The organism is Streptomyces sp. 549 (genome assembly GCF_030124175.1).
Taxonomy (GTDB): Bacteria; Actinomycetota; Actinomycetes; order Streptomycetales; family Streptomycetaceae; genus Streptomyces.
Map to the genome: position 1 here is coordinate 57,455 of NZ_JASKMT010000012.1, position 55,791 is coordinate 113,245.

The 55,791-nt window shown below is 71.7% G+C and carries 52 protein-coding genes and 1 pseudogene (1 of these 53 running past the window's edge); 25 read left to right on the forward strand and 28 right to left on the reverse strand.

The annotated features are described in order from the left end of the window. The 5 genes from atpA to QNO07_RS15655 form a co-directional block, all read left to right on the forward strand. Nucleotides 1-333 carry the 3' portion of a F0F1 ATP synthase subunit alpha gene (atpA, locus tag QNO07_RS15635; protein ID WP_283992618.1) on the forward strand. It extends 1,239 nt beyond the left edge of the window, so only the last 333 of its 1,572 coding nucleotides appear in the window; the start codon falls outside the window, past its left edge; it ends in the stop codon at nucleotides 331-333. 2 nt (nucleotides 334-335) lie between these two features. Next, nucleotides 336-1,262, forward strand: coding sequence for a F0F1 ATP synthase subunit gamma (locus QNO07_RS15640; RefSeq protein ID WP_283992619.1), 927 nt, complete (start codon nucleotides 336-338; stop codon nucleotides 1,260-1,262). A 2-nt stretch (nucleotides 1,263-1,264) separates the two neighbouring features. Next, the gene (gene atpD / locus QNO07_RS15645; RefSeq protein WP_283992620.1) at nucleotides 1,265-2,719 is read left to right on the forward strand and encodes a F0F1 ATP synthase subunit beta; all 1,455 of its coding nucleotides are present in this window, start codon (nucleotides 1,265-1,267) and stop codon (nucleotides 2,717-2,719) included. A 91-nt stretch (nucleotides 2,720-2,810) separates the two neighbouring features. Continuing rightward, nucleotides 2,811-3,194: a F0F1 ATP synthase subunit epsilon gene (locus QNO07_RS15650; protein WP_283992621.1), complete on the forward strand. Its 384-nt coding sequence runs from the start codon at nucleotides 2,811-2,813 to the stop codon at nucleotides 3,192-3,194. A 136-nt stretch (nucleotides 3,195-3,330) separates the two neighbouring features. Then, nucleotides 3,331-3,783 (forward strand): DUF2550 domain-containing protein, encoded by a 453-nt coding sequence (locus QNO07_RS15655; protein ID WP_283992622.1) that lies wholly within the window; start codon nucleotides 3,331-3,333, stop codon nucleotides 3,781-3,783. 28 nt (nucleotides 3,784-3,811) lie between these two features. On the opposite strand, the gene QNO07_RS15660 is transcribed toward QNO07_RS15655, so the two are convergent. The 5 genes from QNO07_RS15660 to QNO07_RS15680 all read right to left on the reverse strand — a co-directional run bounded on the left by QNO07_RS15660 (nucleotide 3,812) and on the right by QNO07_RS15680 (nucleotide 10,348). After that, on the reverse strand, nucleotides 3,812-4,324 hold the full coding sequence (locus QNO07_RS15660; protein ID WP_283992623.1) for a GNAT family N-acetyltransferase: 513 nt from the start codon (nucleotides 4,322-4,324) through the stop codon (nucleotides 3,812-3,814). A 193-nt stretch (nucleotides 4,325-4,517) separates the two neighbouring features. Beyond that, a complete protein-coding gene (locus tag QNO07_RS15665) occupies nucleotides 4,518-6,356 on the reverse strand; it encodes a glycosyl hydrolase family 18 protein (RefSeq protein WP_283992624.1) in 1,839 nt (612 codons plus the stop codon). A gap of 328 nt (nucleotides 6,357-6,684) precedes the next feature. After that, a complete protein-coding gene (locus QNO07_RS15670; protein WP_283992711.1) occupies nucleotides 6,685-8,286 on the reverse strand; it encodes a glycosyl hydrolase family 18 protein in 1,602 nt (533 codons plus the stop codon). 190 nt (nucleotides 8,287-8,476) lie between these two features. After that, the gene (locus QNO07_RS15675; protein WP_283992625.1) at nucleotides 8,477-9,139 is read right to left on the reverse strand and encodes a response regulator; all 663 of its coding nucleotides are present in this window, start codon (nucleotides 9,137-9,139) and stop codon (nucleotides 8,477-8,479) included. A 6-nt stretch (nucleotides 9,140-9,145) separates the two neighbouring features. Then, nucleotides 9,146-10,348: a sensor histidine kinase gene (locus QNO07_RS15680; protein ID WP_283992626.1), complete on the reverse strand. Its 1,203-nt coding sequence runs from the start codon at nucleotides 10,346-10,348 to the stop codon at nucleotides 9,146-9,148. 161 nt (nucleotides 10,349-10,509) lie between these two features. On the opposite strand from QNO07_RS15680, the gene QNO07_RS15685 reads away from it, so the two are divergent. Then, nucleotides 10,510-11,118 (forward strand): hypothetical protein, encoded by a 609-nt coding sequence (locus QNO07_RS15685; protein WP_283992627.1) that lies wholly within the window; start codon nucleotides 10,510-10,512, stop codon nucleotides 11,116-11,118. 323 nt (nucleotides 11,119-11,441) lie between these two features. On the opposite strand, the gene QNO07_RS15690 is transcribed toward QNO07_RS15685, so the two are convergent. Next, nucleotides 11,442-11,921: an ATP-binding protein gene (locus tag QNO07_RS15690; RefSeq protein ID WP_283992628.1), complete on the reverse strand. Its 480-nt coding sequence runs from the start codon at nucleotides 11,919-11,921 to the stop codon at nucleotides 11,442-11,444. Nucleotides 11,922-12,229: 308 nt separating this feature from the next. On the opposite strand from QNO07_RS15690, the gene QNO07_RS15695 reads away from it, so the two are divergent. Together QNO07_RS15695 and QNO07_RS15700 are read left to right on the forward strand one after the other, a co-directional pair. Continuing rightward, on the forward strand, nucleotides 12,230-13,036 hold the full coding sequence (locus QNO07_RS15695) for a helix-turn-helix domain-containing protein (RefSeq protein WP_283992629.1): 807 nt from the start codon (nucleotides 12,230-12,232) through the stop codon (nucleotides 13,034-13,036). Nucleotide 13,037: 1 nt separating this feature from the next. After that, complete coding sequence (locus tag QNO07_RS15700) at nucleotides 13,038-13,250, forward strand: DUF397 domain-containing protein (protein ID WP_283992630.1); 213 nt, start codon at nucleotides 13,038-13,040, stop codon at nucleotides 13,248-13,250. 42 nt (nucleotides 13,251-13,292) lie between these two features. On the opposite strand, the gene QNO07_RS15705 is transcribed toward QNO07_RS15700, so the two are convergent. The 3 genes from QNO07_RS15705 to QNO07_RS15715 all read right to left on the reverse strand — a co-directional run bounded on the left by QNO07_RS15705 (nucleotide 13,293) and on the right by QNO07_RS15715 (nucleotide 16,103). Then, nucleotides 13,293-13,910, reverse strand: coding sequence for a DUF4276 family protein (locus tag QNO07_RS15705; protein WP_283992631.1), 618 nt, complete (start codon nucleotides 13,908-13,910; stop codon nucleotides 13,293-13,295). Beyond that, complete coding sequence (locus tag QNO07_RS15710) at nucleotides 13,907-15,118, reverse strand: AAA family ATPase (RefSeq protein ID WP_283992632.1); 1,212 nt, start codon at nucleotides 15,116-15,118, stop codon at nucleotides 13,907-13,909. Before QNO07_RS15710 ends, QNO07_RS15705 begins: the two co-directional genes overlap by 4 nt. 310 nt (nucleotides 15,119-15,428) lie before the next feature. Continuing rightward, nucleotides 15,429-16,103, reverse strand: a complete 675-nt coding sequence (locus QNO07_RS15715) for a TetR/AcrR family transcriptional regulator (protein ID WP_283992633.1) — start codon at nucleotides 16,101-16,103, stop codon at nucleotides 15,429-15,431. Nucleotides 16,104-16,199: 96 nt separating this feature from the next. Here QNO07_RS15715 and QNO07_RS15720 point away from each other — a divergent pair, with 96 nt between their 5' ends. Continuing rightward, a complete protein-coding gene (locus QNO07_RS15720) occupies nucleotides 16,200-17,132 on the forward strand; it encodes an NAD-dependent epimerase/dehydratase family protein (protein ID WP_283992634.1) in 933 nt (310 codons plus the stop codon). 102 nt (nucleotides 17,133-17,234) lie between these two features. Here QNO07_RS15720 and QNO07_RS15725 read toward each other — a convergent pair whose 3' ends face one another. From QNO07_RS15725 to QNO07_RS15735, 3 genes are all read right to left on the reverse strand, one after another. Further along, entirely contained in the window at nucleotides 17,235-17,462 is a 228-nt protein-coding gene (locus QNO07_RS15725; RefSeq protein WP_283992635.1) for a hypothetical protein, read from the reverse strand. 198 nt (nucleotides 17,463-17,660) lie between these two features. Continuing rightward, nucleotides 17,661-18,287, reverse strand: a complete 627-nt coding sequence (locus QNO07_RS15730) for a DM13 domain-containing protein (RefSeq protein ID WP_283992636.1) — start codon at nucleotides 18,285-18,287, stop codon at nucleotides 17,661-17,663. Nucleotides 18,288-18,475: 188 nt separating this feature from the next. Beyond that, nucleotides 18,476-19,048 (reverse strand): cob(I)yrinic acid a,c-diamide adenosyltransferase, encoded by a 573-nt coding sequence (locus QNO07_RS15735; RefSeq protein ID WP_283992637.1) that lies wholly within the window; start codon nucleotides 19,046-19,048, stop codon nucleotides 18,476-18,478. 110 nt (nucleotides 19,049-19,158) lie between these two features. Here QNO07_RS15735 and hemC point away from each other — a divergent pair. Continuing rightward, a pseudogene (gene hemC / locus QNO07_RS15740) lies at nucleotides 19,159-19,719 on the forward strand (hydroxymethylbilane synthase); the annotation flags it as partial. A 402-nt stretch (nucleotides 19,720-20,121) separates the two neighbouring features. Continuing rightward, nucleotides 20,122-20,472, forward strand: coding sequence for a PepSY domain-containing protein (locus QNO07_RS15745; RefSeq protein WP_283992638.1), 351 nt, complete (start codon nucleotides 20,122-20,124; stop codon nucleotides 20,470-20,472). Between the two features lie 84 nt (nucleotides 20,473-20,556). Here the strand turns inward: QNO07_RS15745 and QNO07_RS15750 are convergent, their stop codons facing one another. Together QNO07_RS15750 and QNO07_RS15755 are read right to left on the reverse strand one after the other, a co-directional pair. Further along, nucleotides 20,557-21,417 (reverse strand): hypothetical protein, encoded by an 861-nt coding sequence (locus QNO07_RS15750; protein ID WP_283992639.1) that lies wholly within the window; start codon nucleotides 21,415-21,417, stop codon nucleotides 20,557-20,559. Beyond that, complete coding sequence (locus QNO07_RS15755; protein WP_283992640.1) at nucleotides 21,414-22,004, reverse strand: RNA polymerase sigma factor; 591 nt, start codon at nucleotides 22,002-22,004, stop codon at nucleotides 21,414-21,416. Before QNO07_RS15755 ends, QNO07_RS15750 begins: the two co-directional genes overlap by 4 nt. Nucleotides 22,005-22,499: 495 nt before the next feature. Here QNO07_RS15755 and QNO07_RS15760 point away from each other — a divergent pair, with 495 nt between their 5' ends. The 3 genes from QNO07_RS15760 (at nucleotide 22,500) to QNO07_RS15770 (ending at nucleotide 26,783) form a co-directional block, all read left to right on the forward strand. Then, nucleotides 22,500-23,348 (forward strand): 3-hydroxyacyl-CoA dehydrogenase family protein, encoded by an 849-nt coding sequence (locus tag QNO07_RS15760; RefSeq protein WP_283992641.1) that lies wholly within the window; start codon nucleotides 22,500-22,502, stop codon nucleotides 23,346-23,348. 578 nt (nucleotides 23,349-23,926) lie between these two features. After that, entirely contained in the window at nucleotides 23,927-24,238 is a 312-nt protein-coding gene (locus QNO07_RS15765; RefSeq protein WP_283992642.1) for an STAS domain-containing protein, read from the forward strand. A gap of 121 nt (nucleotides 24,239-24,359) precedes the next feature. After that, nucleotides 24,360-26,783, forward strand: coding sequence for an ATP-binding protein (locus QNO07_RS15770; protein WP_283992643.1), 2,424 nt, complete (start codon nucleotides 24,360-24,362; stop codon nucleotides 26,781-26,783). Between the two features lie 118 nt (nucleotides 26,784-26,901). On the opposite strand, the gene nucS is transcribed toward QNO07_RS15770, so the two are convergent. Continuing rightward, a complete protein-coding gene (nucS, locus tag QNO07_RS15775; protein ID WP_283992644.1) occupies nucleotides 26,902-27,561 on the reverse strand; it encodes an endonuclease NucS in 660 nt (219 codons plus the stop codon). A 221-nt stretch (nucleotides 27,562-27,782) separates the two neighbouring features. On the opposite strand from nucS, the gene QNO07_RS15780 reads away from it, so the two are divergent. Then, nucleotides 27,783-28,175, forward strand: a complete 393-nt coding sequence (locus QNO07_RS15780) for an SCO5389 family protein (protein ID WP_283992645.1) — start codon at nucleotides 27,783-27,785, stop codon at nucleotides 28,173-28,175. A gap of 7 nt (nucleotides 28,176-28,182) precedes the next feature. Here the strand turns inward: QNO07_RS15780 and QNO07_RS15785 are convergent, their stop codons facing one another. Next, complete coding sequence (locus tag QNO07_RS15785) at nucleotides 28,183-29,235, reverse strand: LLM class flavin-dependent oxidoreductase (RefSeq protein WP_283992646.1); 1,053 nt, start codon at nucleotides 29,233-29,235, stop codon at nucleotides 28,183-28,185. Nucleotides 29,236-29,442: 207 nt separating this feature from the next. On the opposite strand from QNO07_RS15785, the gene QNO07_RS15790 reads away from it, so the two are divergent. Continuing rightward, on the forward strand, nucleotides 29,443-29,769 hold the full coding sequence (locus QNO07_RS15790) for an Rv1322 family protein (protein WP_283992647.1): 327 nt from the start codon (nucleotides 29,443-29,445) through the stop codon (nucleotides 29,767-29,769). A 137-nt stretch (nucleotides 29,770-29,906) separates the two neighbouring features. Here the strand turns inward: QNO07_RS15790 and QNO07_RS15795 are convergent, their stop codons facing one another. The 5 genes from QNO07_RS15795 to mce form a co-directional block, all read right to left on the reverse strand. Then, the gene (locus QNO07_RS15795) at nucleotides 29,907-30,677 is read right to left on the reverse strand and encodes an ABC-2 transporter permease family protein (RefSeq protein ID WP_283992648.1); all 771 of its coding nucleotides are present in this window, start codon (nucleotides 30,675-30,677) and stop codon (nucleotides 29,907-29,909) included. A 5-nt stretch (nucleotides 30,678-30,682) separates the two neighbouring features. Further along, nucleotides 30,683-31,696 (reverse strand): ABC transporter ATP-binding protein, encoded by a 1,014-nt coding sequence (locus QNO07_RS15800; protein WP_283992649.1) that lies wholly within the window; start codon nucleotides 31,694-31,696, stop codon nucleotides 30,683-30,685. A gap of 217 nt (nucleotides 31,697-31,913) precedes the next feature. After that, entirely contained in the window at nucleotides 31,914-32,855 is a 942-nt protein-coding gene (locus tag QNO07_RS15805; RefSeq protein ID WP_283992650.1) for a coiled-coil domain-containing protein, read from the reverse strand. A gap of 124 nt (nucleotides 32,856-32,979) precedes the next feature. Continuing rightward, on the reverse strand, nucleotides 32,980-36,360 hold the full coding sequence (gene scy / locus QNO07_RS15810) for a polarized growth protein Scy (RefSeq protein ID WP_283992651.1): 3,381 nt from the start codon (nucleotides 36,358-36,360) through the stop codon (nucleotides 32,980-32,982). A gap of 272 nt (nucleotides 36,361-36,632) precedes the next feature. Beyond that, nucleotides 36,633-37,109 carry a methylmalonyl-CoA epimerase gene (mce, locus tag QNO07_RS15815; protein ID WP_283992652.1) on the reverse strand — a complete coding sequence of 159 codons (477 nt, stop codon included), beginning with the start codon at nucleotides 37,107-37,109 and terminating at the stop codon, nucleotides 36,633-36,635. A 134-nt stretch (nucleotides 37,110-37,243) separates the two neighbouring features. On the opposite strand from mce, the gene QNO07_RS15820 reads away from it, so the two are divergent. Further along, nucleotides 37,244-38,446 (forward strand): acetyl-CoA C-acetyltransferase, encoded by a 1,203-nt coding sequence (locus QNO07_RS15820; protein WP_283992653.1) that lies wholly within the window; start codon nucleotides 37,244-37,246, stop codon nucleotides 38,444-38,446. 67 nt (nucleotides 38,447-38,513) lie between these two features. Continuing rightward, complete coding sequence (gene meaB / locus QNO07_RS15825) at nucleotides 38,514-39,473, forward strand: methylmalonyl Co-A mutase-associated GTPase MeaB (RefSeq protein ID WP_283992654.1); 960 nt, start codon at nucleotides 38,514-38,516, stop codon at nucleotides 39,471-39,473. A gap of 48 nt (nucleotides 39,474-39,521) precedes the next feature. Here the strand turns inward: meaB and QNO07_RS15830 are convergent, their stop codons facing one another. After that, entirely contained in the window at nucleotides 39,522-40,256 is a 735-nt protein-coding gene (locus QNO07_RS15830) for a PepSY domain-containing protein (protein ID WP_283992655.1), read from the reverse strand. Nucleotides 40,257-40,383: 127 nt separating this feature from the next. On the opposite strand from QNO07_RS15830, the gene QNO07_RS15835 reads away from it, so the two are divergent. After that, nucleotides 40,384-41,046 carry a response regulator transcription factor gene (locus QNO07_RS15835; RefSeq protein ID WP_283992656.1) on the forward strand — a complete coding sequence of 221 codons (663 nt, stop codon included), beginning with the start codon at nucleotides 40,384-40,386 and terminating at the stop codon, nucleotides 41,044-41,046. Next, nucleotides 41,039-42,568: a sensor histidine kinase gene (locus QNO07_RS15840; RefSeq protein ID WP_283992657.1), complete on the forward strand. Its 1,530-nt coding sequence runs from the start codon at nucleotides 41,039-41,041 to the stop codon at nucleotides 42,566-42,568. The genes QNO07_RS15835 and QNO07_RS15840 overlap by 8 nt, the downstream gene beginning before the upstream one ends. A 176-nt stretch (nucleotides 42,569-42,744) precedes the next feature. Here the strand turns inward: QNO07_RS15840 and QNO07_RS15845 are convergent, their stop codons facing one another. Next, nucleotides 42,745-45,399 carry a glycoside hydrolase family 9 protein gene (locus QNO07_RS15845; RefSeq protein WP_502961860.1) on the reverse strand — a complete coding sequence of 885 codons (2,655 nt, stop codon included), beginning with the start codon at nucleotides 45,397-45,399 and terminating at the stop codon, nucleotides 42,745-42,747. Nucleotides 45,400-45,759: 360 nt separating this feature from the next. On the opposite strand from QNO07_RS15845, the gene QNO07_RS15850 reads away from it, so the two are divergent. Further along, nucleotides 45,760-47,424 (forward strand): glycosyltransferase family 39 protein, encoded by a 1,665-nt coding sequence (locus tag QNO07_RS15850; RefSeq protein ID WP_283992658.1) that lies wholly within the window; start codon nucleotides 45,760-45,762, stop codon nucleotides 47,422-47,424. A 59-nt stretch (nucleotides 47,425-47,483) separates the two neighbouring features. Here the strand turns inward: QNO07_RS15850 and QNO07_RS15855 are convergent, their stop codons facing one another. The 4 genes from QNO07_RS15855 to QNO07_RS15870 are packed head-to-tail and all read right to left on the reverse strand — an operon-like array spanning nucleotide 47,484 to nucleotide 50,007. Beyond that, nucleotides 47,484-47,960, reverse strand: coding sequence for a MarR family winged helix-turn-helix transcriptional regulator (locus QNO07_RS15855; RefSeq protein WP_283992659.1), 477 nt, complete (start codon nucleotides 47,958-47,960; stop codon nucleotides 47,484-47,486). A gap of 10 nt (nucleotides 47,961-47,970) precedes the next feature. Then, the gene (locus tag QNO07_RS15860) at nucleotides 47,971-48,678 is read right to left on the reverse strand and encodes an AIM24 family protein (RefSeq protein ID WP_283992660.1); all 708 of its coding nucleotides are present in this window, start codon (nucleotides 48,676-48,678) and stop codon (nucleotides 47,971-47,973) included. 40 nt (nucleotides 48,679-48,718) lie between these two features. Then, nucleotides 48,719-49,369, reverse strand: coding sequence for an AIM24 family protein (locus tag QNO07_RS15865; RefSeq protein WP_283992661.1), 651 nt, complete (start codon nucleotides 49,367-49,369; stop codon nucleotides 48,719-48,721). Then, nucleotides 49,369-50,007: an AIM24 family protein gene (locus tag QNO07_RS15870; protein ID WP_283992662.1), complete on the reverse strand. Its 639-nt coding sequence runs from the start codon at nucleotides 50,005-50,007 to the stop codon at nucleotides 49,369-49,371. The genes QNO07_RS15865 and QNO07_RS15870 overlap by 1 nt, the downstream gene beginning before the upstream one ends. Before the next feature lie 100 nt (nucleotides 50,008-50,107). Between QNO07_RS15870 and QNO07_RS15875 the strand changes: the two genes are divergently transcribed. The 4 genes from QNO07_RS15875 to glxA all read left to right on the forward strand — a co-directional run bounded on the left by QNO07_RS15875 (nucleotide 50,108) and on the right by glxA (nucleotide 54,547). After that, nucleotides 50,108-50,452 (forward strand): DUF3817 domain-containing protein, encoded by a 345-nt coding sequence (locus QNO07_RS15875; protein WP_283992663.1) that lies wholly within the window; start codon nucleotides 50,108-50,110, stop codon nucleotides 50,450-50,452. Continuing rightward, nucleotides 50,449-50,739, forward strand: coding sequence for an MTH1187 family thiamine-binding protein (locus QNO07_RS15880; RefSeq protein ID WP_283992664.1), 291 nt, complete (start codon nucleotides 50,449-50,451; stop codon nucleotides 50,737-50,739). The genes QNO07_RS15875 and QNO07_RS15880 overlap by 4 nt, the downstream gene beginning before the upstream one ends. Nucleotides 50,740-50,875: 136 nt before the next feature. After that, a complete protein-coding gene (locus QNO07_RS15885; protein ID WP_283992665.1) occupies nucleotides 50,876-52,609 on the forward strand; it encodes a glycosyltransferase family 2 protein in 1,734 nt (577 codons plus the stop codon). 3 nt (nucleotides 52,610-52,612) lie between these two features. Further along, the gene (glxA, locus tag QNO07_RS15890) at nucleotides 52,613-54,547 is read left to right on the forward strand and encodes a radical copper oxidase GlxA (RefSeq protein ID WP_283992666.1); all 1,935 of its coding nucleotides are present in this window, start codon (nucleotides 52,613-52,615) and stop codon (nucleotides 54,545-54,547) included. Between the two features lie 132 nt (nucleotides 54,548-54,679). Here glxA and QNO07_RS15895 read toward each other — a convergent pair whose 3' ends face one another. Continuing rightward, nucleotides 54,680-55,714, reverse strand: a complete 1,035-nt coding sequence (locus QNO07_RS15895) for a glycoside hydrolase family 6 protein (protein ID WP_283992667.1) — start codon at nucleotides 55,712-55,714, stop codon at nucleotides 54,680-54,682. Nucleotides 55,715-55,791 lie beyond the last annotated feature (77 nt).

The following is a 55,791-nucleotide window of genomic DNA, read 5'->3' on the forward strand; positions in this document are numbered from 1 at the left end:
CTGGACGCCGCGTCGAAGGCGTCGCTGGAGCGCGGCCAGCGCATGGTCGAGCTGCTCAAGCAGGATCAGTACGCGCCGTACTCCACCGAGGACCAGGTCGTCTCCATCTGGACCGGCAGCACCGGCCTCATGGACGACGTGCCGGTGGCGGACATCCGCCGGTTCGAGCGCGAGCTGCTGGACTTCCTGCACCGCGAGCACAAGGACCTGATGACCTCGATCCGCGACGGCGGCAAGCTGTCCGACGACACGCTGCAGAAGCTGGGCGGTCTGGTCAACAGCTTCAAGCAGCAGTTCGAGACCGCGGACGGCAAGCTCCTGGGCGAGGGCTGAGCATGGGTGCCCAGCTCCGGGTCTACAAGCGGCGGATCAAGTCCGTCACTGCGACCAAGAAGATCACCAAGGCGATGGAGATGATCGCCGCCTCGCGCATCATCAAGGCGCAGCGCAAGGTGGCGGCCTCCAGCCCGTACGCCGAGGAGCTCACCGCCGCGGTCACCGCGGTGGCCTACGGGGCGGACGTCAAGCACCCGCTGACCACCGAGGTGGAGACGCCGATCCGGGCCGCGGTCCTGCTCGTCACGAGCGACCGCGGACTGGCCGGCGGCTACTCCAGCAACGCGATCAAGGCTGCTGAGCACCTCACGACGCGGCTGCGGAACGAGCGCAAGGACGTCTCGACGTTCATCGTCGGCCGCAAGGGCGTGGCGTACTACAACTTCCGCGAGCGCAAGGTCGAGGAGTCGTGGGCCGGGTTCACCGACAGCCCGACCTACGCCGACGCGAAGGCCGTGTCCGCCCCGCTCATCGAGGCCCTTCAGCGGGACACCGCTGAGGGCGGCGTCGACGAGCTGCACATCGTCTTCACCGAGTTCGTCTCGATGATGACGCAGACCCCGGTCGAGCGCCGGATGCTGCCGCTGACGTTCGAGCACACGGCGGAGGAGTCGGCGAAGGTCTTCCTCGGCGACCGCATCCGTCCGCTGTACGACTTCGAGCCGTCGGCCGAGGAGGTGCTCGACGCACTGCTGCCGCGGTACGTCGAGAGCCGGGTGTACAACGCGCTGCTGCAGGCCGCCGCCTCCGAGCACGCCGCCCGTCGGCGTGCGATGAAGTCGGCGACCGACAACGCCCAGGACCTCATCAAGTCGCTCACGCGGCTTGCCAACGCGGCCCGTCAGGCCGACATCACCCAGGAAATCAGCGAGATCGTCGGTGGTGCCAGCGCGCTGGCCGACGCCTCTGCGGGGAGTGACCGATAACTATGACCACCACTGTTGAGACGGCCCCCGCGTCCGGCGCGGCAACCGGCCGCGTCGCGCGGGTCATCGGCCCGGTCGTCGACGTGGAGTTCCCCGTCGACGCGATGCCCGAGATCTACAACGCCCTGACCGTCGAGGTCGCCGACTTCGCCAAGGGCAGCGGCACCAAGACGCTGACCATGGAGGTCGCGCAGCACCTCGGAGAAGGCGTGGTGCGCGCCATCTCCATGGAGCCCACCGACGGCCTGGTCCGCCAGGCCCCGGTGACGAACACCGGCGAGGGCATCACCGTGCCCGTCGGCGACGTCACCAAGGGCCGGGTGTTCAACACCCTCGGCAAGATCCTGAACGAGCCGGAGGCCGAGTCCGAGGTCACCGAGCGCTGGCCGATCCACCGCAAGGCCCCGGCCTTCGACCAGCTCGAGTCCAAGACCGAGATGTTCGAGACCGGCCTGAAGGTCGTCGACCTGCTGACCCCGTACGTCAAGGGCGGCAAGATCGGCCTCTTCGGCGGCGCGGGCGTCGGCAAGACCGTGCTCATCCAGGAAATGATCATGCGTGTGGCGAAGCTGCACGAGGGCGTTTCCGTGTTCGCCGGTGTCGGTGAGCGCACCCGTGAGGGCAACGACCTCATCGAGGAGATGGCCGAGTCCGGCGTGCTCCCGCAGACCGCCCTCGTCTTCGGCCAGATGGACGAGCCCCCGGGCACCCGCCTGCGGGTCGCGCTGGCGGGTCTGACCATGGCGGAGTACTTCCGCGATGTGCAGAAGCAGGACGTGCTGTTCTTCATCGACAACATCTTCCGCTTCACCCAGGCCGGCTCCGAGGTCTCCACGCTGCTCGGCCGGATGCCCTCCGCGGTGGGTTACCAGCCGAACCTGGCGGACGAGATGGGTGTGCTCCAGGAGCGCATCACCTCGACGCGCGGTCACTCGATCACCTCGATGCAGGCGATCTACGTCCCCGCGGACGACCTGACCGACCCGGCCCCGGCGACCACCTTCGCCCACCTGGACGCCACCACGGTGCTGTCCCGTCCGATCTCCGAGAAGGGCATCTACCCGGCGGTCGACCCGCTGGACTCGACGTCCCGGATTCTGGACCCGCGCTACATCTCGCAGGACCACTACGACTGCGCCTCGCGTGTCAAGGGAATCCTGCAGAAGTACAAGGACCTCCAGGACATCATCGCCATTCTCGGTATCGACGAGCTGGGCGAGGAGGACAAGCTCACCGTCCACCGCGCCCGCCGCATCGAGCGCTTCCTGTCGCAGAACACCCACGCGGCGAAGCAGTTCACCGGTCTCGACGGATCGGACGTGCCGCTGGACGAGTCGATCGCCGCGTTCAACGCGATCGCCAACGGCGACTACGACCACTTCCCCGAGCAGGCGTTCTTCATGTGCGGTGGCCTGGACGACCTCAAGGCCAAGGCCAAGGAGCTGGGCGTCTCCTGACACCCGCGCTTCGGTGGTGAGGGGCGGGTTGCCCCGCCCCTCACCCCACGCACCCACTATCCTGTGACAACCCCAGTTCCAAGGAGCCACTGTGGCTGAGCTGCACGTCGAGTTGGTTGCCGCCGACCGCAAGGTCTGGTCCGGCAAGGCCAGCCTGGTCGTCGCGCGCACCTCCACGGGTGAGATCGGTGTCATGCCCGGCCACCAGCCGCTGCTGGGTGTGCTGAAGTCGGGACCGGTCACCATCCGCACCACGGGGGAGAGCGGCGACGGTACCGTCATCGCCGCGGCGCACGGCGGTTTCATCTCGTTCGCCGACAACAAGCTTTCGCTCCTGACCGAGATCGCGGAGCTCAGCTACGAGATCGACGTCGAGCGGGCCGAGCGGGCGCTGGACCAGGCCAAGGCGGACCAGGACGCGGCGGCGGAACGCCGTGCCGAGATCCGCCTGCGGGCTGTGGCGGCTGCACGCTGAGCCCGTACGGACACAAGAATCAGCCGCGGACGGCTCCGGAGTACACGCTCCGGACGGTCCGCGGCTGAAGCCATCATTGGTGCGGTCCGCGCCGGGGGCGCGGTACGCAGGAGTCATGCGAGGAGGTCGGTGAGTGATGGTCCTCGCTCTGCTGCTGTGCGGACTGTTCCTGGTGCTGCTGCTGGTGGCGCTTTTTGTCTTCGGTCTGCGCCGGAGGCTCATCCAGCGCTCCGGCGGCACGTTCGACTGCAGCCTGCGCTGGGACGTGGCGGACGACGAGTCGGCCGACCCCAAGGGCAAGGGCTGGAGCTACGGCGTGGCCCGCTACAGCGGCGACCGCATCGAGTGGTTCCGGGTCTTCTCCTACGCGCCGCGCCCGCGGCGCTCCCTGCAACGCGACGCCATCGAGGTCCTCCAGCGGCGCACGCCGCACGGCGAGGAGGAGTTGGCGCTGCTCTCGGACGCGCTGGTGCTCGCCTGCCGCCACAAGGGCGTGCGGGTGGAGCTGGCGATGAGCGAGGACGCGCTGACCGGCTTCCTCGCCTGGCTGGAGGCCGCCCCGCCCGGGCAGCGGGTCAACGTCGCCTGATCCCCGTTCCGGGGACGGACCGCCGCGTTCAGCCCAGATCCTTGACCATGGTGTCGGAGACCGGCCCTGAGGCCACGGTGGTGTAGCCCTCGGCGGCGTAGAGCTTGGCGGCCCGGTTGGCGCGCTCCACGCTGAGGGAGAGCTGGGAGTGCCCGGCCGCGGCGGCCTGTGCGCCCAGAGCGCGCAGCAGCGCCCGGCCCAGGCCCCGTCCCCGCTGCCCCGGTGCGACGGCGAGTGTCAGTTCCGGTATGTCCTCGGCGACGAAGCCGTATCCCGCGTCCGCCGCGGGGAACAACCGCATCCAGGCGGCCCCGGCGGGCCGAGGCGTGCCGTCGGGTCCTGGCGTCTCGGCGACGAGCCCGAGGTCGCCGGGGAGCGGCCAGCCGCTGATGTAGTGGGCGATGAGTGGTTCGTCCAGCGCCTGCTCGCGGGTCATGGGAGTGCGGCCCGGCTGCCAGTTCACCGCCTCCAGGAGCATGTCGGTGAGGAAGCCGGCGTCCTCCGGGGCGGCCGGGCGCAGGGCGTACCGGGTCTGGTCCATGGAGACGATCTTGGTGGGTCCTCCGGGAGCCCGCAAGGGCCCTGGGACACCTGTCCGGAAGGCGCCCCACCCGCCCGGACCGAGGTCGGGGTGGGTGGGGCGTGACCGGACCGGGGGACGGCGGGCGGGCCGTCCCCCGGTCGGTTGGGGGGTGGCGTCCGTGCGGGCCGCTGTACGGCCCGTGGGTGGGGGGCTAGCTCCTCAGCCCGTTGTGGATGGCGGTGATCAGCTCGCCGTTGGCGGTGTCCCCGGTGGTCTCCCAGAAGAAGGCGCCGCCGAGGCCCTGCTGCTTGGCGTAGGCCATCTTCCCGGCGATCGTCTGGGGGGTGTCGTAGCTCCACCACTCGTTGCCGCAGTGCGCGTAGGCGGTGCCGGCGATGGTGCCGGTGACGGGGCACTTGTTCTTGAGGACCTTGTAGTCCTCGATGCCCGCCTCGTACGTGCCGGGCGCGGCTCCGGTGGCGGTGCCACCGGGTGCGGACTGGGTGACGCCGGTCCAGCCGCGGCCGTAGAACCCGATGCCCAGCAGCAGCTTCTTGGCCGGGATGCCCTTGGCCTTGAGCTTCTGGATGGCGGCGTCGGAGTTGAAGCCCTGCTGCGGGATGCCGTCGTACGCCCGCAGCGGCGAGTGCGGAGCGGTGGGACCGGTCCGCGCCCAGGCGCCGAAGAAGTCGTACGTCATCACGTTGTACCAGTCGGTGTACTGGGCGGCGCCGCCGTAGTCGGCCGCGTCGATCTTGCCGCCGTCGGAGGCGTCGGCGGTGATGGCGGCGGTGACCAGCTTGTTGCCGAACTGCTGGCGGAAGGCCTGCATCATGGTGCGCATCACGGACGGGCCGCTGGTGTCGCACTTGTCGCCGCAGGCGTTGGGGTACTCCCAGTCCAGGTCGATGCCGTCGAAGACACCCTTCCAGCGGGGGTCGTAGACCAGGTCGTGGCAGGACTTGGCGAACGCCTGCGGGTTCTTCATGGCGTCGCCGAAGCCGCCGGACCAGGTCCAGCCGCCGAAGGACCACAGCACCTTGATGTGCGGGTACTGCTGCTTGAGCTTCAGCAGCTGGTTGAAGTTGCCGCGCAGCGGCTGGTCCCAGGTGTCGGCCTTGCCGTCGACGCTCTCCGCGGCGGAGTACGCCTTGTCGGTGGCGGCGTAGGCGTCGCCCATCGTGCACTTGCCGCCCTGGACGTTGCCGAAGCTGTAGTTGATGTGGGTCAGCTTCTGGGCGGAGCCGCTGGTGACGAGGTTCTTCACGTGGTAGTTGCGGCCGTAGACGCCCCACTCGATGAAGTAGCCGAGGTTGATGTGGTCACCGGGCGGCGGCTCCTCGCCGCCTCCTCCGGTGGTCCTCGCCGTCACCGGGGCACTGGCGGGGCCGACCTGGTCGGCGGTGTCCCGGGCGCGAACGGTGTAGGTGTAGCTGGTGCCGGCGGTGAGCCCGGTGTCGGTGTACGTGCGGCCCGTGACGGTGCCGACCCGCGTGGAACCGCGGTACACGTCGTAGTTCTTGATGCCCCTGTCGTCGGTGGCCGCCGCCCAGCCGAGCGTGATCGAGGTGTTGGTGATGTTGCTCGCCGTGGGCGTGCCGGGCGCGGACGGCGGGTTGTCACCGGGAGTGCCTCCGCCGTCGCAGGAGGCGCCGTTGAGGGTGCAGGCGGTGGCCGAGCCGCCGCCGCTACCGGTGCCGTTGAAGCCGAAGCTGGCGGTGGCGCCGGGGGCGAGGGTGCCGTTCCAGCCGCGGTCGGTGGCCTTCCAGCGGCCGCCCGAGCCGGTGATGTTGGCGTCCCAGAACGAGCCGACGGTGGTGCCCGAGGGGAAGTTCCACTCCAGCGTCCAGCCGTTGATGGCCGTGGTGCCGGTGTTCTTGATGGTCCACTTGCCCTCGAAGCCGGTGCCCCAGTCCGAGGTCTTGGTGTAGGTGGCGGTGGCAGACGCGGCATGCGCCGGGGCCGCCAGCACCGTCAGGCCCGCAAGGGGGAGGAGCAGCACGGTGATCACCGCGGCCACTCTGCGTCTTATGGTTCCTCTGCTGCTCAAGGATGGCTCCTCGGTAGGGATCCGATGGAACGATGGAGCCTGCGCCGCCCGATGAGTGCGCCGTCGCCTGATGGACCTGACGTGCTCACCGCAGTTGTGCTGGAGCGTAAAGTGGTCTGGACCAACGGTCAATAGGTCTGGACCAAAACGCTTCTTAGAGGAAACGGCACCGGCCGCGGTGGCGTCGAAGGCCGCGACTCCCGCTCGGCGGTGCCGGACACGGCGGAGCCGGGGGGACGGCGGGCGGGCCGTCCCCCCGGCGGTCGCTGCCTCCGGAGGCGGAGACACCACCGCCCCGGGCGGGGAGGTGATGCCTCCGGAGAGGGTGCTACGAGGCGTTCAGCCCGTTGTGGATGGCGGTGATCAGCTCGCCGTTGGACGTGTCCCCGCTGGTCTCCCAGAAGAAGGCGCCGCCGAGGCCCTGCTGCTTGGCGTAGCTCATCTTGCCGAGAATGGTCTGCGGGGTGTCGTAGCTCCACCACTCGTTGCCGCAGTGCGCGTACGCGGTGCCGGCGATGGTGCCGGTGGCCGGGCACTTGCCCTTGAGGACTTTGTAGTCCTCGATGCCCGCCTCGTACGTGCCGGGCGCGGCTCCGGTTGCGGTGCCGCCGGGTGCTGACTGGGTGACGCCGGTCCAGCCGCGGCCGTAGAACCCGATGCCCAGCAGCAGCTTGTGCGCGGGCACGCCCTGCGTCTTCAGCTTCTGGATGGCCGCGTCGGAGTGGAAGCCCTGCTGCGGGATGCCGTCGTAACCCCGCAGCGCCGAGTGCGGTGCGGTCGGGCCGGTCTTGGCCCAGGCGCCGAAGAAGTCGTACGTCATCACGTTGTACCAGTCCGAGTACCGGGCGGCGCCCGCGTAGTCGGTGGCGTCGATCTTGCCGCCGGTCGAGCCGTCAGCGGTGATGGCGGCGGTGACCAGCTTGTTGCCGAACTTGGCGCGCATCGCCCGCATCATGGTCTCGAACGCCTTGGGACCGCTGGTGTCGCACGTCTCGCCGCAGGCGTTGGGGTACTCCCAGTCCAGGTCGATGCCGTCGAAGACGCCGGCCCAGCGCGGGTCGTTGACCAGGTCGTGGCAGGACTTGGCGAACGCGTCCGCGTTCTTCACCGCGTCCCCGAAGCCGCCGGAGTACGTCCAGCCGCCGAACGACCACAGCACCTTGATGTGCGGGTACATCTTCTTCAGCTTCAGCAGCTGGTTGAAGTTGCCGCGCAGCGGCTGGTCCCAGGTGTCGGCCTTGCCGTCGACGCTCTCCGCGGCGGAGTACGCCTTGTCGGTCGCGGCGTAGGCGTCGTCCAGCAGGCACTTGCCGTTCTGGACGTTGCCGAAGGAGTAGTTGATGTGGGTCAGCTTCTCCGCGGAGCCGTTGCTCACCAGGTTCTTCACGTGGAAGTTGCGGCCGTAGACGCCCCACTCGGTGAAGTAGCCCAGGTTGATGTGGTCACCGGGCGGGTTGGGGTTCGGCCCCGGATCCGGGTCGGGATCGGGATCGGGGTCCGGGTCGGGGTCCGGTCCCGGGCCGGGGCCGCCGCCGGAGCCGTCGCAGGCGGCGCCGTTGATGAGGCAGCCGCTGGGTGAGCCCGGACCGGTGCCGTTGAAGCCGAAGCTGACGCTGGCGCCCGGGGTCAGGGTCCCGTTCCAGGCCAGGTTGACGGCGGTGTAGCTGTTGCCGTCCTTGGTGACCTTCGCGTCCCAGTGGGAACCGACGCCGGTACCGGACGGGAAGTCCCACTCCAGCTTCCACGAAGTGAGCGTGGTGTCACCGGTGTTCTTGATCGTCCACTGGCCGCCGAAACCGCTGCCCCAGTCGGACGTCTTCTGGAACGTCGCCGTCGCCTTCTCGGCTGCCTGGGCCGGGGAGGCGAGGGCGACCATGCCGCCGATGGGGATCAGCAGCGCCGCAGAGGCCGCGAGGACCTTGCGCGTCATGCGTAGTGCGGTGGTGCGTGTCGTTCTCAAGGGCGCTCCTCGAGCTGTGGCCGGCCTGTGCCGCCGGACCGTCGGGGGGTACCTGCGCCGCCCGGACCGTGCCCGCCTGTACATGACACGATCGCCGCAGTTGAAAAGCGACAGTAGGGAGGTCTGGACCAATAATCAATAGGTCTGGACCACTTGACGGTTACGTTCCGGTGACCCCCAGCTCCTTCGCGAGCACCGCGGCCTGCGTCCGGCTGCGCAGCCCGAGCTTCCCCAGGAGCCGGCTCACGTGGGTCTTCACCGTCGCCTCCGCCATCCGCAACCGCGCCGCGATCTCGGCGTTGGCCAGCCCCTCGCCCAGGCAGGCCAGCACCTCGTACTCCCGATCGGTGAGCGCCGCCAGCTCCGGCGCACGCCCCGCGCCGCCACCGCCCGCGCGCGGGGCGCCGCCGGCGAACTCCTCGATCAGCCGCCGGGTCACCGCGGGCGCGATCATGCCCTCGCCACGCGCCACCGTACGCACCGCCTCGACCAGGGACGCCGCATCGGTGTCCTTCAACAGGAAGCCGGCCGCCCCGGCGCGCAGCGCACCGAAGACGTACTCGTCCAGGTCGAACGTGGTCAGCACCAGAACGTCCGCCAAGCCCTCCGCCACCACCTGCCGGGTCGCGGACACCCCGTCGAGCCGGGGCATCTGCACGTCCATCAGTACCAGGTCGGGGCGCAGTTCCCGTGCCAGCCGAACTGCCTGCTCGCCGTCGGCGGCCTCACCCACCACGTCGATTCCGTGCGCACCGCCCAGGATCAGCACCAGCCCGGACCGCACCGACGCCTGGTCCTCGGCCACCAGCACCCGGATCGCCACCGCCGCTCACTCTCCCTCGTCCAGCGGGAACACCGCCCGCACCATCCAGCGGCCGTCCTGCGGCCCCGCCTCGAACGCGCCGCCCAGCAGCGCCAACCGCTCGCGCATGCCGACCAGCCCGGCGCCCGACCCGGGCACGCCGGGCGCCGCACGCTCGCCCAGCGCGCTGGCCACCTCGACCAGCAGCACGCCGTCCTGGCGGGCGACCCGCACCGCGACCTCGCCGGGCGCCGCGTGCTTCACCGCGTTGGTCAGCGACTCCTGCACCGTCCGGTAGGCGGCCAGATCCACCGGCGACGGCAGCGCGGCGCCGCCGGCGTGGGTGTCCTCCAGCGTGAACCGCAGCCCGCCCGGCGAACCGTTGACGCGGGCCTGCTTGACCAGTGACGCCAAGCCGTCCAGCGTCGCCACCGCCGCGGGTGCGCCGTCCGCGCCCGCCTCCCGCAGGATGCCGATCAGCCGGCGCATCTCCGTCAGGCCCTGCACGCTGTTCTCGCGGATGACGACGAGTGCCTGGCCGGTGGCTTCGGCGTCCTCCAGCGACTGCGCCGCGGTGGCGTGCAGGGCGATCGCCGACAGGTGGTTGGCGACCACGTCGTGCAACTCCCGTGCCATGCGCGCCCGTTCCGCGGTGACGGCCTGCGCCCGGTCCATCTCGGCGAGCAGCGCGGTCTGCTCGGCGCGCAGCGCCGTCCGCTCGGCCCTCAGCCGTTCGGCGGCGGCGGTGTCCCGGTGGCCGCGGACGAGGAGCCCGGTGGTCGCCGGTGCGACCGTCAGGAACCCGAAGACCGCTCCCAGCAGCACGGCGGAGGGCTGCTGGAGCAGGGCGAAGGCCAGGGCCGTCACCCCGGCCGTCGCGAAGACGCTCACCCGGACGACCGTCCGGGACAGGCGGACGCTGCCGTACAGCACCGCCGCGTAGACCACGTCGGTGTACAGAAGCAGCGTGGCCAGCAGCGAACCGGCCCACAGGTCCAGCACCAGCGCCGCCGTCGCGACCAGCACCACCCAGACGTTCGCCGACCGCCGCAGCGCGACGGCGACGCACATCACGGCCAGCGCCAGCAGCACCAGCGGCTCGCTCTCGGCGACGTCGTGACCCTGGCCCTTGGTGTAGAGGTCCATGCTCCACAGCGCCAGGCCGAAGACCAGACCGGCGGCGGCGATCAGCAGGTCGTCGCGGTGCGGACGGGTCAGGCGCTGCGGCATGAGCCCATCTCAGCACGCCACGGCCGGCACGGCTCCGGACGCGCGGCGGAGATCACCGCGCGCCGACTACATCGAACGATGCAGTGCCCGCTCCTCACCGGCGACGATGTGCGCGGACCCCTCCTCGACGGAAGCTGAAGCCCACAAGGAGAGGAGTCCCCGTGATCGTCGCTCTGATCATCGCCTGCGAGATCGGCTTCTGGGTGATCCTGGCCGGCGGTCTCGCGCTGCGCTACCTGGCGCGCATGCCCCGGGCGGGGGTCGCGGTGCTGCTGTGCGAACCCCTGCTCGAAGTGGTGCTGCTGGTCGCCACCGCGATCGACCTGCGCAACGGCGCCGAGCCGGACTGGATGCACGGCCTGGCCGCCGTCTACATAGGCTTCACCGCCGCCTACGGGCACTACCTGATCCGCTGGGCGGACGGTCACTTCGCGCACCGCTTCGCCGGCGGCCCGCCGCCGGTGAAACCGCCGCGCTACGGCATGGCCCGCGCGGTGCACGAGTGGAAGATGTCCGCCCGCGCGATAGGTGCTGCGGCGATAGCCGCCGGCCTGCTCCAAGCCGCCATCTGGTACGTAGGCGCGGACGGCAGCACCACTTCGCTGGTGGCGTGGCAACAGCGCATGGGGTTCGTCGTGGTGATCGCCCTGATCATCGCCGCGAGTTATACGATCTGGCCCAAGCAGGCCCCGGCAGAGGTCGTATCCACCCCCGGCCGGGAAGAGGCGCGAGGCGTCGCGGGCAACGACCGCGAACGCCTCGGTCGCTGACATCTGCTACCCGCTGCTGACCTCTGCTGCCCGCTGGTACCGGCGGGCGTCGGCCCTGTGAAGGCCCCGCACGGGGGTCGGGATCCTTCACGCCGGACCCCATGCCTGCCCGATGCCCATGCCTGCCCGACCGGCAGGGCAGGCATGGGCATCGGGCAACCTACGGGCTTCGACGCGCCGCCCGTCGCGTGTTGCTTACTCCGGCGGCTGAGGGTCGTCCAGTGGCCGAGGGGCCGGGTTCCGAGACAGCGCGCTGCTCATGGCCATGGCCACCATCGAGGCGCCCACCGTAAAACCGACAACGCCGTAGAGCAGGGAGGTGATCACAGCGCCTGGTCCGTCTCGGGCTTGTCCCGCAGCTCGAACCAGACGCTCTTGCCGGTGGCTCGCGAGGCCCCGCCAAGCCAGGTGGTGCCCCAGGCGCTGGCCAGGTGGTCGACGAGGGCGAGCCCGCGCCCGCGCTCCTCGTCCGGACGGGCGTACTGGACCAGCGGAAGCCGACCGGGGTCGTCGTCGGCGACGGCGACCAGCAGACCCGACGTGCCGACGGTCGCGTCCAGCGTCAACCGGGGAGCGATGGTGTGCCGGTAGGCGTTGGTGACCACCTCCGACACCAGCAGCCGCGCCACGTCGGCCAGTTCGGGGCGATCGGAGCTGTGCAGCAGCGCGGCAACCATGTCGCGTGCGGCACGGGCAGCGACGGGGACGTTGGGTGCGATGAGCCGGAACGTCTGGTCCCGGAGGGGGAGCGGGGGAGTGCGGTGCGGAGGGCGGTGGGGAGGTACGGCGGAGAACGTGGTCACGGTTCGTCCTTCGTTGTCGTCTGATGGGTTCGCCGTTCGCCCGTCACCGTGGCTCGGCCGCTCACCGCACCGGGCATGAGGGCACACCCCGGCACGAGAACGACTGCACTGCGGCTTCACCGACCTGCGTAGCGGCTCGTGCACCGACAGTAGGGTGCAAGGTTATGCCGTGGCAAGGTTACTCCCGAACTTCAATCAGGATGGGTGGCGTGTGGTAGACGTACGCAGGTGATGCCGGGCAATAGGAGAGTCAGAGAGAGCGAGGTGCCGTGCCCCCAAGGGCAAATCCCACAGAGCGTCAGGTTCGCTTGGGAGTCGAACTGCGCAACATGCGTCTCCGAGCTGGCATGGCGGCGCGTCAGGCCGCCGTACTGCTGGGTACTGACCAGGGAAAGATCAGCAACATTGAGTCCGGTCGCATCGGCATCAGCGCGTCGAGGATCCGCAGACTGGCCGGCTTCTACGACTGCGAGGACGAGCGCCTGATCGAGGCGCTGTGCGGCATCGCAGGGGAGCATCGAGGTCAGTACTGGTGGGATGAGTATCGCGGGCGGTTGCCGTCGCGTTTCCTGGATCTGGCGGAACTGGAGTACCACGCCGCCTACTTGCGGTCGGCCCATACCGTTGTGGTGCCAGGACTGTTGCAGACGCGCGAGTACGCCCGTGCCCTCTTCGCCTCCAACCTGGACGAAGCGCTCGTCGAGGCCAAGATCGAGCATCGTGTGCGGCGCCGCGAGATCTTCGAGCGGGCGAACCCGACTCCGTTCGACGTCGTGGTTCATGAGGCCGCGCTACATATGCGGTTTGGTGGGAGAGCCGTCGTGCAACGTCAGCTGGAGTTCCTGCTTGACGCATCGGCATGGCCAAGCGTCGCGCTTCGAGTGCTGCCCTTCAGCAACGAGCGCTTCATCGAGGCCACCCACTCCACCCTGTACGCGGGCGGTGTTGTGCCTCAGCTGGACACCGTGCAGATCGACACACCCCTCGGTGGCGTCTATGTAGACGAAGAAGCGCAGTTGAGCGAGTTCGCCACGGTGTTGGCCGATGCCTCTGCGGCATCTTTGTCCGAAGACGCCTCACGTCGACTCGTGCACCAACGGCTCAAGGAGATCTGAGATGACGCAACATGCAAGCCCCGAAGTGGTATGGCAGAAGTCTTCGTTCTCCGGTAACCAGGGGCCTGAGTGTGTGGAAGTCGCCGCAGTGCCCGGCCACATATGGGTGCGCGAAAGCGAGTCACCGGACGTAATACTGCGCGCGTCCCGCGACCGGTTGGGGAAGCTGCTGGTCGCGGTCAAACGTGGGGACTGCGACGGCGTCGGTTCTTGACCTGTGTAGGGGCTGCCCTGTCCGCCAGTCCAGGGCGACCGCTCAACGCTGGGCTTCCCTCTTCCCGGTGAGCAGGAAGGTGACGTCGCGGCAGAACTTGTCGAAGGAGGGCGCCCCTTGGCGGGCCGCTGCCAGGTCGAAGGACTGGGCGAAGGACGGTTGGTGCGCGGTTTCCTGGTAGGTCGCTCCGCGAGGCATCCGGCGCGACAGCCATTCCTTCGCGCCGCGGATTGCCTCGGCGTCGGGTGGAGCGGATAGATCCTGGGGTAGGCCTGCCCGCCCGGCGAGGCCCGCAGCACCGGCCAGGAACCAGGCTTCGAACTCGCAGACCGCCGCGACCACCATGATCGGTACGTGGGGGTGGGTGGCGTGTGCGTGCTCGCGCACTCGCGCGGCCAGGTCAACGGCGCAGTCGTCGTCGGCGTCCAGGAGTACGAGGACACCGGTCGGTCGAGGCGTGCGCGCCATCACCACCGTGAGGGCCTGCGCCAGCGCATCGCGCTTCACCATGCGGTCTCTGGGAAGCCGGTGTGGGCGCTGGATCTCCGCGTACGCCTCAGGGACGAGGTGGGGGACAAGACGTTGCAGGAGCCCCAACAGTGTCTTCTGCTCGCCGTGCCCCTCGACGATGGACGCCAGCACGGGGTAACCACAGGTCACTCCGGAGCCTCCTCCTGCTCTGTCGTGACGGGTGTCGGCGCCGGGCGTAGCTCACCACTTCGCAGGAGTTCGGGCAGAGTCAGCACGCCCTCATCAAGCAGATGCCGTCCGGCTGCGTCGATCGGCCCGATCGAGGTGCCTGACCCTTCGTTGTGCACCACCACCACGTGTCCCGGGTCGGCGGACGCGTTGTCCAGCAGGTCGGCGCTCTGGGTGGTCACCATCACCTGAGTATTGCGAGAGGCTGCCAGGAGGGCGTCGTACAGGGCGCCGAGCATCGGCGGGTGCAGGGACACCTCCGGTTCTTCGATCGCCACGAGCGGGATTTCGCCGGTGAGCGCCTTCGGCTGAAAGAGGGCCGCAAGGACCCCGGCCAGGCGCAGCGTGCCCTCCGAGAGTGACCGGCGGTCCACTCTGGACGTGAGCCCGTCTCCTCCGACGAAGCGGCCGACGACGAAGGCCAGGTCGCCCTCGGGGACCTCCACTCCGTCCAGGCCGGCGGCGTTGTCCACCATGGTGGAGACGTAGCCGTCGATGGTCTCCTTCGCCCAAGGCCACTCGCGGGCCAGCGCGGAGAGCACACGGGGCAGATGCTCTCCGCGTTCTCCCAGGGTGTTTCCGGCACTGCTCGCGGGAGTGTCATCGACCACTCGCAGCGCCGGGGTGAGCAGTTCGTGGAAGCGCATCTCGCGCAGTCGCACGTACAGCGCATTCACGTCTGCGTCGGTCGGGGCGGAGCGGGGGAGGAGGATGTGATCCCGCCACGCCACTCCTGCCTCTCCGGCCCGAGCGGGGAGGAACTGGTCTCCTCGCCATCCGCCAGAGACGCGAACCTCCTCACCTCGAAGAACGGGGAGGCCCCCGCCGCGAGGATCGAAGCCCACCTCCAGGTGATACGAGGTGTGAAGCGCCGTCCCCGCCACCCGATCGGGAACCTGCGCGTCCAGACGGATGGTGAAGCTGTCGGCCTGTGCGCTGCCCTCTGTCGACCTGTGCAGCACCTCGGCAAGTCCACCCCGGGATTCCAGCACCTGGCCAGGTGAAGAGCGCAATGCGTCCCTGACGAAGCGGATCGCGTCGATGAAGTTCGACTTGCCGGCCGCGTTCGGGCCTGCGAGAACGGTCAGCGGCCCCAGTCGCACGTCACATTCGGAGAGCGAACGGAAATTCTTCACGCGGACGCGGGTGAGGAACGGCGTCAGGGTCACAGGAGCCGGGGTCACGAGACGACACCTTCCCGGTCGAAGGCGGTGGGCGCATCAGGGCGGAGCGAGGACACCCAGAAGTGGGAAGTGGCTGGGCTGAGCGGGGCGGCCGGAGCCCCACGCCTGGCGGCGGACTCGCACTGGTTGTGCTCCCACACGGGCGGCCCCTTCTGTCCCGACCGGCCCACGGTAATGCGCGGCCGACCTCTCCTTGATCGTATCCCTGTGCTGCTGTGCTGCCAGGAGGCAAGGCGGTCACCCACCGGCGGGCGCGCCTGCGCTTCTGCCCCGAGTTGCACGCCGCCGCGTGCCGTCATGCGGTGCTGGCAGGCGGCTGCGGGGCCGACGGGTCGTCCGTGGTCGCCGCGCAGAGTTGGGGGCGCAGGGTGTCGAAGGCCCACTGCTCCCACTGCTCCGGGGACCAGCCGCGCCGACGTACGAACAGCAGGTAGAGGTCGGTGCTGAGGATCCCGTAGAGCACGTCGGCGGCGTGCCCTTCCGGCACGTCCGGCCGGGCGCCCGGCTTGGAGAGCAGGCTGCGGGCCGCCGCCGTCTGCACCACGTGACGGGGGTCCTCGTGCGGCCACATCGAGGCGACGGCCGGATCGGTGGTCATGGCGGCGTGCACCATGCTCGTCAGCGGGGCCACGCGAGCAAGGATCAGGCGGGTGCCGTGCACGTGGGCCCGCAGGTGCTCCTCGGCGCTGGGCGTTGCCAGCGCCTCCCGGAACCACGGGCGGTCCATCGTCGCCACCGGCTCGTGGTCGCCCGCGACGGTGATGTCCACCAGTTCCTTGAGCAGTGAGCGCTTGTTGGTGAACGTGAAGTAGATGGTCTGCACCGCCACGCCGGCCCGGTTGGCGATGTCCTGGAGCGTGGTGACGCCGTAGCCCTGCTCGACGAACAGTTCGCGTGCCGCTTCCAGCATGCGCTCCCGCGTCTGCCGCGCCTTCGCGGCCCGCTTGCCCTCCACCTTCTCGGCTGCCATGGCTGGAGTCTAACTCCAGGGAAGTTGCTAGAGTCCTTCACTAGTGATGGACTCTAGTGAAAGTTCGCACGGGTTGCGGCACGGGAGGTGCGGGAAATGCGGGTTCTGGTCCTGGGCGGGTACGGGGCGGTCGGCAGCCGGGTGGTGACGCTGTTGCGGGAGCAGGGGCACAAGGCGCTCGCGGCAGGGCGGGACGCCGCCAAGGCCGACCGGGTGGTGGACCTGCGCGCGCCCGACACGGCCGCCACCTCGCTGCGCGGCGCGCTCGCCGACGTGGACGTGGTCGTCAACGCGTCCGGCGTCGAGGATCCGGGCCTGGTGGCCACGGCCAGCCGGGAGGGTGTCGCGTTCGTCGACATCACTGCGGGAAGTGCGTACGTGGCTGCGGTGGAACGGCTCGACCCGGCGGCGCCCGTCGTGCTGAGCGTGGGCCTCGCGCCCGGCCTCACCGGTCTGCTCGCCACCGAGGTGCACCGCATCTCGCCCGGCCCGATTGACCTGGCGCTTGTGCTCGGCGCGGGGGAGCGGCACGGCCCGGCCGCCACCGACTGGAGCTACGACCTGCTCGGCCGACGCTTCCCCGACACCCACGGCGGGCCGCCGGTACGGAACTTCACCCGTCCCCAGACCTTCGACCTGCCCGATCTGGGCCGCCGACGGCTCTACCGGGCCGACTTCTCCGACCAGCACACACTGACGCGGGAACTGGGCGTGCCCGTCCGTACCTTCTTCGCCCTGGACTCGACGCCGGCCACCGCCGTACTGCCCCTGCTGACCCGCCTGCCCGGCGGTCGCCGCGCTCCGCGCGGCCTGCACCTGCCCGGCACCGACCGCTGGTGGGCCCTGGCTCGGGCGGCGGACGGCTCGGTGCGCTGGGCCCGGGGCCGTCTCCAGTCCCAGGCGACGGCAGTGCTGACGGTTCTCGCTGTCCGCAACGCCGTCGGCCTGCCGCCGGGCGTGCACCACTCACCCGCGTTCCTCACCCTCGCCGACCTGCCCGAGGACAGTGGCATCACATGCGGCCCGTGAGCGTTCGGGTCACCTCTGCGCCGCCCGGTCGGCGGGCGCAGTGCGTGAACACAACGGCAGGCGTCCGGCGGACAGTCGGTGAGCGCAGCCGCGAGGCAGCACTCAGATGACCAGTCTCGCCAGCCGGGTCTCCTCCGGGGCATCGGACTCGAAGTGCTCGGCCAGACGGCCGATCCGCTCGAACTGCTCCTCGGTCAGCGTGATGGCGAAGCAGTCGATGACGAGGCACAGCTCGTCCAGAGCCGTGTCTGCCTCCCCGTTCCTCGCGAGGTTCACAACCGAGCGCAGCGCGCTGCGAGGGGCGGTGTTGTCGCCCAGGGACTGCCGCAAGTGAGCAACCAGGGCACCGATCTCCGCAACGCTCGGACACGTTGGCATAGACCCTCCGGTCGTTCGTCCGTACACGGGCGGGCGGCGGGCGGCGGGCTGCGGCCCGCGGGCGAGAGGCACGCGGCTGACCGCCGGAGTACTCTCGCTCGGCCGCCCGCTTCGACCGTCCGCTTCGGCCGCCGTTCCCGGTGGGGCCCGTCAGGCGCGGGCCAGTTCGGCTGCGCCGAAGGAGACGCTGAAGCGGGCGCACCAGATGCTCACGCTGGTGTAGACGTCGAGGTCGGCGTCGGCGGGCAGCGCGTAGTTCTGACTGCCCTTGTTGCCCTTGAGCTTGCCGAGGTCCAGGTAGGCGCCGTCGTCGAAGACGCCCCAGCCGGCACGTCCCGGCTTCACCTCGGCGTCGGTGATCCACACCTTGAGGTCGGGACCGTTGCTGGTGTCCAGATCCTCGATGCGCAGCACCCGCGAGCCGTCGGGCAGCTCGATGATCTTCGCCGTGCCGCTGGTGGCGTGCTCGTGGGTGATGAACGTACCGGTAGCCAGGGTGGTCGGCCCGGAGGGCGGAGCCGGCTCGGTGGTCTCGGGCGGGTCGGCCTGCGCGGGGTCGGTGCCGGAGGCGCCCGGCGACTCAGGGGAGTCGGGGGGCTGGGGAGATTCGGCCGGTTCCTGGACGGCCACGGTGTCCGGCAGCGCCTCGTCCACCGTCTCGTCGGTCCACAGCTTCCACGGCTGGAACAGGTAGAGCCCCACCGCCACCGCCGCCAAACCGACCACCAGCACTCCGAGCACCAGCGGCTTGCGCCGCCCGCCCTTCGATCGGCTCATGTCCGTCTCCATCCGTCGCCCGTCAGGTCACCCGCATTACATCGGGGCCGGACAGCCGCTGTCGCGCGCAAACAGCCCCGAAGTCCTTACGGTTCGCTGACGTGCCCACTTGCGGGACCTTGGCGGATGCCCAGCGACGGACGCCCTGCGACCGCGCGCCACCGGGCCGTAAGCCGCCCGTCCTCCTCCTACCGCTCGCCGCCCGGAACCCACAGCACGTCGCCGACCTCGCGGTTCGCGGAGCGCGCGAGGATGAACAGCAGGTCGGACAGGCGGTTGAGGTAGGTGGCGGTCAGCGCGTTCATGGTGTCGCCGTGCTCCTCCAGCGCACGCCACGTCGAGCGCTCCGCGCGGCGGACGACGGTGCACGCCTGGTGCAGCAGTGCGGCGCCCGGTGTGCCGCCGGGCAGGATGAAGCTGCGGAGTTTCTCCAGCTCGGCGTTGAACCGGTCGCAGTCGGCCTCCAGCTTGTCGATGTAGGCCTGCTCCACGCGCAGCGGCGGGAACTCGGGGTTCGCCACCACCGGCGTGCACAGGTCGGCGCCCACGTCGAAGAGGTCGTTCTGGACCCGGGTGAGCACCTTGGCGATCTCCTCCGGCAGCGCGCCCAGCGACAGGGCCACCCCGATCGCCGCGTTCGCCTCGTTGGCGTCGGCGTAGGCGGAGATCCGCACATCCGTCTTCGCCGTGCGGCTCATGTCGCCGAGCGCGGTGGTGCCCTTGTCGCCGGTTCGTGTGTAGATGCGCGTCAGATTGACCATGAGACGAGCCTAGCCGGGTCCCTCCCGCAGCGGGTGGGCCGTTCTGCGCCCCGTTGCGGCCTGCACGTGGAAACGATCGGGCTGCGAGGTGGGCGGCCCAGGGTGGAGAGATGTCCGCCGCCGAGCGCATCGTCTCCCGCGACGCGCCCATGGCCCTGGCGCAGGTCGCGCGGGTCCGTGCCGAACTGGTTGCGCTGCACCTCGGCGTCGCCACCGAGGTGGTCCCCGTGCGCACCACCGGCGACCGGTGGATGGGCGACCTGGCCGAGGTGGACGGCAAGGGCGCCTTCACCAAGGAGGTCGACGCCGCGCTGCTGGCCGGCGAGGCGGACCTCGCGGTGCACTGCGTCAAGGACATCCCCGCTGATCGTCCGCTGCCGGAGGGGACCGTCTTCGCCGCGTTCCTGGCGCGGGACGACATCCGCTACGCGCTGATCCACCCCGGCGGACTGCCCCTCGACCGGCTGCCCGCCGGAACCCGCGTCGGCACGTCCTCGGTCCGCCGTTGCGCTCAGCTGGCCGCCTAGCATCCGCACCTGACGTGCGTGCCGTTCCGGGGCAACGCCAACCGGCGGCTGGCGAAGCTCGCCGCCGGGGAGGCCGACGCCCTGCTGCTGGCCGTGTCCGGCCTGGAACGCATCGGCCGCAGTGACGTGATCACCGAGATCCTGGGGCGTGTCGGTGGCCCTCGCACTGCTGCGCCAGGGCGCGCGCGAACTGATCGACGGCATCGGCCGCTGAGCCCGGCTCGCGCCACCGGACGCCCGCCCCCACGAGGCCGGGCCCGCGGGGACGGGCTTGCGCGGACGGGTTCCCGGGCGTCGCCCGGCAGCAGCAGGCCCGGAGAAGTACGTAAGGCCGCCCGCCGGGACTCAGCGGGCGCCAAATCTTGTCGCACCTCGTGAGGCACCGGGCGACGGCACCGCTCGGCGCCCTACGGTTCAGGTCCGGTTGGAACGGACTGCTGCGGCAGGAACCGGAGCTGCCGCGGCCGGGACGAAATCGGTCTGCGCGCGGCGGCGCACCGGTGGTCCCGGCTGCGGCCACCCGCCACGCCCACCCTGGAGGTACGGATGCGCACACCCGTGGTCATCACGCTCGCCGCTGTCGGCATGGCGATCTCTCTGACGGCGGGCGGCGCTCTGGCGTCCGCAGGCCAGACGGACGCAGGAGCCACCGCCCAACCGCGTGCGGGCGGCTTCGAGGTCGAGATCGACCCCGAGCTCGACGCCCGCTTCGGTCCCAGGGTGCTCAACGCCGCCGAGGCGGCCGACATCGTCACCGCCCGCTTCCCCGGCGCCCGCGTCCTCAAGGTCGAACTCGACAAGGACGACAAGCGCCCTGTCTGGGAGGTCGAGGCCGACCGGGCCGGCGACGGCTTCAAGGTCGACGTCGACGCCACCGACGGCACCATCCTGCGCTGACGGACCTCCACAGCGACCCCTCCTTGGCTCCGGGCCTGCTGCTGGGGGCAGTACGGCCGGGCTGCGGCACTGCCCGGTGTTCTCTCACCCGTCGATTGCGCCGACCGCCTTCTCCCAGCGCTCATCGGCCGGCAGGTCCTCGAACCCCTCGGCCCTCGGATCGGGCGCCGCCGCCCGCAGGTGTGCGACAAGATCCTCGGCGGTCCCGCCGATGACCTTCTCCCCCAGGGTTGCCTGGGCGCCGGGCTCGCCGGAGGTGTCCGGAGTGACGGCGCGTCCTTCGGATTCGCCTTCGCCGATGACGCGGCTGTCGTAGGGCAGAGTGCTGCCGGAGCCGGTGGGGGCCCATCCGTCGCTGTAGCGGGACAGTGCCAGGATGTAGGTGTGCCCCTTCTCCAGCCGGGGTGTGTCGTGGAGGGCAACGGGTGTCATTCTCCCGTCCTTCATCACCCAGCCGGAGGCGTTGAAGGACACGCTCGCAGGCAGTGCGGGAGCCGCGTCCCGGGTCCACAGCACCTTCCGGACGGTCATGGTGACGGATCGGCCGACGTAGCCCTCGCCGTTGACCTGGTCCTCCTCCGAGACCGGGAGCTTCTTCTCCAGGGACAGCCGGACCACCGCCACGTGATCGCCGTAGGTGACCCAGTCCGCGGCCGACTCGGACGGCAACCGCGCATCACCGGCGTCCGCGCGGACGACCACCCCAGGCGGGGCGTCTTCGGCCATGGTGACGAGCGCGGCCACCGTCGCCAGCGCCAGTGCGGCGGTGGCCGCCACCGCCACCAGCGTCCACCTGCGCCGAGGGCTGCGGGCCGTTCCGGTCGCGAGGGACGGCCGCAGCTCGTCGATCCGGCGGTCCACCTGCTCCGGGACCGACGCCACCCCGGCAGCCGGGTCACCGGAGCTCAGCAGGGTTCGCACCCTGTCCACGTCGTCGCCGGTCATGACCGCTCCTCCTCTGTTGCCGTCACCGCTGTCGCCGCTCTTCCCGTCGGCGGGTCCGCGCTGCCGTCCTCGTTCTGCCCGCCCGCCATGGCCCGTTCGAGACGTCTGCGGGCCCGATGCAGCCGGACGGTGAACGTCGGCACCGAGCAGCCCAGGACCTGCGCGGCCTCCGGCGGCTCCAGACCCTCCCAGGCCACCAGCATCAGCACTTCCCGGTCGGCCTCCCGCAGCGTCAGCAGTGCCTGACAGGCATTCAGTCGAGCCAGTGCGTGTGCCTCCGCCGCCTGTCCCGGTGCGACCGGGACGCGCTGGTGGGCCGCCTCGCTCAGCCGCCGCCATCGCTCGTCGGCCCGGAGGGCGTTGGCCGCGGTCAGCCGGGCGATGCCGTACAGCCAGGGCAGCGGTTCGCCGCGCAGTTCCGCCCAGCGGCGCCAGGCGGTGGCGTACACCTCCGCGCAGGCGTCCTCCACATAGGTGACGGGCAGCCTGCGGTGCAGGAACCGCAGAACCGGTAGTGAAGTCTCCCGGTAGACCCGCTCGAATTCCTGCCAGTTGCTTCCCCGCCTGTCGTTCAGGGGACTGCTCACCCGCGCTCTCCTGTCGCCGGACCGGGGGAACCTCCCCCGGCACCCTGTTCTTGTCCGGCGGGCGCCGCGTCTTACCGCCGGCACGGCACGATCGGCCGCGACGCAGCACCGGGCAGGGAGACGGTGGAAGGCCGGAGCGCCGAGGGCGAGACCCACCGGCGAGGCGTTGCGATCCCCGGCCGCCCCTGAGGGCCTGGCGCTCGCGCTCCGGGGTGACCGAGGATCGCAGCGACCACGGCCAGCTCCACGCGATCGCCCGGCAGCACGCTGGCGGGCCATCTCCGGGGGTGGCGTCCTGCACCGGCCGGATGTGTACGAGGAGCTGCTGAGCGAAAAGGTGCTCAACTACGCAAGGCGGAACGCCCGGTAGGACCGTCGGATGTGATGTCCATCAGGTGAGACGTGACGCGCATCTCTTCGCCGCCCAAGGGGCGCTCACGGACGCTATGGTCCGGCTGAGAGCACTGCCGTAGGGACCGCTAGAGGGGATCGCACGTGGCCAAGAAGCTTGCCGTCATCGGGGCCGGACTGATGGGGTCCGGTATCGCGCAGGTCTCCGCCCAGGCCGGGTGGGACGTGGTGATCCGCGATGTCACCGACGAGGCCCTGGCCAGGGGTCGGGGCGGCATCGAGGCTTCGTACGCCAAGTTCGTCAGCAAGGGCAAGCTGGCCGCTGAGGACGCCGAGGCGGCTCTCGGCCGCATCACCACCACCACCGACCTGGACGCCGTCGCGGACGCCGACATCGTCGTCGAGGCGGTGTTCGAGAAGATCGACGTCAAGCAGGAGATCTTCCGCACGCTCGACAAGGTGGTGGGGGAGCAGGCGGTGCTCGCCTCCAACACCTCCGCGATCCCGATCACCAAGATCGCCGCGGCCACCGGCCGGCCCGACCGGGTCGTCGGTACGCACTTCTTCTCGCCGGTGCCGATGATGCAGCTCTGCGAGCTGGTCCGCGGACTGAAGACGAGCGACGAGACGCTGGCCGCCGCCCGTGACTTCGCGGAGGGCGTCGGCAAGACCTGCATCGTCGTCAACCGCGACGTCGCCGGGTTCGTCACCACCCGCCTGATCACCGCGCTCGTGGTCGAGGCGGCGAAGCTGCACGAGTCCGGCGTGGCCACCGCCGAGGACATCGACACCGCCTGCCGGTTGGGCTTCGGGCACGCCATGGGCCCGCTCGCCACCGCCGACCTGACCGGCGTCGACATCCTCACGCACGCCGCGGACAACATCTACACCGAGTCCAAGGACGAGAAGTTCGCCGCCCCCGAGCGCATGCGCCGCATGGTCGACGCCGGCAGCATCGGCCGCAAGAGCGGCGAGGGCTTCTACACCTACTGAGCCACGCCCCTGCACGACCACCGCACCACCCGCATCACCCGCACACCCAACGCACCACCCGCACAACCACCCACCGCGCCACCGCACCACCGCCGGAACCACCCGCAGGACCAGCTGCTCGGCGACCTGCCGAGCAGCGGGCAGCGCCCTTCGGAGGCCGCGGGGCCGCGGCCGTCGACCGCCGAGCCGGTCGCGGCCCCGGCCACCGGCGCGGAGAGCGCTCCCGGGGCAGGGCGGTCCGCGGCACGCCACTGACGGACCGTCGAACGCCGCACACCGTCGGTCAGCGTACTGTCGGACCTGACGTACCGTCGGATCGGCGGTTCGGCACCGCGCCGCACGGCGCGGCCGCCACCGACGGGCCCGGCGCCCGCCGCCCCGCGCGGTGGAGCACGCGACACCGGCACCACCGGACCACTGACCGGTTCACTGGCTCAGAAGGTCCAAGGAATCACCCGCGAGGGTGAATTCCGTATCGGTTCGAGCACGGACGGCAACTTCGCTGCCCGAGGGGCAGTCAGTTGTGGTGACGCAACAGACCTGAAGGTTCACACGAGGCCACCCCCGGGGAGCGCGATATGCACATCAAGGGCGACCACGCCGAGATGGTCGTCGGGGGGCGCCTCGACGTCCGCAGTGCTGCGGACGCCCGCACGGTCCTGCATCACGCCCTCGACGCGGGCAAGGGCGACCTCGTCCTCGACCTCGCCCAGCTGGACTCCTGGGACGCCACCGGTCTCGGAGTGATCATGGGTGCGCACCGCCGCGCGGGACGCTGCGGAAGACGCCTCGTGCTGCGCGACGTGCCGCCGCAGATGCAGCGTCTGCTGGTAGCCACCCGACTGCACCGCATCCTGGCCATCGAAGGGGAGACCCTCACAAAGCCGTGACGATTCCGTCCGCCCCCCGGACCCGACCTGTGTCCGAGGCCGTGGAACGTCTAGGGTTCTTCTCACTGCCAGGAGGGGCGGACTTCACGCACAGCACGCACCGCATCTGGGGGCATCGACGATGGATCCGATCAACCGCGGACCGCAGGACGGCACAGGCCCCGGCGGCGCCGCACCGGCCCGCATGGTCCAGCTCGTCGCCGGCGAGTACGTCGTCACCGTCAACCCGGTCGACGGCAGCGAGATCGAACCCTGCCCGCCCGGACGCGCCCCCGGCCCGCCGCGTCGCCACTCGCCCGAGGAGCGCAGTGCGCGCTGGCGCCCGCCCGTCCGCCTCGGCGCGGGCCTGCCCCTGCTGGAGCGCGAGGAGGAACGCGAGCGCCTGGTACGGCTGCTCGCCCGCGGACGCTCGGTCCGCCTGACCGGTCCCGCCGGCTCCGGCCGCACCGCCCTGCTCGACGCCGTCGTCGACGACTGCGCCGAGCTGGCGCCCGACGGCGTCGTCCGCCTCAACGGCTACCACCGCACCCCCACCGACCTGCTCCACGACCTGCACGCCACCGTCTACCGCGCCGAGCTGCACCGGCCGGACCGCGAGGAGTTGCTGACCGCCCTGGCCGGGGTCGGAGCGGTGGTCGTGGTCGACGACATAGAGTTCGGCGGCGCCGCCCTCGACGAGCTGCTGCGCGCCACACCCGAGTGCGCCTTCCTCATCGCCGCCACCCCGCACGTCGCCGCGCCCTCACCCGGGTCCTTCCTCGAGGAGGTCTTCCTCGGCGGCATCAGCCGCACCGCCTGCCTGGAACTGCTGGAACACGCGGTGGGCCGCCCGCTGACCGACGCCGAGGCCGACTGGTCCGCCGACCTGTGGTTCGAGTCCGAGGGACTGCCGCTGCGCTTCGTGCAGGCCGGCGCGGTGCTGCGGCAGCGCGACGCACGGCTCGAAGCCGACCCGGACACCGAACTGGCCGAGCTGACCGTCGCCACCATCACCGCCGGGTCGCTCGCCGCGGAACTGTCCGAGTACGCCCGCGACACGCTGCGGCTCGCCGTCGCGCTCGACGGGGAACTGCCCGCCGCGGCGCACCTGCCCGCCCTGCTGGACGACCCGCACGCCGACGCGGCTCTGGCCGAGCTGGTCTCCGCCGGGCTCGCCACCGGCACCGGCACCCACCACCGGCTCGCGGCCGGAGTGGCCGTGCAGCTCGCCGCCGAGGGCTACGGCGAGGACGCCGCCCAGCGCGCCCGCACCGCCGCCCAGCACTACGCCTGGTGGACCGGCCACCCCTCCGTCACCGCTCCCCAGGTCTCGGCCGAGGCCGACACCGTGCTCGCCGCCGCCCAGAGCGCGCAGCGCGGCGGCCACGCCAGCACCGCCGTCCTGCTGGCCCACACCGTCGCCCCGGTCTTCGCCGCCGGCCTGCACTGGTCGGCCTGGGAGCGGGCGCTGCGCTGCGGGCAGGAAGCCGCCCGGGTCGCCGGGGAGGTCGCCGAGGAGGCGTACTTCCACCACGAACTGGGCGTGCTCGCGCTCTGCGCCGGCAACCTGGAACGGGCGCGCGCCGAACTGGAGGCGGCCATCGGCCTGCGCGGCGCGCTCGCCGACCGCGGTGGCACCGTCGTCGGCCGCCGGGCGCTCGCCCTCGTCGACGACCGCAGCGGCGCAACGCCCGGCGCGGGCTCCACCGCGGTCGCCCCGCCGACGGCATTCGACACCGGCGGCCCGGCGCTCGGCTTCGCCTCCGAGCTGCCCAACTCGCAGAGCGAGGAGGAGGCGTCCCCGCCCGGCGCGCCGGTACCCGCCGCGGCCGGCCACGACACCTCCGCCCTGCCAGGCGGTGGCCCGCAGCCCTCGACCGGCAGCACCAAGGCGCTGGGCGCCCGCTCGGTGCTGCACGGTGCCCGCCGCAACGTGGTCGCCGCCGCCGCGGGCGCGCTGCTCGCCGCCGTGCTGGGCACTGTCGTCACGCTCGGCAACACCTCGGGCGGCGGGGACGACCCCTCGGACGTCGTCAAGCCCGACCGTTCGGCCACCCAGGAGGGTGGCGACGGCGACCTGCCGGCGGACCAGCCCGTCAAGTCCGGCAACCGCAACCAGTCGCCCGGCCCGAGCGGCCTGCCCGGCTCACCCGGCGGCCCTTCGGGCAGCGCCTCGGCGAGCGAGTCACCCGACGGCGACAGCACCGCCGAGGAGACGCCGGACGAGGACGCCACCGGCACCGGCAGCGCCTCCGGCAAGCCGAGCACCGCGCCGGGCAAGCCCAGCAGCGGCACCAGCACCACTCCCGGCCGCCCCAGCAGCCCCGGCACCCCGACCGGCGGGTCCGGCGGCCCAGGGGGAGGGGGCCCCAGCACCGACCCCGGCGACCCCGACCCGTCCGGCGACCCCGGCGACCCGGACCCGTCGGGCGACCCGGGCGGCGGCCCGACGGACGGCACCACCGACTCCGCGAGCGGCCCGCCGCCCAGCGCGTCGGCCTCCGCGGAGGGGCCCACGAGCCGTGGCCCCGAGCCGGACGGCTCCACGACGGCGACGCTGGCCTGAGCGCCGCCGCGCGGACCGCGCGGGACGTCCCACCGGCACGGACGCGTACGGGCCCGCGACGGCCCCGCGGTACGCGGAGGCCGTCGCGGGCCCGGGGCAGCCGCGGCGGGGGAGAAGGTCAGAACAGCCGCAGCTTGTCGTCCTCGATGCCGCGCAGCGCGTTGTAGTCCAAGGTCACGCAGTGGATGCCGCGGTCGGTGGCCAGCACCCGCGCCTGCGGCTTGATCTCCTGAGCGGCGAACACGCCCTGCACGGGAGCCAGATGGGGATCGCGGTTGAGGAGTTCCAGATAGCGGGTCAGCTGCTCGACACCGTCGATCTCGCCGCGCCGCTTGATCTCGATCGCGACCGTGGCACCGCCGGAGTCGCGGCCCAGGATGTCGACCGGGCCGATCGCGGTGGGGTATTCACGCCGAATCAGGGACCAGCCCTCGCCCAGTGTCTCCATGCGGTCGGCGAGCAGTTCCTGGAGGTGCGCCTCCACGCCGTCCTTGATCAGTCCCGGGTCGACACCCAGCTCGTGGGAGGAGTCGTGCAGCACCTCCTCCATGGTGATGATCAGTTTCTCGCCCCCCTTGTTGACCACCGTCCACACGTCGGCCTCCTCCTTGAGGGTGCACGGCGGGGACATCCAGTTGAGGGGTTTGTAGGCCCGGTCGTCGGCGTGGATGGAGACCGATCCGTCGGCCTTCACCAGGATCAGCCGGGGGGCCGAGGGGAGATGGGCGGTGAGCCTGCCGGCGTAGTCCACAGAGCACCGGGCGATGACAAGACGCATGGTCGGTGAGGCTACTCGACCCGGTGCCCGGGACGCGATTCGCCCCTGCTTCTCCCCGTTCATGCATGGCCTGTTGTGTGCGCAACCGTATGGTCGGTGGCTCGTTCGGGCCTTACCGTTGGTAGTGGAGGGGTCGCCGACCGAGATCGTCCGTCAATCGGTGATCCCTCTTGTCCCGTCCGTAAGACCCCGGGTCGTCGGGGTCGCGAGAGGAGAACCCCATGTCGCTCGACGTCTCACCGGCCCTGTTGGAACAGGCCGAGCGAGGCGAGGTCGACGAAGCGGAATTCGTTGACTGCGTCAAGAACTCCCTCCCCTACGCATGGGAGATGATCAGCTCTCTGGTGGCGCGGCTGCAGGTGGACGGCGGAGAGTTCGCCGACAACCAGACGCCGCCCGCCACCGAGCAGCAGCGGGGCCAGCTCCTGCGGGCGCTGGCCAGTGACGCGATACGGGGGTCGCTGGAACGTCACTTCGGTGTGCGTCTGGCCTTCCAGAACTGCCACCGGGTCGCCGTCTTCCCCATGGACGCCTCAGCCGACGACCGGTTGCAGCGTTTCACTTCCATCCGTGGACAGCTGCTGAACCAGTCGCCGCTGCTGCGGGACTGCTGACGTACCGTCAGGAGGAAGGCTGCCGCCCCTCGACGTCGAGGAGCGGCAGCACCTCGGAACCCAGGCGGCCGACGTTGCGCTCGGTCGCCGCGAGGTCGCCCGAACCCTCCACCAGCAGGGCGAACCGGCTGACACCGGTGCGCTCGGCCGTCGCTGCCAACCGGTCGGCGCACCACGCGGGCGGCCCCACCGGGTGCAGTTCGGTGAGCAGTTCGGTGTAGGCCAGCGGATCGCGCATGGCGCGCTCCCTGCCGTCCACCGTCACATGTGCCCCGAGCCCCAGGCGCAGCCACCCGGGCATGGCCTTGGTCAGCGTCTCCACGGCCTCCTCGCGGGTGTCGGCGACCTGCACGACACCCGCCGACACGTGGCCGGCCTCCGCGGACGGGTCCGGGTCGTGGCCCGCCGCCCGTGCCTCACGCCGCCACAGGGCGATCATGTCCGCCTTCTCCTCGTCGCCGCAGTGCATGCCCAGCAGCATCGGCAGCCCCTGCCGGGCCGCCAGCCGGACCGTTCCGGGGGAGGTGCAGGCGACCACCACCGGGGGCGAGTCCGCCGCGTCCAGCGCCTCGCCGGGCCGCGGCACCACGTCCACCTCGCGGAAGCGGAACCGTTCGCCGTCCGCGCCGACCCTCGGCTCCCGCAGCCAGCGCAGCAGCAGGTCCAGCGACTCCGGGAAGCCCGTCTCGTAGGCGGCCAGGCCACTGCCGAAGACCTCCAGGTCCACCCACGGCCCGCCGCGCCCCACGCCCAGCGTGAACCGGCCACCGGAGGCGACGTGCAGCAGCGCCGCCTGCTCGCCCAGCGCCACCGGGTGGACCGTCGGCAGCACGCTCACCGCTGTGCCGACGCCGATCCGCCGCGTCCTGCCCAGCAGCAGCGCCGCCAGCGTCACCGCCGACGGGCAGGTGCCGTACGGCACGAAGTGGTGTTCCGCCAGCCAGACCGCGTCCAGACCGGCCGCCTCCGCCGCCTCGGCGGCCCGCACCGCCCGGTGCAGCGCCTCCGCCTGCCCCTGGCCCGGAAACTGTGCGGCCAGCACAAAAGCCCCTACTCGCATCGCCATTCCTCTCGCCGGCGGACGCGGCATCCCCACTGGCACTAACGGCTGACACGTGCCAAGGGCACGGCTTGGCGGGAAGTTCTTCGGATCATCAGCGGAACGCGTGAGCGGATCCGCCACTGCCGGAAGCCGCGTGTGGTGATGCGTACGCTTGAGGCATCACGCATGTGAGGGCCTCACGCCCCCGACACCCCGAGGTGACCTGTGTCCCCGCGACGAAACCGCCCGCGCGGTGCCCCACCGGAACGCCGCCGCGCGGACGACGACGCGGGGGAGCGCTACGGGCTGGAGCGCACCGACAGCTGGCAGGGCGAGGACTGGGCGGTACGGCAGATCACCGGCGGCGCGGCGTCCAAGCACTACCGCTGCCCGGGATGCGACCAGGAGATCCCCCCGGGCGTCCCACACCTGGTCGCCTGGCAGCGCGACGGCGGCGTGGAGGACCGCAGGCACTGGCACCGGGCCTGCTGGAACGCCCGCGAGCGCCGCGGCGCCCGCCTCCAGCGCTCCCGCAACGCCCCGCGGTACTGAGGGCCGGGCGAAGCGTTTCGCCGTGGTCCGCACGCGCGAAGCGGGCGGCACGCGCCGGGAACGGCGACGTGCCGCCCGCTTCGGCGGCGAACTGCCAGCGGAGGGACAGCGAGAGGCTGCGAGGGGCGGCAGCCGGGTCAGGCGTCCCGGCGCTTGAGGACGACGTAGCCGCCGATCAGCGCGGCAGCCGTCCAGGCCACCATGATCAGCAGTCCGCCCACCGTCCCGTAGGGCCGGTCGACGTTGTCGTCCACCACCATCATCATCAGGTAACCCGCCTGGTCCGGCAGGAACTGGGCGACCTTCCGCGTGGTCTCGATCGATCCGAGGATGGTCGAGATGAGGAAGAAGAACGGCATCAGGATGCCCAGCGACAGCAGCGGGCTGCGCAGCATCCAGGCGACGCCCATGGAGAACAGCGCCATCAGTGTCATGAAGAGAGCGGCGCCGAACACCGCGCGCAGTACGTTCGGCTCCCCCAGCGAGGTTCCGCGATCACCCAGGATCGGCTGGCTGACCAGGAACGAGGTGAAGGCGGTGATCACTCCGACCACGAACACCAGCGCGGTGGCGACGACCGTCTTGGTGGCCATCAGGGTGCCGCGCTGCGGAACCGCTCCCAGCGACGCCCGGATCATGCCGGTGCTGTACTCGCTGGACACCACCAGCACACCGAACGCGATCACAGCGAGCTGGCCGAGGATCATGCCGGAGAAACTGGTCGCGGTGGCGTCGAAGGTCACCTGCTGCTCACGCGGCAGCTCGTCGAAGCTGACGCTGATCAGCAGACTGAGCAGCATGCCCAGGCCCACCGTCACGCCGAAGGCGGCGACGAGTGTCCAGATCGTCGACTGGATCGTGCGGACCTTGGTCCACTCCGACTGGAGAACCCGTGTCGTGTGGGCCATGTCCTCTACGATCCCTTCTTCTGCTGGTCCGCACCCGCGTCGGGTACGGCGTCACCCATGACGGGCGCGGCGGGCGCCGGTGCCACCCCGGCGGCCTGCGGTACGACGGGGGCCCCGGCGTGGGCCTGGTACTGCACCGAACCGGCGGTGAGCTGCATGAAGGCCTCCTCCAGCGAAGCCTTCTGGGGGCTCAGCTCGTGCAGCACCAGCCGGTGCTCGGCCGCCAGTTCGCCGATCCGCGCGGCCTCGGCACCGTCGATCTCCATCGTGCCGTCGGCCCCGGGAGCCGGGGTCAGCCCGTCGGCGCTCAGCACGTCCCGGAACCGCTCCGGTTCGGGCGTGCGCACCCGCACGTAACTGCGGGAGTTCTCCCGGATGAACTCGCTCATCGAGGTGTCCGCCAGCAGCTTGCCCTGCCCGATGACCACCAGGTGTTCGGCGGTCAGCGCCATCTCGCTCATCAGGTGGCTGGAGACGAAGACCGTGCGGCCCTCCGAGGCCAGCTGCTTCATGAGGTTGCGCACCCACTGGATGCCCTCGGGGTCCAGCCCGTTGACGGGTTCGTCGAACATCAGGATGCGCGGCTCGCCCAGCAGCGCCGCGGCGATGCCCAGCCGCTGGCCCATGCCCAGGGAGAAGCCCTTGGGCCGCTTGCGCGCGACCTGGGTCAGCCCGACCATCTCCAGCACCGCGTCCACCCGGGACAGCGGGATGCCGTTGGACTGGGCCATCCACAGCAGGTGGTTGCGGGCGGTGCGGCCCCCGTGGATGGCCTTGGCCTCCAGCAGAGCGCCGATGGCGTTCAGCGGGTCCTGCAGGTCCTTGTAGTGCTTGCCTTCGATGCGCACGTCACCCGAGGTCGGCCGGTCCAGGCCGAGCATCATGCGCATGGTGGTGGATTTTCCGGCCCCGTTGGGACCGAGGAAACCGGTGACGATGCCCGGCTTGACGGTGAAGCTCAGACCGTCCACCGCGGTCGTGTCACCGTACCGTTTCGTCAGTTCCGTTAGCTCGATCATGGGATGACGCTAGTGGCCGGGCGTCCGGCACGCCAGCCCGTTCCCCGCACGGCCACCGGGCGTTCCCGCCGCGTTCCTGCCGGGCCGCGCCCCACACCGTCGGACCCCCTCCGGCAGCGCCTGCACGGCCGCCGGACGCGCCGCTGCCCGGCACCGCGCGGGGCGGTGCCGGGCAGCGGACGCGGGACGGCCGGCTGCTGTGGCCGTGCTCGGGTGACTAGCGGGACTGCTGGGCCGGAACGCCCTTGGACAGGCCCTCGTCGGAGTCGGCCGGCTGGCCGGCGGCGGCGACGGCGGCACCGGTGAGCGTGGCCAGCATCTCGCGCACGTTGGTGAGCTGGGCGTTGATGCTGTCGCGGCGGTTGGTGAGCGCCGCCAGCTCCCGCTCGGACTCGCTGCGCACGCGGTCCGCCTTGGCGTTGGCGTCGGCGACGATGTCCTCGGCCTGGCGCTGCGCGGTCTCCACCGTCTGGCGGGCGCGGCGTTCGGCGTCGGTGCGGAGCTTCTCGGCCTCCAGGCGCAGCTGCTCCGCCCGGTGCTCGATCTCGGCGAGACGCTTCTCCGCCTTGGCCTGACGGGAGGCCAGGTCGCGCTCGGACTGGTCCCGGCGCTTGGCCAGGTTGGTCTCGAAGTCGGCGGCGGCCTGGGCGGCCTTGGCGCGGGTGTCCTCGAAGAGGGCGTCGGCCTCCTCGCGCTTGGACTGCGCGTCCTTGTCGGCCTCGGAGCGCAGCTGGGCCGCCTCGCTCTTGGCCTTCTCGACGATCCGGACGCCCTCGTCATCGGCCTTCGCCCTGCGGTCGGTGGCGAACGCCTCGGCGTCGTCCCGGACCTGCTGGGCGGCGCCCTCGGCGAGCTCGCGGTGCTGCTCGGCGGCGTGGCGGGCCTCTTCCCGCAGGTCCTTGGCCTCCTCCTCGGCGAGGCGGAGGATCTTCTCGACCCGCGCGCCGAGACCGGCGTAGGAGGGCTCGGAGTCGCTGACCTGAGCCTGCGCGTTCTGCGTCTCGAGGTGCAGCTCCTCGATCCGCTTTTCCAGAGAGGTGATGCGGGCCAGTGCACTGTCACGGTCGGCGACGAGCTTCGTGATGCGGTCGTCCACCTGTCCGCGGTCGTAACCACGGCGCACGAGCTCGAAGCCGAATGGAGAGGAAGTGTCGCTCATGGGGTTCCTGTCGAATGAGACCGGTGAGGTGATAGAGGGAATCCTAGGGGCCCAAGCGGCGTGTCGACGAAGGGATGCCGGTTTGATATGGAGAATGTCCGGTGCGATGCGCTCGTTCGAGTGACTAACTGTCCCCGGACTTGCTACCCGAGCGAGTGGTACCCGCCCCGGCTCCCGCCTTGACCCCGTGGTTGGCGCTGTTGGCGCTGTGCGCGTTGTTCGACCCGCTCTTGCCGCCGCCGGCCCCCGGCGCCTCGAATGACTCCAACGCCTCAAGCACGTCCTGGACACGGGAGATCTCCGTGTTGATGTCCGCACGGCGGCGCACCAGCACGTCGAGCTCGCGCCTGCCCTCGTCCACCATCTCCTTGGCCTCACGCTCAGCCTCGGTACGCAGCTCGGTGGCTTCCTTGATAATGGCGGCCTTCTTCTGCTCGGCCTCCTTCAGCAGGTTCTCCGCCTTGCGCACCGCGGCGATCCGCACCTTGCTGGCCTCCGCACTCGCCTCGGAGACCATGTCTGCGGCCTTCTCCTGCGCGGCCGTCAACTGCTCCTCCGCGGCGACCACCAGCTTGTCGCAGCGCTCGCCGGCGGACTTCATCGCCTCGGCCGACTCCCGGCGGGCCCGGTCGTGCAGCTCCTCGACCTCACTCTCCACCCGGGTGCGCAGCTCCTCGGTGCGCTCGCGTATCGCGGCGGCGTCCCGACGGGCCTCCTCCAGCATGGTGTTGGAGTCCTTGCGGGCCTTCTCGACCAGGTTGCTGCTCTCGCCGCGTGCCTCCGCCAGCAGCCGCTCCGACTCGCGCCGGGCGGCACCGACCATGGTGTCGGCCTGCTCCTCGGCCGCCGCTCCCGCGCGCAGCGCCTCCTCCTGCGCCTTCGCCACGAGTTGGTCGGCCTGCTCGGCGGCCTCGGTCAGCTTGCGGGAGGAGTCCCGGCGGGCCTCGTCCCGCACCCGGTCGGCCTCCGCCCGCGCCTGCTCCCCGGCGTCCTCGGCGGAGGTGCGCAGCCGGTCCGCCTCCGCGATCGCCTCCGAGACGGTGCGCTCGGCAAGCGACTTGGCGGCGTCGGTCTCCTCCTCGGCGTCCCGGCGCAGCGTCGCCACGGCGTGCTCGGCGGCCCGCCGCAGCCCGGCGATCTCCTCGTCGGCCTGCTCGCGCAGCCCGGCCACGGAGTCCCGGACCTGTTTGGCGTGCTCGTCGGCGGCGGCCACCAACTCCGTGGCGCGGCGCTCGGCCTCCTCCACCAGCCGCGCGGCCTCGGACTGCGCCTCCTCGACCCGGACACGGGCCGAGGCCAGCAGCTCCTCGCTCTGCTCGCGGGCCTGGGTGCGCTCGCGGTGCGCCTCCTCGCGGGCGTCCGCCAGCAGGTCGTCGGCCTCCCGGCGTCGGCGTGCGGCCTCCTCCTGCGCCGCTGCCAGCGTCTCGGCCGCCTCCGCGCCGGCCCGCTCCGCGGCGGCGTTCGCCTCCGCGCGCACCCGGTCGGCCGTCTCCTGCGCCTCGGCCCGCAGCCGTTCGGCCTCCGCGGCGGCGTCGCTGCGCAGCCGCACCGCGACGGCCTCACCCTCGGCGCGCGCCTGCGAGGAGTCGGCGGCGGCGTCGTCGCGCAGCCGCTGCGCCTCCTCCTCCGCCTGCTGCTGGAGGGTGCGGATGCGCTCGGCGGACTCGGCACGCAGCCGCTCCGTCTCCGTGCGCGCCTCCTCGCGGAGGCGTTCGGCCTCGGTCCGCGCCTCCGCGAGCTGCTCCTCGGCGGCGGTGACCCGGGACGCGGCCTCCTCGCGGAGGCGGGTCAGCTCGTCGGCGGCGTCGGCGCGGGCCTGCTCGGCCTGCTGCTCGGCCTCCTCGCGGGTGCGGCGGGCCGCCTCCTCGGCGTCGGCGCGGGCCTGCTCGGCCTGCTGCTCGGCGCCGCTGCGCAGCTCCTCCGCCTCGGCGCGGGCCCGCTCCAGCACCTCGTCGGCCTGGCGGCGCAGACTGGTGGCCCGCTCGATCGCGTCGGTGCGGACCCGCTCACCCTCGGAGACCGCCGACTCGCGGGTCTCCTCGGCGTCGGCCTTGGCCTGGCTCAGCAGCTCCTCGGCCCGGCCGGCCGCCTCCTCGATCTGCTGGACGGCGTCCTTGCGGGCCTCGCCGCGGAGGCGCTCGCCCTCCTCGACGGCCTCGGCCCGCAACTGCTCGGCCTCGCCGCGCAGCCGGCGCGCCTCCTCCTGGAGCTCGACCGTCTTGGCGCGGTACTCCTCGGTGTCGTCCTGCGCGGCGCCCTTCAGCTGCTCGGCGGTGTCATGCGCCTGCGCCCGCAGGCGGTCGGCCTCCTGCTCGGCCTCCCGGCGCAGCCGCTCGGCCTCCTCGGCCGCCGCGCGGGTGGTGGAGCGGGCCTCCTCGGCGGCCTTGCTGACCAGCTCCTCGGCCTTGCGGGCGGCTTCGGCGAGCTGCGCGGCGGACTCCTCCGCCGAGATCGCCCTGGCCTTCTCCTTGGCCTCGGCGACCAGCCGCTCGGCGTCGGCGCGGGCGTCGGCGAGCGCCTGCTCGGCCTCCGCCTTGGACGTCTCGGCCTCCTTGGTGGCCTCCCCGACCATGCGCGCGATCTCAGCCCTGGCGGTCCGCACCCGCTGCTCGTTCGCCGACTCGGCGTCCGCGAGCCGCTTCGAGGCCGTCTCCCGCGCCTCCTCGACCAGCTTCTCCGCGCGGGCCCGCGCCTCCCGCAGGGACGTCTCCGCCTCCTGCATGCGCTCCCCGGCGCGACGGACCAGCCCGGCCGCCTCCCGGCGGGACGTCTCCGACTCCGACGCGGTGCTGGTGCGAAGCTGCTCGGCGTGGTCGGTGGCCTCCTGCGCCTGGCTGGACGCGGCGCTCAGCAGGCGCTCGGCGTCCGCCCTGGCGCGGCGCAGCAGCGACTCGGCCTCGTTGCGGGCCGTCTCGGCCTCGGTGGTGAGCCGCTCCCTGGACTGCTCGGTGATGCGCTGCGCCTCGGCGCGGGCCGCGGCGAGCGCCTGCTCGGCCTCCGCCCGGGACTCGTCCATGAGGCGGCGCGACTGGGCCTCGGCACGGGCCCGCAGCTGCTCGGCCCAGGCGACGTTCTCGTTGACGTGGGACTCGACGGTCGCGCGACGCTCGGAGAGCTCCTGATCGAGCTGCTGCCGGCGGCGGACCGCCTCGGCGTGCAGCTCCGCCTCCAGGCGGGAGTGCGCCTCGGCCTGCTCCTGGTGGAGGCGCTGGGCCTGCGCCCTGACGTCGCGCAGCTCCCGGTCGGCGTCCGCGCGGAGCTGGTCGGCCTGCATCTGCGCGTTGCGCAGCAGCTGCTCGGCCTGGCCGTTGAGGTTGTCGAAGCCGGCCGGGCGCGCGGCAAGGCCGCGGCGCGCCTCGTGCAGCTTGGCGCGCAGCACCTCAACCTGGTAGCCGAGGTCGTCGGCATGGCTGACGGCCTTGTCCCGCTCCTTCTTCAGCCGATCCATCTCGGCCTCGAAGCGCGACAGGTGATCGTCAGCCTCGTAGCGGTCGTAGCCCCGCACTGCGCGGTCCCATCCGTCCCCTGGTAGACAAGGTGAACTGCGTATTCCGACGAGCGCCCCGAAGAACGCTCTGACGAAATGGTGTCAGATCATCGGCGGGACGCGGAACGGGCCCTGTCCGGCCCGCGGCTGGTCGCCGCCCGGCCACTCTACCGATGTTCTGGACGGGCGGCTTCGCCGTTGTGGAGGATGGACAGATTCCGTTTAGCTGCGGGGGCTTGCGTCGGGCGCGGCCGGAACCAGGCCGGGGCGGGTGCGCGGTCCGGTCCGCCTCAGTGCCCGGAGCCGGCCGGGGCATCGGCCGCGGTATCGGCCTGAGCATCTGCCGAGGAAGCGGACGTCACCAGCTCGGTCAGTACGCCGTGGCAGTCCTTGGGGTGCAGGAAGGTGATGCGCGAGCCCATGGACCCGGTGCGCGGCTCGTCGTAGAGCACCCGCACGCCCTTGCCGCGCACGGCTTCCGCTTCGCCGTCCACGTCCGCCGTGCCGAAGGCGATGTGGTGCACACCCTCGCCGTTCTTCGCCAGCCACTTCGCGACGGTGGACTCGTCGCTGGTCGGCTCCAGGAGCTGGAGGTAGGAGGCGCCGCCGTCGTCGGCGCCGTTGATCCTGATCATGGCCTCCCGGACGCCCTGCTCCTCGTTGACCTCGGTGTGGAACACCTCGAAGCCGTAGGTGTCCCGGTAGAAGGCCACGGTGCGGTCCAGGTCGAAACAGGCGATCCCGATGTGGTCGATACGCGTCAGCATGGAACCAGGACACCGCTCCGGGACCGGTTACGCAACGTGCGCACGGTCACACGTGCCGACCGGTGACCTTGGCCTGTACTGCTCAGTACATTGGATTAACCCTCGTTCACTTCCTTCTCCGAAGGGGTCGCAGCATGACTGGCACCACCGGCACCACCTCAGTGATCGTCGCGGGCGCCCGGACGCCCATGGGGCGCCTCCTCGGCTCGCTCGCCTCCTTCTCCGGCGCGGACCTCGGCGGGTTCGCCATCAAGGCCGCGCTCGACCGGGCCGGCATCGGCGGTGACCAGGTCCAGTACGTGATCATGGGCCAGGTGCTGCAGGCCGGCGCGGGACAGATCCCGGCCCGCCAGGCCGCCGTCAAGGCCGGCATCCCGATGAACGTGCCCGCGCTGACCGTCAACAAGGTCTGCCTCTCCGGCCTGGACGCCATCGCGCTGGCCGACCAGCTGATCCGGGCCGGCGAGTTCGACGTGGTGGTGGCCGGCGGCCAGGAGTCCATGACCAACGCGCCCCACCTGCTGCCCAAGTCCCGCGCCGGATACAAGTACGGCGCGGTGGAGATGCTGGACGCGATGGCCCATGACGGCCTCACCGACGCCTTCGAGAACGTGGCCATGGGGGAGTCCACCGAGAAGCACAACACCCGCCTGGGCATCGGCCGCGCCGAGCAGGACCGCATCGCCGCCGCATCGCACCAGCGGGCCGCCGCCGCGCAGAAGAACGGCCTCTTCGAAGCCGAGATCACCCCCGTGGAGATCCCGCAGCGCAAGGGCGAGCCGGTCGTCTTCAGCCAGGACGAGGGCATCCGCGGAGCGACCACCGAGGAGTCCCTCGGCAAGCTGCGCCCCGCCTTCGCCAAGGACGGCACCATCACCGCCGGCACCGCCTCGCAGATCTCCGACGGTGCCGCTGCCGTGGTCGTGATGAGCCGCGCCAAGGCCGAGGAGCTGGGCCTGGAGTGGATCGCCGAGATCGGCGCGCACGGCAACGTGGCCGGCCCGGACAACTCGCTCCAGTCGCAGCCGTCGAACGCCATCCGGCACGCGCTGAAGAAGGAGGGGCTCGGCGTCGAGGACCTGGACCTCATCGAGATCAACGAGGCGTTCGCGGCCGTCTCGCACCAGTCAATGAAGGACCTCGGGGTGCTCCCCGAAAAGGTGAACGTCAACGGCGGTGCGATCGCGCTCGGCCACCCCATCGGCATGTCCGGCGCACGTATCGTGCTGCACCTGGCGCTGGAGCTGCGGCGGCGCGGCGGCGGCACCGGCGCGGCGGCGCTCTGCGGCGGCGGCGGCCAGGGCGACGCCCTGATCGTCAAGGTCCCGGGTCGGTAACCACCGGGCAGGTACCGCCGCCCCACCGGGGCGGCGGCAGCGGACACGAGCGAGGAGCGCAGCACGCATGGCGGTGGACGTCCCCCAACTGGTCGACCAGGCACGGCAGGGCAAGCCCCGGGCCGTGGCCCGGTTGATCTCCCTGGTGGAGGGGGCGTCCCCGCAGCTGCGCGAGGTGATGGCGGCACTGGCGCCCTTCACGGGCAACGCCTACGTGGTGGGCCTGACCGGCTCACCCGGCGTGGGCAAGTCGACCACCACCTCGGCGCTGGTGACCGCCTACCGCAGGGCGGGCCGCCGGGTGGGCGTGCTCGCGGTCGACCCCTCGTCGCCGTTCTCCGGCGGCGCACTGCTGGGCGACCGCATCCGCATGTCCGACCACGCCTCCGACCCCGGTGTCTACATCCGCTCGATGGCGACCCGCGGCCACCTCGGCGGGCTCGCCTGGTCCGCGCCGCAGGCGATCCGGGTACTCGACGCGGCCGGCTGCGACGTGGTCCTCGTCGAGACGGTCGGCGTCGGGCAGTCGGAGGTGGAGATCGCCGCCCAGGCCGACACCTCCGTGGTGCTGCTGGCGCCCGGCATGGGCGACGGTGTCCAGGCCGCCAAGGCCGGGATCCTGGAGATCGGCGACGTCTACGTCGTCAACAAGGCCGACCGGGACGGGGCCGACGCGACCACCCGGGAGCTGAACCACATGCTGGGACTCGGTGAGTCCCGCGGCCCGGGCGACTGGCGCCCGCCCATCGTCAAGACGGTGGCCAGCCGGTCGGAGGGCGTGGACGAGGTGGTGGAGGCGCTGGAGAAGCACCGCGCCTGGATGGAGGAGCGCGGAGTGCTCGCCGAGCGCCGTACCCGCCGGGCGGCCCGCGAGGTGGAGACCATCGCGGTGACCGCCCTGCGGGAGCGCATCGCGGACCTGCACGGCGACCGCCGGCTGAGCGCGCTCGCCGAGCGCATCGTCGCCGGCACCACCGACCCCTACGCCGCCGCGGACGAACTGATCGCGTCGGTCACGGAGGGCTGAGCCGGCGGCGGTCACCGGGGCCCAGGCGGTTCAGGCGGCCCAGCCGGTTCAGCCGTCGCGGCGGTCGTCGTCGCGGTCGTCGTCTGAGTCGTCGTCCTTGCTGTCCCGGTCGTCGTCGCGGTCGTCGTCCCGGCGGTCGTCGTCGGCATCGTCGTCCAGCACGGTGACCTTGCCGGAGGCGGCGTCGACGCGCAGCTCCCGGTCGTCGTCCTTGCCACCCAGCTCGACCTTCCAGGCCGTGCCGCGGTCGTTCAGCTCCAGCTCCTCGATCGGGCCCGCCTTCTCGCCCGCCGCGATGCGGGCCGCGTCCGCCGCGCTCACCTCGGCCTTCGCGAGGAAGCCGCGCAACGCCCCGGCGTCCCGGCGGTCGTCGTCACCGTCGTCGTCACCGAAGTCGTCACTGTCGCGCTCGGCGCGGTTGGCGACCACGTCCCCGGTCGAGCGGTCCACCTCGACCAGGCGCCAGGAGCCGTCCTCGGCCACGACGTCGACCTCCCAGACCCGGTCGTCGTCCTCCCGCTCCAGGCCCGCGGCCGTACCCGGCACCTCCTTCAGCGCCCGCTCCACGGCCTCGGCCGCGCTCACCGACGCCGAGCGGCGCTCGTTGCCGTCGCGCCCCTCGCGAGTGCCGTCGCCGGCCTGCCGGTCGGCGGCGTCGGCCGTGCGCAGGCTGCGCGGCGTGCTGTCGCGGCTGTCGTCGTCCGCCAGAGCGGTGCCGGCGACCACGCCGCCCGCGATGACGCCGGAGGCGGCGAGGGTCGCGATGATCACGTTGCGCTTCATGAGGTCCTCCCCAGTGGTGGCAGCGACCGGTGTTCCGGCCGAGTGGTTCCACCATGGCCGGGCGAACCTGAAGCCCCGCTGAAGCAACCTGAAGATCGCTTCAGGTTGCTTCTGACAGGCTGGGCGCATGCGCGTGCTGATCGTGGAGGACGAGCGAAGACTCGCCGTGTCCCTCGCCCGGGGCCTCACCGCCGAGGGTTTCGCCGTCGACGTCGCCCACGACGGCCGCGAGGGCCTGCACCTGGCCACCGAAGGCGGCCACGACCTGGTGATCCTCGACATCATGCTGCCCGGGATGAACGGCTACCGGATCTGCGCCGCGCTGCGCGCCGCCGGGTTCGAGACGCCCATCCTGATGCTCACCGCCAAGGACGGCGAGTACGACGAGGCGGAAGGGCTCGACACCGGCGCGGACGACTACCTCACCAAGCCGTTCTCCTACGTCGTGCTGCTCGCCCGGGTCAGGGCGCTGCTGCGGCGGCGCGGCAACGGATCCTCGCCGGTGCTGCGGCTCGGTGACCTGACGGTGGACCGGGCCGCCCACCGGGTCGAACGGGACGGGCAGCCGGTCACGCTCACCGCCAAGGAGTTCGCCGTGCTGGAACACCTCGCGGTCCGGCCCGGCGAGGTGGTGTCGAAGGCCGACATCCTGGAGCACGTGTGGGACTTCGCCTACGACGGCGACCCCAACATCGTCGAGGTCTACGTGAGCGCGCTGCGCCGCAAGCTCGGCGCGGACCTCATCGTGACGGTGCGCGGCGCCGGGTACCGGCTGGTGTCCGGTGGCTAGCCGGCTGTTCCGCTCGGTCCGTGCCCAGGCGACGCTGGGCGCCACCGTCGTGGTCGCGCTGGCGCTGGCCGCCGCGGGGGCGGCGGTGCTGTGGCTGCTCCAGGCCAACCTGCTGCGCGAGGTGGAACTGCGCGCGGAGGTGCGGGCCCGGGACGCGGCCGGACAGATCGCCACCGGCACCGACCTGGGTGACCTGTCGCTGGACGGGCCGGTGCAGATCCTCGACGAGCGGGGGCGGGTGCGGGCCGTCAGCGAGGGGCTGGAGGGCATCACCGGCACGGCCGACGGCAGCGTCACCCCGGTGCCGGCCGCCCTGCGGTCGACCGCCTCACCGTCCCCCACCGGCCGAGACGACGACGGGGACGACGACGGGGACGACGACGATGACGACGATGACGACGACGCCCGCGACCAGGGCGCGGACGGAACGGAGGTGATCGGACCCGGCGAGGTGGGTGACGACATCGACTTCGCCGACGGCACCGCGACCGAGGACGGCGAACGCCGGGACTACCGCTTCGCCGTCGCGGAGGCGCGCACACCGCAGGGCGAGGCGCTCACCGTGTACGCCGGGGCCGAACTCGCCGTCGAGCAGGCGGCGCTGGGCACCGTACGCACCGCTTTGCTGGTCGGCTCCCCGCTGCTGCTGGCCGTGGTGGCCGTCACCACCTGGCGGGTGACGCGGCGCGCGCTGCGCCCGGTGGAGGGCATCCGACGGGAGATGGCCGAGATCACCCGGTCCACCGACCTGTCCCGGCGGGTGCCGGAGCCGCCGGTCGCCGACGAGGTCGGCCGGCTGGCCCGGACGACCAACGAGACGCTCGCCGCCCTGGAGGGTTCCGTGGAGCGCCAGCGGCGGTTCGTCGCTGACGCCTCGCACGAGCTGCGCAGCCCGATCGCCTCCCTGCGTACCCAGCTCGAAGTAGGGGAGGCCCACCCGGAGTTGCTGGACGTCGCGGGTGCCGTGCAGGACACCGTCCGGCTCCAGGACCTCGCCGCCGACCTGCTGCTGCTGGCCCGGCTCGACGCCGGGGAGCGGCACACCCGCCGGCACGTCGCGCTGGCCGCGCTGGTCGGCGAGGAGGTCGCGCGGCGACCCGCAGACCGGTTCGCGGTGCGGGCCGAGCCGCTGGCGGACGTGGAGGTGGTGGGGTCGGCCGGGCAGCTCGCCCGGGTGCTGCGCAACCTGCTGGACAACGCCCAGCGCCACGCGGCGGCGTCGGTGCGGGTGTCGGTCCGCAGGGTGCCGGGCGGCGAGTGGGCCGTGCTGGAGGTGGCCGACGACGGGCAGGGTGTGCCGGACGACGAGCGTGAGCGCGTCTTCGAGCGCTTCGTCCGGCTCGACGACGCCCGCAGCCGGGACGACGGCGGCGCGGGACTCGGCCTGGCCATCGCCCGCGAGGTCGCCCACCGGCACGGCGGCACCCTGCACGCCGACCGGGCGCCGGAGGGCGGCGCGCTGTTCGTGCTGCGCCTGCCAGCCGCCGACCCGGCGCCCGCGGACCCGCCGGGTGACGGCTAGCGACGCCCGGAACCGGTGCTGCAACGGGCCGAAGCCGCCGGTCAGGGGGCCGGTGACGCCGCTGGGAGCGCAGAGGCCCCGGCCGGTGGGCCGGGGCCTCTCACTCGGGAGGCGCGCGCCGTGTTCGCCACAGCGGTCACCGGTGACGGATCACCGGTTCGGTGCGTGCTCCCGGCTCACCGGCCGGGCGCCGCCTCGCACTTCCGGCCGCCGAGGGTGAAGGCGCCCGGGTCGGCGGCCCCGCTTCCGGCTGTGCCGTTGAAGCCGAAGTTCACCGTGCCGCCGGGCGGAACGGCCGTGTTCCAGCTCACCGGCCTCGCGGTGACCTCACGGCCGTCCTGCGTGATCCTGGCGTTCCAGGTGTGCGTGACGCGCTGGTCGTCGGAGAAGGCCCACTTCAGCTCCCAGGGGCTGACCTCGGCCGACCCGGTGTTGGTGAGGACGACCTGGGTGGTGAAGCCGCCGTCCCAGCGGTGCGAGGTGTACGACACCCGGCACTCGGCGCCGCCCGGTCCGCCGTCCTCGCCGCCCGTCCCGTCACCGAGGTCGTCCAGGTACGACGCCACCCACGCCAGCGGCGCGTTCCAGTTGATGGTGATCTCGTTGGTCGCCCACGACCCGATGTCGTCGATGTAGCACATCGCCGGAGCACACCCCTGGAGGTGCTTCTGCGCCACCGGGTCCTCGATGCCGACGTTGGGCCCGCCCGCCACCGAGCCGGGGGGCGGGTTCGGCAGCGAGGCGTCGAGCTGGTTGGCCCAGAACCTGTGGTGCTGGTTCTTGGAGTCCCGCTCGCCGTAACCGGTGACGTAGGACTGGTTGAGCGGATTGCGGCCCAGCAGGTACTCCATGCCGCTGAGCACCGCGTCGCGGTAGCGGGCCTCGCCCGTCAGGTCGTGGGCGGTGGCCAGTACGACCATGTTGTTGAGGACCTGGCTGTTGGAGCCCCAGACGTACTCGTTGCCCTCCGGGGCGTACGGCACGCCGTACGCGGAGTTCGCGGCGTCCTCGGCGAAACCGTCGGCCGCCTTGACCAGCATGGCGCGGATCGACCGGAGTTGGCCGTCCGTCAGCTTGCTGGGCACGGTCGCCAGGCTCAGCCCGCCGAGCCCGGCGGTCGACTGCCAGGAGATTCCGGCGCGCGGGAAGACCGCCTCGGTGTCGCCGTGCAGCTCGGAGTCGAGGAGCGCCTGCCGGTAGGTGTCCTCGCCGGTGGTGACGAACAGCTCCGCCGCCGCCCAGTAGAACTCGTCCGCCACCTCGTCGTCGCTGTACGCGCCGCCGCCGGTGCCGTCGAGCGGATCGGCGAGCACGTCCGGGTTGGCCTCGGCCGCCGTCCAGGCGGTCTTGGCCGCCTTCAGGCACCGTGCGGCGAAGTCGGCGTCGTACGGCTTGAACAGGCGGGCGCACTGGGCGGCGCTCGCGGCGAGGTTGAGCGTGGCCGCGGTGGTCGGCGGGTGCAGCTCGCGTGGTTGCGGGTCCTCGCTCGGCAGCAGCGGCAGACCGGTCCACGCCCGGTCGTGGATCTTGTGGTGCGCCATGCCGGCCAGTTCCTCGCCCTCGGGCACCTGCATCTTCATCAGGAAGTCCAGCTGCCAGCGGGCCTCGTCCAGGATGTCCGGGACGTCGTTGCCGCGCTCGGGAACCCGGAGCCTGCCGTCGCCGAGGGCCTCGCCGTCCGCACCGTCGACGTGCTGGGTGCGCTCGAAGTTGGCCATGACCTGGGCCACGGAGATGCCGCCGTTGACGACGTACTTGCCGTGGTCACCGGCGTCGTACCAGCCTCCGGAGACGTCGAGGCGGTAGTCGCACACCCCTTCCTGGCACGGCACGTCGAGGTCGCCCTGGTTGGGCGCCACACCGACATGTCCGGCCGGCCGTGCGTACTCCGCACCGACGAGATCCGCCTCGATCCTGATGCCGCTGCGGTTGTGGTAAAAGTACGCGAGCGCGTCGGAGCGCAGCGAGCCGTACAGGTCGTCGCCGATGGTGAACGGCTCGCTGGTGTCCTCGCCGACGCTGACGGTGTAGCCCTCACCAACCGCCCTGACCTTGCTGAAGTCGAAGGTGTGGACGTTCTGGCGGGATGTGGGATCGATGCCCGCGGGAACCGTCTTGCCGCTCGCGACCCCGGCGCCCTCAGCGTCCTTGAGTTCCCAGGCGAGCGGTTCGGTGGCGTCGGTGACCACGGTGCCGTTCTTGGGCGCCTTCGTGAGGTAGCCGACCTGGTTGACGCGCACTGGGGAGCCGGTGTCGGGCTCGTAGGGGGGTGGTTCGGTTCCGCCGGTCAGCGAGACGTCGTCCAGGCAGAAGGTGTACGCCTCCTTGCTGCCGCCGATCTGGAAGGCCAGCTGGGCGGCCCCGTGGTCGGCCCCGGCGGTGAAGGTGTGCTCGACGGGTTCGGCGGTGTCGTCGATCCGGTCGGCCGCGGAGAGCTCCGCCGTGTAGGGGTCGGTCGCCATCTGGACGTTGGCCCGGATGGTGAGCGGCACCGTGGAGGTTGCCGTGTAGCGGAGGGTGTAACTCTCACCGGCCGCGAGCCGGAGGCCGTTCTGTCCGACGATGGCGTCCCAGGGGTTCGTCGTGCCGGCCGGGACCTCGGAGCACAGTCGGCCGTCGACGACCGTGCCGGGGTTGCCCTCGGTCCACCACCAGCCGGTGGTGCCGTCGGAGAAGTCACCGTTGGTGATCAGTTCCGGTGCGGGTGCTTCCGGCTCGGCACCGAGGGCGGGTGCCGTCATTGCGGTCGCCAGCAGACCGGCGAGGGCGAGGGCCCCCACTAAGCGGTGTCTGCCCTGAGGCGGGCGCCCAGGGGGCGGGTGAGGTGTCATGGATCGGTCCTTCCGAGTGGGGGACGGGAGCGACGGGGCGGGCAGGTAGGCAGGCAGTCATGGGAGCGCTCCCAAGCATCGTGGGCGCGTGACGTGGTCTCGTCAAGACGTCCGGCCCGCCCGAGTGCGGTCGGTTCCTCGATCGCTGTGGCGGCGGAGTCGGGTACCGGTCGCGAAGGTGAATTGACGGACGGGGGTCTACGCGCGGATGTCCGGCCTGCGTCCCGCACGTTGCCGGTCGGTGGCCGGAAGCGACGGCCGAAAACGCCCACGGCCGGCAACGGGTGCGGAGCGAAAATTGCCATACGCTTTCCGCTGACCGCGGGGGAAGAATTGTCGGGGGCTGTCATCTTGCATGCCATGAAAACGCCGGTGGACGAATCCGCCCGGCCCGGTATATCCGCCGGACCCGCCGGACGGAATCGGGAGAAGCGGGCGTCCAGCCGGTGGACGGTGGCCGTCGCTCCGGTGGCCACGGCGCTCGCGCTGGGGTGGTGGGGGCTGGGGCGTCAGGGCTCGCTGTGGCGCGACGAGGCGGTGACGGCGGCCACGGCACAGCGTGAACTGGGTGAACTGTGGGCGCTGGTGCAGAACATCGACGCCGTGCACGGCCTGTACTACCTGCTGATGCACGGCTGGGTCGCGGTCTGCGGCACCTCGCCGGCCGTGCTGCGGCTGCCCTCGGTCCTGGCCACCGCCGTGGCGGCGGCCGCCGTCGCGGCTCTCGGGGCGCGCCTGGTCTCACGCCGGGCGGGAATGCTGGCGGGAATTGTTCACCCTCTCCTTCCCCTGGTGCAGCACCATGCCCAGGAAGCACGGGCTACCGCTCTGGTGTCGGCCTGCGTGGTGTGGGCCACGTACTTCTTCGTGCGCGCGGTGGAGAACAATCGGTTCCGTTTATGGGCGGCCTATGCCGCTCTCGCCCTCCTGGGTTGCTGGTTCAACTTCTTCGCCCTTCTTGCTCTGGCCGCCCACGCGCTCGCGCTGTGGCGGGCGGGCGTCTCCCGCGAGGTGCGCCGTGCGTGGGTGGTGGCGGCCGGGGTGGTGGCCGTCGGTGTGCTGCCGCTCGCTGCCGTCGCCGCCGGGCAGGCGGACGAGCAACTGGGCTGGCTGAGCAGGCCCGGGGTGGGGCCGTGGTCGGGCTACCTGCTGGTGGCCGCCGCCGGGGCGCTGCTGTGCGCGGCGGCGTCGGCATCGCGGCCCGGGCCCGGGGCAGCCCCGGCGGCACTGGGGCTGCGCAGGGTGGCGCTGACGCTGCTGGTGGTCCCGCCGGGCGTGCTGCTGGCGGTGTCCATGGTCACGCCCCGCTACGTCGACCGGTACGTGCTCTACGCGATGGCCGGACTGGCGCTGCTGCTGGGCGCCGCCGCCACCCGCCTCACCAGCGACCTCACCGCCCGCTCCACCGCCTACGTCACCGCCCGCTTCACCACCAGCCTCACCGCCCACGTCACCGACCGGTCCGCTGACGCCCGCCGCGCCGGCCCGCGCGGGCGCGTCCCGCGCCGGTCGGCCCCGAGCGGGCGGCGGGCCGTGTCGCTGCTGGTGGCGCTCGCCGCGGTGGTCGTGCTGGTGCCCTGGCATGTCGGGATGCGCACGCCCGAGGCGCGCAAGGACGACGCGGTCGCCGTGGCCGACACCGTGCGCGCGCTCACCGAACCGGGGGACGCCGTGCTCTTCGCCCCGGCCCGTCGACGTGACTGGCTGCTGCACGACCGCGCCCTGTACGGGACGCTGGACGACGTCGCGCTACGGACCGGACCGGGCCCCTCCGGGACGTTGCGCGGCGTGGAGTACCCGCCGGAGGAGGTCCGGCGGCGGCTGGGCGCCACCGACCGCGTCGTCACCCTGTCCGATCCCGAGGATCAGCCGCTCGACGCCACGGCCGCGGAGGCCACCAAGCGCGACACCCTCGACCGCGCCTTCCGGCGCTGCGGAACGACGGCGGTGCACGGGGCGCGGGTCAGCGTGTGGGCGCGGGACTGCGCCCTGGCACACCCGCTGCCGGGCGGCGCCCGGCGCTGAGGGCCCGGCCGGCGCCCCCGCCGGGCCGCCGGCGGTCGGTGCCCTCGGGCCTTGCGCCGTCAGACGCGTCCGCGGCGGGAGCGGAGGTGGTCGGCGATCGGGGCGAGGGCCGCGCGCAGCTCCTCCATGCTCTCCGGGGTGAGCAGGTCCATGAAGTGGCGGCGGACGGAGGCCACATGGTGCGGCGCGACCTCGCGCATGGTGTTCCAGCCGTGCTCGGTCAGTACCGCGAACAGGCCGCGCTTGTCGGTGTCGCAGTGCTCGCGGCGGACCAGCCCGGCGTTCTCCATGCGGGTGATCTGGTGCGAGAGCCGGCTCTTGGACTGGAGGGTGGCACCGGCCAGGTCGCTCATGCGCATCCGGCGGTCGTCGGACTCGGAGAGGTTGACCAGGATCTCGTAGTCGTTGATCGTCAGCCCGAAGGGCTGGAGGTCCCTCTCCATCTGGTACGTGAGCAGCCGGCTGACGTCCAGGTGCGTACGCCAGGCCCGCTGTTCCGACTCGGAGAGCCAGCGGGTGCCCTTATCGGTGTCCATGGCAGCGACTTTACCGAGCCGCGCCCGGTGACCCGCCGGGCACTCCCTGTTGCTGGGGCACCGCGCCGGTCGCCTGCTCGTCGAGCAGGTGCTCCGACGACTGGAGCAGCACCGTGCCCGCGCCGGTGAACTCGAACTGGTGCTCCTCGCCGGAGGCCCCGCCGAAACCGGTGAGCGACCGCACCCCGCCGAGGAAGCCGCGCAGGTACTGGTGGTCGTAGTGGTGGCATGGCGAGGGGCAGTCGGCCCAGCCGACGAGCGCCTGCGGGTCCACCCGGACCGGCGGTTCGACGAAGTGCACGGGCCCGTTGGACGCGGCGACGAACTTGCCGGTGCCGACGAGGGTGAGGAAGCCGGGGATGATCGACTGCTTGAGCGACAGCGTCGGCGAGAACGCGAGCAGGTTGCCGGACCTGATGGTGAGGTTGCCGTCGTCCAGGTCGAAGGAGTTGACGTCGAAGGCCCGGTCGGCGAGCAGCAGCTTGCCCTTGCCCTGGGCGACGACCCAGTCCGAGGCGTGCAGCGGCGAGTGGAAGCTGCGGGCCACCAGCTGGTCCAGCGGGCCGTGGCCGATGCCGTCGAAGGTGATCTGCCCGTAGTAGGCGATCATCTTGCCCTTCTGCAGGAACCACTGGCCTGCCAGGTCCACGCAGAAGGTGTACGGGTTGACGTTGTCGTCGCCGGGCAGGGTGTGCGCGTCGTGCACGGGGGTGTTCATCGTCGTCCTCGGCCTTCCCGGCGCCTCGGGCCTCGCGGCCTCACAGTTTCGCTTCGCTTGCCTGCACGTAGACCGTGCCGTGTCCGGACAGCTCCAGCTGGAACGCCTCGCCGGAGCCGCGGCCGACCATGTCCCGCCAGCCGAGTGCGGTGGTCAGCCGGTTGCGCAGGTCGCCGCGGTGCGCGACGTAGGCCTGCGGGTCGACGTTGACCGCTCGGTCGGGAGTGACGGCCAGCTCCAGTACGCCGCCGTGGGCCAGCACCGCCACCGAGCCCTGCCCCTGGAGGGTGGTGGTGAACAGGCCCTGCCCGGTGGCCTGGCCCCGGACCAGGCCCATGACGCCGCCCTGCGACCCGAGGAAGACGGTGCCCTGCCGCAGCGTGCCCTCGAAGGCGAGCAGCCGGTCGGCCTCCACGTGCAGCGTCTCCCCGGTCAGGTGCACCAGGTGCACCTCGTGCCCGCCGTGCCCGAACATGACCGTGCCGTTGCCCTCGACCGTCATCAGCGGGGCCGCCTCCCCGCGCACCCGGCGGCCGATGGCGGACATCACGCCACCCTGTCCGCCCATCAGGTCGGGGGTGAACGCGACCTCGCCGCGGTAGGCGAGCATCGCGCCGCGCTGGCTGTACAGGCGCTGCCCCGGCAGCACCTGCGCCTCGATCATCTTCGGTGTGATCTGGGTGAACGCCATCAGAGCTGCCCTCCGACCGTGTTGCGCTCGCTGGGCTGGAGGTAGACCAGGCCGTCGCCCTCGAAGCGGATCTGGAACGCCTCGCCGGACCCCTCCCCGATGAATGTCCGGAAGTTCACCCCGGACTGGAGCTCCTGCCGCAGGCGACCGGTGTGCGCGACGTAGGCGCCGGGGTCGACCTGGAGCGGGGTCTGCTCGGTGACGCGCAGCACGATGGCCGGGCCCTCGGAAAGCAGGGCGGCCTGCCCGCTGCCCTCGACGGTGGTGGTGAAGAGGCCGTTGCCCTGCGAGGCGCCGCGCAGCCCGGTGAAGGTGGTGCCGGTGCGGAGGCCCCCCTCGGTGCACAGCAGGTTGCTGGACTCCACATGCAGGGTGTCGTTCTGCAGCGTGACCATGCTGATGTCCCTGGCCTCGTCGGCGAGGTAGCAGGTGCCGCTGCCCTTGACCTCCATGACGGCCATCGTCTCGCCGGTGAGCCGGCGGGTGACCATGCCGCGGAGGCCGTCACCGCCGCCGGTCAGCTTCTTGAAGGCCATCTGGCCCTCGTACGCGATCATCGAGCCGTTCTTGGCCCTGACGGTGTCGCCGGTCAGGTCGACGGCGAGCACCTTGCTGCCTTGGAGACGGAAGTGAGCCACGTCCCAGAACCTACCCCGACCGGTTGAGGCCGGGGGAGGGGCTGCCACAATGGACGGCGCTTGTGCACCCCTTCACAAACCTGAGGACGAGGACATCGCTGTGGACATGACGACCGCCTCCGCACTCCGCCGGCTGCGCCTGGTCTCGGCCCCCGAGGCCGTCTCCTTCCTGGTGCTGATCGTCTGCTCGGTACTGAAGCGGACGACGGAGTTCAACGCCGTGCCGGTGGTCGGCATGATCCACGGCGTGCTGTTCATGATCTACATCCTGTTCTGGGCCATCGCCTGGTACTTCGCCAAGTGGTCGCTGAAGCGGGCCGCGCTCTACGCCGTGCTCTCCGTGCTGCCGGCGGGCGGCTTCTGGGCGGAGAGGATGCTCCGCCAGGAGGTCGAGGCCGGCGTCATCGCCGCCCGCGCCCGCCAGGAGGGTGTGGTCAGCAAGTGATCGTCGCCTTCTCCGTCACCCCGCTGGGCGTCGGCGAGGACGTGGGCGCCTACGTCGCCGACGCCGTCCGGGTCGTCCGCGAGTCCGGACTGCCGAACCGCACCGACGCCATGTTCACCTCGCTGGAGGGCGACTGGGAGGAGTGCATGGACGTCGTCCGCCGGGCGGTGGCCGCCGTCGAGGCGCGGGCGCCCCGGGTGTCGCTCGTTCTCAAGGCGGACATCCGCCCGGGAGTCACGGATGGACTAAACACAAAAATCGAGACCGTGGAGCGCCATCTCGCCTGACGCCTGCGCGGCGTCTGGCATCCGGGCACCCGCCGCGTGCCCGGGGCCCGTTCGGCGGCCCCTCCTGCGTTCGACAGGGAGACCTGCGTCACTTCTGCTGTGACTGTCGGGCTTCGTCGCAGGGAGTGGAGGGACCGTGGTGCCGGAGGGGTACGACTACGAGTTCTACAGCCGTCTCGCCGGGCCGCTGACCGAGCCCCAGCTGCCGTACCGGGTGCGTTACCGCAGCCTGCTGTCGAAGGAGCCGCACCGCGTCCGCGCGATGCTGCTGATGACGGCGGCGCCGACCCTGTCGTGCGTGCTGCTGCTGTGGCTCGTCTGGCCCAGCCACTGGACCGACCGCGAGGGCGCACCCGGGTACCTGATCGCCGCAGACGCGGTGATGCTGGGCTGCATCGGCCTGATCGAACTGTTCCGGCTGGTGAACGTGGCGTCCGTCGCGCACGCCACGATGGTCGCCAGGGATCCCGTGCCGGTGGTTCCTGAACCGGGCACGAAGGTGGCGTTCCTGACCACCTACGTGCCCGGCAAGGAGCCGCTGCACATGGTGCGCGCCACGCTGGAGGCCGCCGTCGGCCTGCGGCACGACGGCACGCTGCACGTCTGGCTGCTCGACGAGGGCGACGACCCCGAGGCCCGGCTGCTCTGCGCCGAGCTGGGCGTGCGCCACTTCACCCGCAAGGGTGTGCCGGAGTGGAACCAGCCCTCCGGCGCGCACCGCGCGCGGACCAAGCACGGCAACTACAACGCCTGGATCGCCGCGCACGGCGACGACTACGCCTTCTTCGCGTCCGTCGACACCGACCACATCCCGCTGCCGAACTACCTGGAGCGCATGCTCGGGTACTTCCGCGACCCGGACGTGGCCTTCGTCGTCGGCCCGCAGGTGTACGGCAACTACACCAAGCCCGTCACCAAGTTCGCCGAGAGCCAGCAGTTCCTCTTCCACGCCCTGATCCAGCGCGCCGGCAACCGCTACGGCTCGGCGATGTTCGTCGGCACCAACAACGCGGTGCGCGTCAGCTCGGTGAAGCAGATCGGCGGGCTCGTCGACTCCATCACCGAGGACATGGCCACCGGCTTCGAACTGCACCGCACCCGCAACCCGGCCACCGGCCGGCTGTGGCGCTCGGTGTACACGCCCGACGTGCTGGCCGTCGGTGAGGGACCGGAGTGCTGGACGGACTTCTTCACCCAGCAGATGCGCTGGTCCCGCGGCACCTACGAGACGGTCATCCGCCAGTACTGGCGCGGCCCGCACCGCTTCTCGCCGGGCAAGCTCCTCAACTACTCCCTGATGCTCGTCTACTACCCGATGAGCGCCCTCACCTGGACGCTCGGCGCGCTCAGCTGCACGTTGTTCCTGTGGCTCGGCGCCTCCGGCACCCAGGTGTCGGCCGGGGTGTGGCTGATGCTGTACAGCGACGTGGCCGCCCTCCAGATCGGCCTCTACCTGTGGAACCGGCGGCACAACGTCTCCCCGCACGAACCGCAGGGCTCGGGAGGCCTCGCCGGAATGGCGATGTCGGCCATCTGCGCACCGGTCTACGCCCGTTCGCTGCTGGCGGCCGTGTTCCGGCGGGACTGCCGGTTCGTCGTCACCCCCAAGGGGGCGTCCGCCAGCCCCGACCGGCTCAGCACGTTCCGCATCCACCTGGTGTGGATCGGCCTGTTCGGCAGCGGGCTCGCCGCCTCCGTCGTCCTCGACCACACCCACGTCGCCATGCGCACCTGGACGGTGCTGGCCCTGGTGATCGCGCTCGCGCCGCTCGCCATCTGGGGCTTCACCGAGATGCGCGGCAGGCGCCGCGACCGCCTTCCCCGAAGCGAGCGCCAGACCACGCTCGCCGTGACCACCAGCGGGAGTTGATCCATGCCCTACCGACCGAGCGCAAGGATGAAGAAGACCCTCCTGGGCACCGGCGTCGGCCTGGTGCTCGCCGGCCTCAACGCCCCGGCGACCATCGGCTTCGCCCGTGAGCAGATCCACGACTACCGAATAGCCCAGCCCGCCTACCAGGCGCGTTACGGCTCCTGGCAGTTGGCGAACGTCCCCGAGAGCTACCGCACCAACACCATCCACGCGGCGCTGCTGCGGACCGGAAAGGTGCTGCTGATAGCCGGCTCGGGCAACGACGAGGAGCAGTTCGACGCGGGCACCTTCGTCACCGTGCTGTGGGACCCGTCGGACAACAGCTACGAACGCGTCGAGACGCCCGAGGACCTGTTCTGCGCCGGCCACTCCCAACTGGCGGACGGCAAGATGCTGGTGGCCGGCGGCACCGCCCGCTACGAACTGCTGGAGGGCGGCGTCACGCGGGCCGGCGGCGGCATGATCGTCAAGAACGAGAACCCGGACCGGCCGCACACCCTGCCCGAGGGCACCCGGTTCCGCTCGCCGTCCGGCGTCGAGTACGCGTCCGACACCCCGGTGATCGTGCCCCGCGCCAAGAAGACGGAGAACAAGAAGACCGGGAAGGTCACCGTCACCCCCAGCGAGGTGCGGGTCTTCGTGGAGGCCGTCGAGGAGGGCGAGGAGTCCGTCACCGACCGGCACGCCCAGTACCGGATCGTCGGACTCAAGGGCAAGGACGCCGACAACCTGTACGGCATCGCCGAGAAGCTCACCCTCGACAAGCAGGACTTCCAGGGCATCAAGGACACCTACGAGTTCGACCCGGTGGCCGAGCGCTACCTGCCGGTCGACCCGATGGCCGAGGCGCGCTGGTACCCGACGCTCGTCACCCTGGAGGACGGCAGGGTCCTGTCCGTCTCCGGCCTGGACGACATCGGCGAGATCCTGCCCGGCGACAACGAGATCTACGACCCGAAGACCAAGAAGTGGTCCGCCGCCCCCCACCGGTACTTCCCCACCTATCCGGCGCTGTTCCTCACCAAGGGCGGCAAGCTCTTCTACTCCGGCGCCAACGCCGGTTACGGACCGGCCGACAAGGGGCGCGACCCCGGCATCTGGGACCTGGCGAACAACACCTTCGAGAAGGTCGGCGGCATGACCGACGCGGACCAGTTGGAGACCTCCAGCTCCCTGCTGCTGCCGCCGGCGCAGGACCAGAAGGTGATGGTGCTGGGCGGCGGCGGCATCGGCGAGTCGGAGCGCTCCACCGCCCGCACCGCGGTGGTCGACCTCAACGAGGACAAGCCCGCCTTCAAGCCGGGCCCCGACCTGCCGCAGGGGACGCGCTACCTCAACAGCGTGATCCTGCCCGACGACACCGTCTTCACCACCGGCGGTTCGGAGAACTACCGCGGGCGCAGCAACAGCGACATCCTCAAGGCGCAGTTCTACGACCCGGCGAAGAACGAGTTCCGCCCCGCCGCCGACCCCGAGGTGCCCAGGAACTACCACGCCGAGGCGCTGCTGCTGCCCGACGGGCGGGTCGCCACCTTCGGCTCCGACCCGCTGTTCGGCGACCGCTCCAACACCCGCCTGGGCACCTTCGAGAAGCGCGTGGAGATCTACACCCCGCCCTACCTGCACGGCGGCCGGGCCGACAACCGTCCCGTGGTGGGCGACGGACCGGAGCGGCTGCGGCGCGGCGCCGAAGCGGTGTTCGAGACCGGCGACGCGTCGCGCGTCGCGCGGGCCCGCCTGATCCGGCCCAGCGCCGTCACGCACGTCACGGACGTCGAGCAGCGCTCGGTCGCGCTGGAGGTGACGAAGGGCGACGGACGGGTGCGGCTCGACGTCCCCGAGGACCGCACGCTCACGCCTCCCGGCTGGTACATGCTCTTCCTGATCGACACCGAGGGCACGCCCTCGGAGGCGAAGTGGGTGCACCTGCCCTGACCCCGGCCCGCCCTTCCACCGCACGCCACGCCGCCGCACCGGCCCCCCGACCCCGGGGCCGGTGCGGCGGGCGCTTGTCCGGGTTCCGAGGATCAGGCCCGCACGGGTGCGCAGGCAGGCGGGGAGGCAGGTTCAGGCGGATGAGTTGCGGGCCAGGTCCAGGGCGTAGGAGGGCCACCACTGCCCGGCGGGCGGTCCGCCGCGGCACTCGCCGTCCGACTCTCCCGGCCGCTTCACCCACAGGTACGCGTCCACCAGCGGCTCGTCGGCCACCGCGGCCGCGGCCCGGCCCAGGGCCCGGCCCGGCGGGTTGCACCACGTCCCGTCCGGCGGCGGACCGTTGCCGTTGCGGCTGCTGTCGACCACGAAGCGCGCGCCGTCGAGCGCCGCCGACAGCCGCTTGCCGTAGGCCACGGACGCGGCGTCGGTGTGGAAGTTCGACACGTTCAGCGCAAAGCCGTCCGCCTGCGCCACGCCCGCCCGCCTCAGCGGCTCGACCAGCCGGGACGGGTCGGGAATCCAGCCGGCGTTGCCCGCGTCCACGTAGACCCGCACCCCCGGCTGCGCCTTCAGCCTGGCCACCGCGTCCCGCAGCAGCCGGTAGCGCTCCGCGTGGTGCACGGCGGCCGTGCAGCCCGCCACCACGTGCGGCACCGCGTCCGGCTCCAGCACCACCACCGCGGGCCGGTCGCCGACAGCCGCGGCGAACTCCGCCACGTAGCTGCGGTAGGCCGCGGCGGTGGCGGCGCCGCCGCGGGAGTAGAGGCCGCAGTCGCGGTGCGGGATGTTGTAGAGCACCAGGACGGGCGTGGTCCCGGCCGCCGCGGCGCCGGTGACGGCCGGGGTGATCTGCCGCGCCGGGTCGTCGTGGGACGGCCATACGGCCATCGGCCGGTCCGCGATCCGCCGCAGCAGCGCCGCGTCCGCCGTCCGGCCCGCCAGCTCCCAGTCGCGCACCTGCCGGGCCGCCGCGCTGTGCGGATCCACGTAGAACCCTGTCGCCTGCGCGCCGGCCGCCGGGGCCGGCGGTCCGGCGGGGGCGGTGCGCTCGGAGTTGACGCGGACCAGCCCGCCGTCGGCGCCACCGCCGTCGTACCCGGCGGTGCAGCCGAGGGCGAGCGCGAGCGCCACGAGGGCGGTGAGCATGCGCAGGCGTCTGCCGGACATCCACTCTCCCGTTTACGGCCGAAGGGGAAGAATGCGGGCAAGCCTGGCACGGCGCAGCCCGGAACCCGCGCAGGACA

Coding starts and splice junctions, on each gene's coding strand:
- QNO07_RS15865 (WP_283992661.1), bottom strand. CDS start 49,369: ATGGCGTTCACCCAGATCACACCGAAGATGATCGAGGCGCAGGTGCTG.
- QNO07_RS15660 (WP_283992623.1), bottom strand. CDS start 4,324: ATGGACCAGACCCGGTACGCCCTGCGCCCGGCCGCCCCGGAGGACGCC.
- QNO07_RS15720 (WP_283992634.1), top strand. CDS start 16,200: ATGCGGGTTCTGGTCCTGGGCGGGTACGGGGCGGTCGGCAGCCGGGTG.
- QNO07_RS15750 (WP_283992639.1), bottom strand. CDS start 21,417: ATGACCGGCGACGACGTGGACAGGGTGCGAACCCTGCTGAGCTCCGGT.
- QNO07_RS15670 (WP_283992711.1), bottom strand. CDS start 8,286: ATGACGCGCAAGGTCCTCGCGGCCTCTGCGGCGCTGCTGATCCCCATC.
- QNO07_RS15835 (WP_283992656.1), top strand. CDS start 40,384: ATGCGCGTGCTGATCGTGGAGGACGAGCGAAGACTCGCCGTGTCCCTC.
- QNO07_RS15785 (WP_283992646.1), bottom strand. CDS start 29,235: ATGCGAGTAGGGGCTTTTGTGCTGGCCGCACAGTTTCCGGGCCAGGGG.
- QNO07_RS15700 (WP_283992630.1), top strand. CDS start 13,038: ATGACGCAACATGCAAGCCCCGAAGTGGTATGGCAGAAGTCTTCGTTC.
- glxA (WP_283992666.1), top strand. CDS start 52,613: ATGCCCTACCGACCGAGCGCAAGGATGAAGAAGACCCTCCTGGGCACC.
- QNO07_RS15855 (WP_283992659.1), bottom strand. CDS start 47,960: ATGGACACCGATAAGGGCACCCGCTGGCTCTCCGAGTCGGAACAGCGG.
- QNO07_RS15655 (WP_283992622.1), top strand. CDS start 3,331: ATGGTCCTCGCTCTGCTGCTGTGCGGACTGTTCCTGGTGCTGCTGCTG.
- QNO07_RS15640 (WP_283992619.1), top strand. CDS start 336: ATGGGTGCCCAGCTCCGGGTCTACAAGCGGCGGATCAAGTCCGTCACT.
- QNO07_RS15850 (WP_283992658.1), top strand. CDS start 45,760: ATGAAAACGCCGGTGGACGAATCCGCCCGGCCCGGTATATCCGCCGGA.
- QNO07_RS15860 (WP_283992660.1), bottom strand. CDS start 48,678: ATGAACACCCCCGTGCACGACGCGCACACCCTGCCCGGCGACGACAAC.
- QNO07_RS15780 (WP_283992645.1), top strand. CDS start 27,783: ATGTCGCTCGACGTCTCACCGGCCCTGTTGGAACAGGCCGAGCGAGGC.
- atpD (WP_283992620.1), top strand. CDS start 1,265: ATGACCACCACTGTTGAGACGGCCCCCGCGTCCGGCGCGGCAACCGGC.
- QNO07_RS15730 (WP_283992636.1), bottom strand. CDS start 18,287: ATGAGCCGATCGAAGGGCGGGCGGCGCAAGCCGCTGGTGCTCGGAGTG.
- QNO07_RS15800 (WP_283992649.1), bottom strand. CDS start 31,696: ATGATCGAGCTAACGGAACTGACGAAACGGTACGGTGACACGACCGCG.
- QNO07_RS15805 (WP_283992650.1), bottom strand. CDS start 32,855: ATGAGCGACACTTCCTCTCCATTCGGCTTCGAGCTCGTGCGCCGTGGT.
- nucS (WP_283992644.1), bottom strand. CDS start 27,561: ATGCGTCTTGTCATCGCCCGGTGCTCTGTGGACTACGCCGGCAGGCTC.
- QNO07_RS15795 (WP_283992648.1), bottom strand. CDS start 30,677: ATGGCCCACACGACACGGGTTCTCCAGTCGGAGTGGACCAAGGTCCGC.
- QNO07_RS15765 (WP_283992642.1), top strand. CDS start 23,927: ATGCACATCAAGGGCGACCACGCCGAGATGGTCGTCGGGGGGCGCCTC.
- QNO07_RS15895 (WP_283992667.1), bottom strand. CDS start 55,714: ATGTCCGGCAGACGCCTGCGCATGCTCACCGCCCTCGTGGCGCTCGCG.
- QNO07_RS15715 (WP_283992633.1), bottom strand. CDS start 16,103: ATGGCAGCCGAGAAGGTGGAGGGCAAGCGGGCCGCGAAGGCGCGGCAG.
- QNO07_RS15745 (WP_283992638.1), top strand. CDS start 20,122: ATGCGCACACCCGTGGTCATCACGCTCGCCGCTGTCGGCATGGCGATC.
- QNO07_RS15845 (WP_502961860.1), bottom strand. CDS start 45,399: ATGACACCTCACCCGCCCCCTGGGCGCCCGCCTCAGGGCAGACACCGC.
- QNO07_RS15735 (WP_283992637.1), bottom strand. CDS start 19,048: ATGGTCAATCTGACGCGCATCTACACACGAACCGGCGACAAGGGCACC.
- QNO07_RS15820 (WP_283992653.1), top strand. CDS start 37,244: ATGACTGGCACCACCGGCACCACCTCAGTGATCGTCGCGGGCGCCCGG.
- mce (WP_283992652.1), bottom strand. CDS start 37,109: ATGCTGACGCGTATCGACCACATCGGGATCGCCTGTTTCGACCTGGAC.
- QNO07_RS15830 (WP_283992655.1), bottom strand. CDS start 40,256: ATGAAGCGCAACGTGATCATCGCGACCCTCGCCGCCTCCGGCGTCATC.
- QNO07_RS15680 (WP_283992626.1), bottom strand. CDS start 10,348: ATGCCGCAGCGCCTGACCCGTCCGCACCGCGACGACCTGCTGATCGCC.
- meaB (WP_283992654.1), top strand. CDS start 38,514: ATGGCGGTGGACGTCCCCCAACTGGTCGACCAGGCACGGCAGGGCAAG.
- QNO07_RS15770 (WP_283992643.1), top strand. CDS start 24,360: ATGGATCCGATCAACCGCGGACCGCAGGACGGCACAGGCCCCGGCGGC.